Annotated in this window: 46 protein-coding genes (2 of these 46 running past the window's edge); 22 read left to right on the forward strand and 24 right to left on the reverse strand. The window is 72.9% G+C overall.

Going from position 1 to position 57,671, the window contains the following annotated elements; genetic code table 11:
- Positions 1-1,208, reverse strand: partial view of an MDR family MFS transporter gene (locus QSK26_RS08410; protein WP_285774429.1) — the 5' portion only. 331 nt of this gene lie to the left of the window's left edge; only the first 1,208 of its 1,539 coding nucleotides appear in the window; the start codon lies at positions 1,206-1,208; its stop codon lies beyond the left edge, outside the window.
- Positions 1,209-1,368: 160 nt separating this feature from the next.
- Between QSK26_RS08410 and QSK26_RS08415 the strand changes: the two genes are divergently transcribed.
- Positions 1,369-1,917: a TetR/AcrR family transcriptional regulator gene (locus tag QSK26_RS08415; RefSeq protein WP_285774430.1), complete on the forward strand. Its 549-nt coding sequence runs from the start codon at positions 1,369-1,371 to the stop codon at positions 1,915-1,917.
- A gap of 36 nt (positions 1,918-1,953) precedes the next feature.
- Here the strand turns inward: QSK26_RS08415 and QSK26_RS08420 are convergent, their stop codons facing one another.
- Positions 1,954-3,066 (reverse strand): 5-methyltetrahydropteroyltriglutamate--homocysteine S-methyltransferase, encoded by a 1,113-nt coding sequence (locus QSK26_RS08420; RefSeq protein ID WP_285774431.1) that lies wholly within the window; start codon positions 3,064-3,066, stop codon positions 1,954-1,956.
- Positions 3,067-3,168: 102 nt separating this feature from the next.
- The gene (locus tag QSK26_RS08425; RefSeq protein WP_285774432.1) at positions 3,169-4,596 is read right to left on the reverse strand and encodes a rhamnulokinase; all 1,428 of its coding nucleotides are present in this window, start codon (positions 4,594-4,596) and stop codon (positions 3,169-3,171) included.
- 127 nt (positions 4,597-4,723) lie between these two features.
- Between QSK26_RS08425 and QSK26_RS08430 the strand changes: the two genes are divergently transcribed.
- Together QSK26_RS08430 and QSK26_RS08435 are read left to right on the forward strand one after the other, a co-directional pair.
- Positions 4,724-4,972 carry a hypothetical protein gene (locus tag QSK26_RS08430; protein WP_285774433.1) on the forward strand — a complete coding sequence of 83 codons (249 nt, stop codon included), beginning with the start codon at positions 4,724-4,726 and terminating at the stop codon, positions 4,970-4,972.
- Between the two features lie 36 nt (positions 4,973-5,008).
- Complete coding sequence (locus tag QSK26_RS08435) at positions 5,009-5,449, forward strand: ATP-binding protein (RefSeq protein ID WP_285774434.1); 441 nt, start codon at positions 5,009-5,011, stop codon at positions 5,447-5,449.
- A 364-nt stretch (positions 5,450-5,813) separates the two neighbouring features.
- On the opposite strand, the gene QSK26_RS08440 is transcribed toward QSK26_RS08435, so the two are convergent.
- The 8 genes from QSK26_RS08440 to QSK26_RS08475 form a co-directional block, all read right to left on the reverse strand.
- A complete protein-coding gene (locus QSK26_RS08440; RefSeq protein WP_285774435.1) occupies positions 5,814-6,611 on the reverse strand; it encodes a DUF72 domain-containing protein in 798 nt (265 codons plus the stop codon).
- A gap of 67 nt (positions 6,612-6,678) precedes the next feature.
- Entirely contained in the window at positions 6,679-6,843 is a 165-nt protein-coding gene (locus QSK26_RS08445; protein ID WP_285774436.1) for a hypothetical protein, read from the reverse strand.
- A 75-nt stretch (positions 6,844-6,918) separates the two neighbouring features.
- Positions 6,919-7,881 carry a Ppx/GppA family phosphatase gene (locus tag QSK26_RS08450; RefSeq protein ID WP_285774437.1) on the reverse strand — a complete coding sequence of 321 codons (963 nt, stop codon included), beginning with the start codon at positions 7,879-7,881 and terminating at the stop codon, positions 6,919-6,921.
- A 67-nt stretch (positions 7,882-7,948) separates the two neighbouring features.
- Complete coding sequence (gene pgm / locus QSK26_RS08455; RefSeq protein WP_285774438.1) at positions 7,949-9,592, reverse strand: phosphoglucomutase (alpha-D-glucose-1,6-bisphosphate-dependent); 1,644 nt, start codon at positions 9,590-9,592, stop codon at positions 7,949-7,951.
- A gap of 69 nt (positions 9,593-9,661) precedes the next feature.
- A complete protein-coding gene (gene ligD, locus QSK26_RS08460; protein ID WP_285774439.1) occupies positions 9,662-10,843 on the reverse strand; it encodes a non-homologous end-joining DNA ligase in 1,182 nt (393 codons plus the stop codon).
- Between the two features lie 29 nt (positions 10,844-10,872).
- Complete coding sequence (locus QSK26_RS08465; protein ID WP_285774440.1) at positions 10,873-13,302, reverse strand: GMC oxidoreductase; 2,430 nt, start codon at positions 13,300-13,302, stop codon at positions 10,873-10,875.
- Position 13,303: 1 nt separating this feature from the next.
- Complete coding sequence (locus QSK26_RS08470; RefSeq protein ID WP_285774441.1) at positions 13,304-14,404, reverse strand: alpha/beta hydrolase; 1,101 nt, start codon at positions 14,402-14,404, stop codon at positions 13,304-13,306.
- A gap of 307 nt (positions 14,405-14,711) precedes the next feature.
- Positions 14,712-17,609 carry an ATP-binding protein gene (locus QSK26_RS08475; protein ID WP_285774442.1) on the reverse strand — a complete coding sequence of 966 codons (2,898 nt, stop codon included), beginning with the start codon at positions 17,607-17,609 and terminating at the stop codon, positions 14,712-14,714.
- Between the two features lie 284 nt (positions 17,610-17,893).
- Here QSK26_RS08475 and QSK26_RS08480 point away from each other — a divergent pair, with 284 nt between their 5' ends.
- A complete protein-coding gene (locus QSK26_RS08480) occupies positions 17,894-18,877 on the forward strand; it encodes a sulfotransferase family protein (RefSeq protein ID WP_285774443.1) in 984 nt (327 codons plus the stop codon).
- A 22-nt stretch (positions 18,878-18,899) separates the two neighbouring features.
- Here the strand turns inward: QSK26_RS08480 and QSK26_RS08485 are convergent, their stop codons facing one another.
- Positions 18,900-19,820 (reverse strand): glycoside hydrolase family protein, encoded by a 921-nt coding sequence (locus tag QSK26_RS08485; RefSeq protein ID WP_285774444.1) that lies wholly within the window; start codon positions 19,818-19,820, stop codon positions 18,900-18,902.
- A 422-nt stretch (positions 19,821-20,242) separates the two neighbouring features.
- Positions 20,243-21,583, reverse strand: coding sequence for a lanthionine synthetase LanC family protein (locus QSK26_RS08490; protein ID WP_285774445.1), 1,341 nt, complete (start codon positions 21,581-21,583; stop codon positions 20,243-20,245).
- A gap of 288 nt (positions 21,584-21,871) precedes the next feature.
- Here QSK26_RS08490 and QSK26_RS08495 point away from each other — a divergent pair, with 288 nt between their 5' ends.
- From QSK26_RS08495 to QSK26_RS08530, 8 genes are all read left to right on the forward strand, one after another.
- Positions 21,872-22,336, forward strand: coding sequence for a PPOX class F420-dependent oxidoreductase (locus tag QSK26_RS08495; RefSeq protein ID WP_285774446.1), 465 nt, complete (start codon positions 21,872-21,874; stop codon positions 22,334-22,336).
- A 31-nt stretch (positions 22,337-22,367) separates the two neighbouring features.
- A complete protein-coding gene (locus QSK26_RS08500) occupies positions 22,368-22,649 on the forward strand; it encodes a DUF2087 domain-containing protein (RefSeq protein WP_285774447.1) in 282 nt (93 codons plus the stop codon).
- Positions 22,650-22,756: 107 nt separating this feature from the next.
- Complete coding sequence (locus tag QSK26_RS08505; RefSeq protein WP_285774448.1) at positions 22,757-23,728, forward strand: pirin family protein; 972 nt, start codon at positions 22,757-22,759, stop codon at positions 23,726-23,728.
- Between the two features lie 122 nt (positions 23,729-23,850).
- Entirely contained in the window at positions 23,851-24,525 is a 675-nt protein-coding gene (locus QSK26_RS08510; protein WP_285774449.1) for a response regulator transcription factor, read from the forward strand.
- 1 nt (position 24,526) lies between these two features.
- Entirely contained in the window at positions 24,527-25,942 is a 1,416-nt protein-coding gene (locus QSK26_RS08515) for a sensor histidine kinase (protein WP_285774450.1), read from the forward strand.
- 32 nt (positions 25,943-25,974) lie between these two features.
- The gene (locus tag QSK26_RS08520; RefSeq protein WP_285774451.1) at positions 25,975-26,622 is read left to right on the forward strand and encodes a TetR/AcrR family transcriptional regulator; all 648 of its coding nucleotides are present in this window, start codon (positions 25,975-25,977) and stop codon (positions 26,620-26,622) included.
- Positions 26,623-26,719: 97 nt separating this feature from the next.
- Positions 26,720-28,096, forward strand: coding sequence for a pyridoxal phosphate-dependent decarboxylase family protein (locus QSK26_RS08525; RefSeq protein ID WP_285774665.1), 1,377 nt, complete (start codon positions 26,720-26,722; stop codon positions 28,094-28,096).
- A gap of 161 nt (positions 28,097-28,257) precedes the next feature.
- Positions 28,258-29,796, forward strand: coding sequence for an FAD-binding oxidoreductase (locus QSK26_RS08530; RefSeq protein ID WP_285774452.1), 1,539 nt, complete (start codon positions 28,258-28,260; stop codon positions 29,794-29,796).
- Here QSK26_RS08530 and folP read toward each other — a convergent pair.
- Complete coding sequence (folP, locus tag QSK26_RS08535; protein ID WP_285774453.1) at positions 29,793-30,653, reverse strand: dihydropteroate synthase; 861 nt, start codon at positions 30,651-30,653, stop codon at positions 29,793-29,795. The two genes, QSK26_RS08530 and folP, sit on opposite strands and share 4 nt — an antisense overlap.
- A gap of 102 nt (positions 30,654-30,755) precedes the next feature.
- Positions 30,756-31,625, reverse strand: coding sequence for a LysR family transcriptional regulator (locus QSK26_RS08540; protein WP_285774454.1), 870 nt, complete (start codon positions 31,623-31,625; stop codon positions 30,756-30,758).
- 551 nt (positions 31,626-32,176) lie between these two features.
- On the opposite strand from QSK26_RS08540, the gene QSK26_RS08545 reads away from it, so the two are divergent.
- The 3 genes from QSK26_RS08545 (at position 32,177) to QSK26_RS08555 (ending at position 37,362) form a co-directional block, all read left to right on the forward strand.
- Positions 32,177-34,075: an LCP family protein gene (locus QSK26_RS08545; RefSeq protein ID WP_285774455.1), complete on the forward strand. Its 1,899-nt coding sequence runs from the start codon at positions 32,177-32,179 to the stop codon at positions 34,073-34,075.
- A 292-nt stretch (positions 34,076-34,367) separates the two neighbouring features.
- Complete coding sequence (locus QSK26_RS08550; protein WP_285774456.1) at positions 34,368-36,419, forward strand: spermine/spermidine synthase domain-containing protein; 2,052 nt, start codon at positions 34,368-34,370, stop codon at positions 36,417-36,419.
- Between the two features lie 100 nt (positions 36,420-36,519).
- On the forward strand, positions 36,520-37,362 hold the full coding sequence (locus QSK26_RS08555; protein WP_285774457.1) for an ion transporter: 843 nt from the start codon (positions 36,520-36,522) through the stop codon (positions 37,360-37,362).
- 153 nt (positions 37,363-37,515) lie between these two features.
- On the opposite strand, the gene QSK26_RS08560 is transcribed toward QSK26_RS08555, so the two are convergent.
- Positions 37,516-38,754: an ROK family transcriptional regulator gene (locus tag QSK26_RS08560; protein WP_285774458.1), complete on the reverse strand. Its 1,239-nt coding sequence runs from the start codon at positions 38,752-38,754 to the stop codon at positions 37,516-37,518.
- A gap of 150 nt (positions 38,755-38,904) precedes the next feature.
- Between QSK26_RS08560 and zwf the strand changes: the two genes are divergently transcribed.
- Genes zwf through eda form a run of 4 tightly spaced genes read left to right on the forward strand, consistent with a single transcriptional unit; the run spans position 38,905 to position 43,841 of the window.
- Positions 38,905-40,389 (forward strand): glucose-6-phosphate dehydrogenase, encoded by a 1,485-nt coding sequence (zwf, locus tag QSK26_RS08565; RefSeq protein ID WP_285774459.1) that lies wholly within the window; start codon positions 38,905-38,907, stop codon positions 40,387-40,389.
- Positions 40,386-42,230 (forward strand): phosphogluconate dehydratase, encoded by a 1,845-nt coding sequence (edd, locus tag QSK26_RS08570; RefSeq protein WP_285774460.1) that lies wholly within the window; start codon positions 40,386-40,388, stop codon positions 42,228-42,230. Before zwf ends, edd begins: the two co-directional genes overlap by 4 nt.
- On the forward strand, positions 42,227-43,204 hold the full coding sequence (glk, locus tag QSK26_RS08575; RefSeq protein ID WP_285774461.1) for a glucokinase: 978 nt from the start codon (positions 42,227-42,229) through the stop codon (positions 43,202-43,204). Before edd ends, glk begins: the two co-directional genes overlap by 4 nt.
- A 25-nt stretch (positions 43,205-43,229) precedes the next feature.
- Complete coding sequence (gene eda, locus QSK26_RS08580; RefSeq protein ID WP_285774462.1) at positions 43,230-43,841, forward strand: bifunctional 4-hydroxy-2-oxoglutarate aldolase/2-dehydro-3-deoxy-phosphogluconate aldolase; 612 nt, start codon at positions 43,230-43,232, stop codon at positions 43,839-43,841.
- Between the two features lie 103 nt (positions 43,842-43,944).
- On the opposite strand, the gene QSK26_RS08585 is transcribed toward eda, so the two are convergent.
- Positions 43,945-44,955, reverse strand: a complete 1,011-nt coding sequence (locus tag QSK26_RS08585) for a LacI family DNA-binding transcriptional regulator (protein WP_285774463.1) — start codon at positions 44,953-44,955, stop codon at positions 43,945-43,947.
- Between the two features lie 439 nt (positions 44,956-45,394).
- Here QSK26_RS08585 and QSK26_RS08590 point away from each other — a divergent pair, with 439 nt between their 5' ends.
- Positions 45,395-46,687 (forward strand): ABC transporter ATP-binding protein, encoded by a 1,293-nt coding sequence (locus QSK26_RS08590; RefSeq protein WP_285774464.1) that lies wholly within the window; start codon positions 45,395-45,397, stop codon positions 46,685-46,687.
- A gap of 18 nt (positions 46,688-46,705) precedes the next feature.
- Here QSK26_RS08590 and QSK26_RS08595 read toward each other — a convergent pair whose 3' ends face one another.
- The 7 genes from QSK26_RS08595 to QSK26_RS08625 form a co-directional block, all read right to left on the reverse strand.
- Positions 46,706-47,395: an ACT domain-containing protein gene (locus QSK26_RS08595; protein ID WP_285774465.1), complete on the reverse strand. Its 690-nt coding sequence runs from the start codon at positions 47,393-47,395 to the stop codon at positions 46,706-46,708.
- 189 nt (positions 47,396-47,584) lie between these two features.
- The gene (locus QSK26_RS08600; protein WP_285774466.1) at positions 47,585-48,880 is read right to left on the reverse strand and encodes a right-handed parallel beta-helix repeat-containing protein; all 1,296 of its coding nucleotides are present in this window, start codon (positions 48,878-48,880) and stop codon (positions 47,585-47,587) included.
- A 121-nt stretch (positions 48,881-49,001) separates the two neighbouring features.
- Positions 49,002-50,045, reverse strand: a complete 1,044-nt coding sequence (locus QSK26_RS08605) for a LacI family DNA-binding transcriptional regulator (protein ID WP_285774467.1) — start codon at positions 50,043-50,045, stop codon at positions 49,002-49,004.
- Positions 50,046-50,067: 22 nt separating this feature from the next.
- On the reverse strand, positions 50,068-51,684 hold the full coding sequence (locus QSK26_RS08610; RefSeq protein WP_285774468.1) for a glycoside hydrolase family 13 protein: 1,617 nt from the start codon (positions 51,682-51,684) through the stop codon (positions 50,068-50,070).
- 69 nt (positions 51,685-51,753) lie between these two features.
- Entirely contained in the window at positions 51,754-52,638 is an 885-nt protein-coding gene (locus tag QSK26_RS08615) for a sugar ABC transporter permease (protein WP_285774469.1), read from the reverse strand.
- Positions 52,635-53,624, reverse strand: a complete 990-nt coding sequence (locus QSK26_RS08620; RefSeq protein WP_285774470.1) for a carbohydrate ABC transporter permease — start codon at positions 53,622-53,624, stop codon at positions 52,635-52,637. Before QSK26_RS08620 ends, QSK26_RS08615 begins: the two co-directional genes overlap by 4 nt.
- 5 nt (positions 53,625-53,629) lie before the next feature.
- Positions 53,630-54,901, reverse strand: a complete 1,272-nt coding sequence (locus QSK26_RS08625; protein ID WP_285774471.1) for an extracellular solute-binding protein — start codon at positions 54,899-54,901, stop codon at positions 53,630-53,632.
- 422 nt (positions 54,902-55,323) lie between these two features.
- Here QSK26_RS08625 and QSK26_RS08630 point away from each other — a divergent pair, with 422 nt between their 5' ends.
- Together QSK26_RS08630 and QSK26_RS08635 are read left to right on the forward strand one after the other, a co-directional pair.
- Entirely contained in the window at positions 55,324-57,384 is a 2,061-nt protein-coding gene (locus QSK26_RS08630; protein WP_285774472.1) for an N-acetylneuraminate synthase family protein, read from the forward strand.
- A gap of 109 nt (positions 57,385-57,493) precedes the next feature.
- Positions 57,494-57,671 carry the beginning of a glycosyltransferase family 2 protein gene (locus tag QSK26_RS08635; RefSeq protein WP_285774473.1) on the forward strand. It continues 806 nt past the right edge of the window, so only the first 178 of its 984 coding nucleotides appear in the window; its start codon is at positions 57,494-57,496; its stop codon lies beyond the right edge, outside the window.

The following is a 57,671-nucleotide window of genomic DNA, read 5'->3' on the forward strand; positions in this document are numbered from 1 at the left end:
ATGGAGCGGAAGAACGTCGCGGCGCTGCTGGCGACGCCCAGGTCCTTCTGTTCGACGCTGTTCTGCGCGATCAGCAGCGTGGTCTGCATGAGGAAGCCCATGCCGAGTCCCAGCACGGCGATGAAGACGCCGGTCTGCCAGCTCGGGGTGTCCACCCCCTGGAGGGACAGCAGCCACATGCCGATGGCCATGACCACGCCACCGAGGACCGGGTAGATCTTGTACTTGCCGGTCCTGGTGATCGCCCGGCCGATGAACAGCGACACGACCATGGAGGCGGCCATCATCGGCAGCAGGAGCAGGCCGGAGTTGGTCGCCGAGGCGCCCTGGACGGTCTGCTGGTACAGCGGCAGGAAGTTGATCGCGCCGAACATCGCGAAGCCGAGCAGGAAGCCCACCAGCGAGATCAGCGTGAAGTTGCGGTTGCGGAACAGGCCGAGCGGCATGATCGGCTCGGCGGCCCGGCGCTCGACCGGGACGAAGGCGGCGAGCATGACCACCGCGAGCACGGCGAGGCCGATGATCTGCGGCGAGTTCCAGTCGTACTGGTTGCCGCCCCAGGTGGTGATGAGCACGAGCGCGACGATGCCGACCGACAGCAGCACGGCGCCGGTCCAGTCGATGCGGTGCTCGGCCTTGCGCTTGGGCAGCTTCAGCTTCAGCGCGAGCACGACGAGGGCGACCGCGCCGACCGGCAGGTTGACGTAGAAGGCCCAGCGCCAGTCGAGGTTGTCGGTGATGAAGCCGCCGACGAGCGGCCCGGCGATCATCGCCAGCGACATGACGCCGGCCATGATGCCCTGGTACTGGCCGCGCTCACGGGGCGGGACGAGGTCGCCGATGATGGCCATCGCGTTGACCATCAGGCCGCCGCCGCCGAGGCCCTGCAGCGCGCGGAAGGCGATGAGCTGCCCCATGCCCATGTCGGGGCCGCCGAGCAGTTCGGATCCGGCCATGCCGCACAGCACCGAACCGATCATGAAGATCACGATCGAGGCGATGAAGATGGCCTTCCTGCCGTACAGGTCGCCGATCTTGCCCCAGATCGGCGTGGACACCGTGGTGCCGAGAACATAGGCGGTGACGACCCATGACAGGTGCGCCAGCCCGCCGAGCTCGCCGACGATGCGCGGCATCGCGGTGCCGACGATCATGTTGTCCAGCATGGCCAGCATGATCGCGAGCATGAGCCCGGGTAGAACGACCATGACCTCCCGCCGCCGTCCTGGCGCGGCTTGGGTCTCCGACACTTCAGTGCCCCCTAGCGAAACGATCTTGCTTACTTGCCGACCGGCAAGCTTGAGATAGCCTGGGCAGGCTAAGCGGCTTACTTGCCGGTCGTCAAGTTAATAAGGATGCAAAGACCACATGAGGGCCAACGCCGACACCCGCACTCGAATCCAGCAAGTCGCCCTCACGTTATTCAACGAGAAGGGCTACCAGGCGACCTCACTCCGGGAGATCGCCGAAGAACTGGGCGTGACGAAGGCTGCTCTCTACTACCACTTCAAGACGAAAGAGGACATCGTCGCGAGCCTCTCCGAGGACCGGCTGGCGAACCTGCAACGTCTCCTGGACTGGGCGCGGAGCCAGCCGCCGACCGTCGAGACCCGCATGGAGATCCTGCGGCGTTACAGCACCAACCTGTACAAGAGCCGGCACGCCGAGGTCATGCGCTTCTTCGAGCGCAACCAGGCGCCGCTCCGCGACCATCCGAGCCTGGGCAAGTACCGGGAGCTCATGCTCGACCTGATCTCGCTGCTCAGCCCGGCCGAGGCGACCGCCACCGTCAAGGTCAAGTCCTCGATGGCGCTCTTCGCCCTGCACACCGTCTGGATCCTGCCGCTCGACCTCACCGACGAGGAGCGCATGCACGCGTCGCTGGAGGTCGCCCTGGAAATGGTGTCCGGCGGCTGAGCCCCCCGCGGGGAGGGGCTCAGCACGGGGGCGTGCTCAGCCCCAGACCTCTTCGGCGGTCTCCACGATCAGGCGCAGCTTGGCGAGCTGCTCCTCCCGGGTCAGCGCGTTGCCCTCGACGGTGGAGGAGAAGCCGCACTGCGGCGACAGGCAGAGCTGGTCGAGGTCGACGAACTTCGACGCCTCCTCGATCCGCCGCTTGAGCCGGTCCTTGGACTCCAGCTCGCCGCGCTTGGTGGTCACCAGGCCGAGCACGACCATCTTGCCCGGCGGCACGAAGCGCAGCGGCTCGAAGCCGCCCGACCGCTCGTCGTCGAACTCCAGGAAGAACCCGTCCACGCCCAGCTCGCCGAACAGCGCCTCGGCGACGAAGTCGTAGCTGCCCGATGCGGCCCAGGAGGAGCGGAAGTTGCCCCGGCACATGTGGGTGGTCACCGACATGCCCTCCGGCCGCCCGGCCAGCGCCGCGTTGATCTGCCGGATGTAACGCAGGTGCAGGTGCTCGGCGTCCTCGCCGCGCGCCTCCACCTCGGCGCGCTGGGAGGGGTCGTTGAGGTAGGCCAGGCTGGTGTCGTCGAACTGCAGGTACGTGCAGCCCAGCTCGCCGATCCGGCGCACCTGCTCGGCGTAGGCGGCGCTCAGGTCGGTCCAGAACTCCTCGATGTCGGGGTAGACCGCCGGGTCGATCGAGGCCCGCCCGCCGCGGTAGTGGACCATGTTGGGCGACGGGATGGTCAGTTTGGGCGTGGCCGTCGTCACCTGTTCGCCCAGGAAGGTGAAGGCGTCGCCGAAGATGGTCTGGTCCAGCGCGACCTTGCCGGTGACGCGCAGCCCGGAGGGCGCGAACTCCAGGGTCTCGTTCTCGTTCTCGAAGCGCACCGAGATGCGCTCCTCGGACTTCTCGATCCCGCCGAGCTGGTAGATGAAGTCCATGTGCCAGGAGTTGCGGCGGAACTCCCCGTCGGTCGCCGACCGGAGGCCCACCTCCTCCTGCGCCCGCACGACCTCGCGGATCGCGGCGTCCTCCGCCTCCTTGAGCGCGGCGGCGTCGATCCGCCCCGCCGCGAAGTCGTCCCGGGCCGCCAGCAGCGCCTCCGGCCGCAGCAGGCTGCCGACATGATCGGCACGGAAGGGGGGTGTGGTACGCATAGCGCCATCTCCAGAAATATGACGAGAACGTGTTACAAATCAGGATGCTCTCGTACGGCGGGTCACCGGGACAACCTCCCGGCAAGATCCCGGAGGAGATCCTCAGGAGAACCGTGAACCGAGCAGCGCCTCGGCGTCGTCCCAGCCCACTGTGGTCGCGGCCGGCTCGTAGACCGTGATCGGCTCGGCCCGCCGTACGAGGTCGCGGAGCTCGGCCAGGCTGCCCACCTCGCCGCGCGCGCGGGCCTGGACGAGGGCGTTGCCCAGCGCCGCCGCCTCGACCGGGCCGGCCAGCACCGGCAGCTCGCAGGCCGCCGCGGTCAGCTCGCACAGCAGCGCGTTGCGCGCTCCCCCGCCGACCACGTGGATCACCTCCACCGGATGGCCGCTGAGCCGTACGGCGTCGCGCAGGGTGCGGCGGTAGGCCAGCGCCAGGCTCTCCAGCACGCACCGCACGAGCGCCGCGCGGTCCGCGGGGGGCCGCTGGCCGGTGCGCTCGCAGAAGGCGGCGATCCTGGCCGGCATGTCGCCCGGCGGCAGGAAGACCGGGTCGTCGGGATCGATGACCGCGGCGAACGGCGGCGCCTGGGCCGCCGCGGCGAGCAGCTCGCCGAGGTCCGGTCCGCCCCAGACGCGCACGCACTCCTGGAGGATCCACAGGCCCATGACGTTGCGCAGGTACCGGATCGTGCCGTCCACGCCGCCCTCGTTGGTGAAGTTGGCCAGCCGCCCGGCCTCCGACAGCACCGGGGCGGCGAGCTCCACCCCCACCAGCGACCAGGTGCCCGAGGAGATGTAGGCGAAGCGCTCACCGGCGGCGGGCACGGCGGCCACCGCGGAGGCGGTGTCGTGCGAGGCCACCGCGGTGACCGGGACGGCGCCGAGCCCGAGCTCGGCCAGGTCCGGCCGCAGCGTCCCGGCCGGGGCGCCCGGCTCGCGGAGCGGGGCGAAGATCCGCCGCGGCAGGCCGAGCCGGTCGATGAGCGGCCACGCCCAGGCGCGCTCGCGCACGTCGTAGAGGCCGGTGGTGGAGGCGTTGGTGGCCTCCGCGCCGATCGAGCCGGTCAGCCAGTAGGTCAGCAGGTCGGGGATCATCAGCATCGTCCGCGCGCCGTCCAGGCGGTCGGCGAGGAGCTGGTAGACCGTGTTGAACGGCAGGAACTGCAGGCCGCTCGTCCCATACAGGGTGTCCGCGCCCAGCTCGGCGACGAGCCGTTCCATCACCCCGCCGGTCCGCTCGTCCCGGTAGTGCACCGGGTTGCCGATCAGCCGTCCCGCCTCGTCGAGCAGGCCGTAGTCGACGGCCCAGGAGTCCACGCCGATCGAGGCCAGCTCCGGCCCGGCCCTGCGCAGCCCGTCGAGCACTCCCTGGTAGAGGGCGAGGACGTCCCAGTGCAGGGTGCCGGCGGCGCGCACCGGGCGGTTGGCGAACCGGTGCGCCTCCGCCAGGCGCAGCGAGCCGCCGGCCAGCTCGACGGTCATGATCCTGCCGCTGGAGGCTCCGAGGTCGACGGCCGCGTAGATGCTCATAGCCCCCGATTAAAACGAATCAACCCGGAGAACGCCAACCCGCCCGGGCCCCCTTCCACAGCTATGGGATGTGGCATTAAAACGTTCCATTCGGGTTGCGGGGCCCAGCGGCGGGAAACACCGTCGCATGACAGAGAACACGCAGGTCATCCACCTCAAGAACCTCATCGACGGGCTCTACACCGCCCAGGAGCGGGTCAACCGCAGCGACATCCGCGAGCGCATGGTCGCCGCCGAGCTGCCGTCCGATCTGATGGTCTACTTCGACTGGCTGCCCGAGGGCGACTACGAGCAGGAAGAGCTGGTGGAGACCCTGAACCAGATGATCGACGAAGGCGGGCGGAGGGCCGACCTGGGACAGATCCCCGAGGTGTGAGGGTTAACCGAACGTCGCCGGGGCAGCAGAAAACATGTGTATACGAGGATCGCACTGCAACTGCCGCGAGACGCGTCTAGCGTCCCGCTCATCAGGCGCCTCCTCGATGCCACCCTCCGCACTCTGGGCGTCGTCCCCCAGATCCGTGACGACATCCAGATCATCCTGTCCGAGGCATGTTCGAACGTCGTGCGGCACGCCGTGCCCAGCGTGGAGTACACGGTCCAGGCGATGGTCGAGGACGACAGGTGCGTCATAGAGATCACCGACGCGGGCGGTGGCTTCGATCCCGGTGCCGTCAAACCATCCAGCACCGTAGCCGAGAACGGCAGAGGTCTGCAGATCATGCGGGCGCTCGCCGACGAGCTCGACGTCGCCGACGTTGGCGGCGGAACCCGGGTCAGCGTGGCGAAGGCGCTGCACTTCTGCGCGGACGCGCCGGCCCAGTCGCTGCACCGCCCCCTGGCGCGGCACTGAGGGAACCGTGGGCGGCGAACGCGCCGCCCGCCCGGTTCCCCGGCCCGGCGGGGCGCCGGGAGCGGCCGGACGGCGACCCGTCGGCGGGCGGGCGCGCCGGCGCCGACTCCCGGACGGCGGGGCGTTCCCGCCTCCCGGTGGTGCTCGCCAGCACGGCCAGCGACAGCAGTGTCACCAACGAGATCACCACCACCGCCACCAGGACGAGCACCGCGATGATGCCGATGCTCGCGGCCACCTGCAACAGGGTCAACCACATCGCCGCATACCTCCCTCGCCTGAGGGCGATGGTGCCCGTTTCATCCGGACCTAATGGTCATAAACCTATATCGCTTTGATCGTTATGCTCCGCACGCGCCCGCGCTCAGCGCGCGGCCCCGGCCGCCCGGGAGCGGCGGGCCCCGCTCCCGTCCCCCGCGGGGAGCGGCGGGCCGAGCTCGTGCCCCGCCTCACGGGCCATCCCGGCGAAGCGCGAGGCGTCCCGTACGGCGGCGCCGCCCTGATCGTTGTTGAAGTAGACGTAGAGCTCGTCCCAGTCATTCCCGATCCGGCGCAGCCAGGAGGCCAGTGAGGCGTCCCCGTACGAGGGGAGCGGGCGGGCGCGGCCTTCGTGCAGCCGGAGGTAGCCCCAGCGGGCGGTGCGCCACAGCGGGATCAGGGGGCGGCCCAGGCGGTCGGCCCAGCACAGGGCGGCGCCGCGCGCGGACAGTGTCTCGCGGACCTCCTCGGTCCACCAGGAGTCGTGCCGGGGCTCGACGGCGACGCGCACCCCGGACGGGAAGCGGGCCAGGCAGTCGTCCAGCAGCGCCGGCGCGACGGTGAGGCTCGGCGGGAGCTGAAGCAGGATCGGGCCGAGCCGGTCGCCGAGGCCGCCCGCCGCCGCCATCAGCCGCTCCACCGGCTCACCCGGCTCGCGCAGCCGCTTGACGTGCGTGAGGAACCGGCTGGCCTTGACCGCCATGACAAACCCGGGCGGGGTCCGCTCCCGCCAGCCGGCGAACGTCTCGGCCGAGGGCAGCCGGTAGAACGCGTTGTTGTTCTCCACCGTGCCGAAGCACTCGGCGTACCGCTCCAGCCACAGCCTTCGCGGCACGCCCTCGGGATAGAACCGGCCGCGCCAGTCGGCGTACATCCATCCCGAGGTCCCCACGTTGATCCGCACGCCCCTCCCCTACCCCGGCGATCCGGCAGCAGGCGTGGGCCGTGGGACGGGCCGTGGGATGCGCGGCTCAGGCGCGGCGGGCGCGCACCAGCCTGGAGACGCCGCCGACCGCGAGGACGACGAGCCCGGCGATCAGGGCCCACTTGAGCAGCGTGCCGAGCAGGCTCACGAGCCAGCCGAGCACCACGAAACCGACCACGACGGCCGCGACGACCATGAGGATTCTTCCCATGCCCGCAACGGTAGACTCCGCGGATCCGCCGTGGCGGGCCGCGGAGCGGAAGTCAGGGGCGAGCCAGGGTCTCCCTCAGGGCAGGATCGGGGACGTCGCGATGAGCGAGGGCGCCGCCATGGCGTCGAGCCGGCGCAGTATCACGCCCTCGCGCAGCGCCCACGGGCACACCTCCAGCCGGGTGACCTCGAACAGGTCCATCACCGCGTCGGCGACGATCGCGCCCGCCGCGAGCTGCGCCGCGCGGCCCTCCGACACCCCGGGGAGCTGGGCGCGCTCGGCGACGGTCGAGCGGACGAGGCGTTCGGTCCACTGGGTCAGGTCGCCGTGCGACAGCGAGCGGCCCACGTAGGGCCCGTCGCTGGAGGGCGCGGCGCCGGCCATCCTGGCGAGCTGCTTGAAGGTCTTGGAGGTGGCGACCGCCCGGTCCGGCCTGCCGTACCGGGCCACGCCGCCGACCGTGCGGGCGATCTCGGCCCTGACGTGCCTGCGCAGCCTCCTGACCTCGTCGGGGCTGGGCGGGTCGGCGCCGAGCCAGTCGCGGGTCAGCCGCCCGGCGCCCAGCGGCAGCGACACCGCCACGTCCGGCTCCTCGTCGGTGCCGCCGCAGATCTCCAGCGAGCCGCCGCCGATGTCGAAGACGACCAGCCGCCCGGCCGACCAGCCGAACCAGCGGCGGACGGCGAGGAAGGTGAGCCGCGCCTCCTCGTCACCGGACAGCAGCCGGATGGCGACCCCCGTCTCGTCCCTGATCTCGGAGATCACCTCCTCGCCGTTGGTGGCGTCGCGCACCGCCGAGGTGGCGAAGGCCATGAGCTCCTCCACGCCCTTGTCCTCCGCGACGCTCACGCACCGGTCCACGAACTCGCGCAGCCGGGCCGCCCCGCGCTCGGACAGCAGTTCGCCGTCCTCCATGTGCTCCGACAGCCGCAAATCCAGCTTGTGGGAGAACGCGGGCAGCGGACGCGCTCCCCTGTGCGCGTCCACCACCAGCAGGTGCACCGTGTTGGAACCGATGTCGAGGACTCCGAGTCGCATGATCCGACGCTACTACCCTGTACAAGGGCACATTCCACGCGGATCACCCCCCTGGCGTAGGGCCAGGTCAGGAAGCGCCCAGCGTGGCCGTGACCAGGGCCTTCGCCTCCTCCTGCACCGTGGCCAGGTGCCCGGGCCCCCTGAAGGACTCGGCGTAGATCTTGTAGACGTCCTCCGTGCCGGACGGGCGGGCGGCGAACCAGGCGTTCTCGGTGCAGACCTTCACCCCGCCGACGGGGGCGCCGTTGCCCGGCGCCGAGGTCAGCACCGCCGTGATCGGCTCCCCGGCCAGGGATCCGGCGGTGACGTCGTCCGCCGACAGCCTGCCCAGCGCGGCCTTCTCCTCGCGGGTCGCCGGGGCGTCGACGCGGGCGTAGGCGGGCTCGCCGTACTTGGCGGTCAGGCCGGCGTAGAGCTCGCTGGGCGACTCGCCGGTGACGGCGATGATCTCGGAGGCGAGCAGGGCGAGCGCGATGCCGTCCTTGTCGGTGGTCCACACCGAGCCGTCCCTGCGCAGGAAGGACGCGCCCGCGCTCTCCTCGCCGCCGAACCCGAGCGACCCGTCCAGCAGCCCGCCGACGAACCACTTGAACCCGACCGGCACCTCGACCAGCCGCCGGCCGAGCCCGCCGGCCACCCGGTCGATCATGCTGCTGCTCACCAGCGTCTTGCCCACGGCGGTGCCCTCCGGCCAGCCCGGCCGGTGGGCGTAGAGGTAGGAGATCGCGGTGGCCAGGAAGTGGTTGGGGTTCATCAGCCCGGCGTCCGGCGTGACGATGCCGTGCCGGTCGGCGTCCGCGTCGTTCCCGGTCGCCACCTGGTAGGCCGCGCGGTTGCCGATCAGGGACGCCATCGCGTACGGCGAGCTGCAGTCCATCCTGATCTTGCCGTCCCAGTCGAGCGTCATGAACCGCCAGGTGGGGTCCACGGCCGGGTTGACCACCGTGAGGTCCAGCCGGTGCCGGTCGGCGATCTCCGCCCAGTAGGCCACGCTGGCCCCGCCCAGCGGGTCGGCCCCGATGCGCACCCCGGCCGACCGGATCGCCTCCACGTCCACCACGGAGGGCAGGTCGTCCACATAGGCGCCCAGGAAGTCGTAGCGGCCGGTGGTGGCGGCGGCCAGCGCCCGCTCGTAGGGGATCCGCCTGACCCCCTTCAGCCCGCCGGCGATGAGCGCGTTGGCCCGCTCCTGGATCCAGGACGTGGCGTCGGTGTCGGCGGGGCCGCCGTTCGGCGGGTTGTACTTGAACCCGCCGTCGGCCGGCGGGTTGTGCGACGGCGTCACCACCACGCCGTCGGCCAGGCCGGTCGTCCGGCCCCGGTTGTGCGTGAGGATCGCGTGCGAGACCGCCGGGGTCGGCGTGTAGCCGTCGCGCGAGTCGAGCAGCACGGTCACGTCGTTGGCGGCGAGGACCTCCAGCGCGGACACCAGGGCGGGCTGGGACAGCGCGTGGGTGTCCGCGCCGAGGAAGAGCGGCCCGGTGACGCCCTGCCCGGCGCGGTATTCGCAGATCGCCTGGCTGGTGGCGAGGATGTGCTCCTCGTTGAAGGCGGTGTTCAGCGAGGATCCGCGATGTCCGGAGGTGCCGAAGGCGACCCGTTGCCCGGCGACCGACGGATCGGGACGCCGGGCGTAGTAGGCCGTCACGAGCCGGGCGACGTCCACCAGATCGGACGCAAGGGCGGGCGTTCCTGCGCGCTCGTGCACCATGAAAGCTCCTCATGTCAGGTCGTGGGTCGATTCTCCCTACCCGCTCGCGCGCCGGTCCACCCGGGCCTGTCAACCGCCCTGCGCCCAGGGGTCGTAGTCGACCTCCAGCGGCTCCTGCGGGGGCCGCTCACCCTGCGGGACGTGCCGCAGGTTGATCCGGATCCTGGTCCAGGTGGAGCTGCGGCCGCGCATCGAGTCGACCAGCACGTCGGCGGGCCGCAGGTGCGCGACCACCGGCGCGTGCCGGGTCTTCCAGCGCTCCAGCCCGGCCAGCGCCTCCTCCTTGGTGCGCGCCCGCGCGACCTCGACGACCGGGATGCCGCCCTTGCGGGTGGGCTCCTGCGGCGGCAGCGACTCGGCGAAGGCCAGCAGCAGGTCCAGCGAGCCCCGGGCGTCCTCGATGCCCTCCCACGGGTCGCCGATCTCCCGGAACCGCGCCGGGACCGTGTCGACGGTGAACTCCTCCGGCCGGCAGCCGCCGACCTCGGGCCAGGTGAGCGGCGTGGAGACGCGCGCGTCCGGGGTGGGCCGCACAGAGTAGGCCGAGGCGACCGTGTGGTCCCGCGCGTTCTGGTTGTAGTCGACGAAGACGCCTTCGCGCTCCTCCTTCCACCAGCGGCTGGTGGCGGCGCCGGGCATCCTGCGCTCGACCTCCCTGGCCACCGCCTCGGCGGCCAGGCGCACCTCGGGGAAGGTCCAGCGGGGCTCGATCCGGGCGTAGACGTGGAAGCCGCGCGAGCCGGAGGTCTTGGGCCAGGCGGTGAGGCCGAAGTCGGCGAGCACCTGCCTGGCCGCCTGCGCGACGTCGACGACCTGCGCCCACTCCACCCCGGGCACCGGGTCGAGGTCGACCCGCAACTCGTCGGGATGGTCGAGGTCGGCGGCGCGCACGGGGTGCGGGTTGAGGTCGACGCAGCCCAGGTTGACCACCCAGGCGAGCTGGGCCGGGTCGCGGACCACCACCTCCTCGGCCGTGCGCCCGGACGGGTAGCGCAGCTCCGCCACCTCGATCCAGCCGGGCCGCCGGTCCGGTGCCCGCTTCTGGAAGAACGCCTCCTGCCCGACGCCGCGCGGGAACCGCTTGAGGATCATCGGCCGCCCCTCGACCCCCCGCAGCGCGCCCGGAGCCACCGACAGGTAGTAACGCACCAGATCGAGCTTCGTGTGACCGGTCTCTGGGAAGATCACCTTGTCCGGGCTGGTGATCCGCACCTCGTGCCCGGCGACCACCATGACCTGCGCATCCGCCATGAACTCACCCTACGTGGCGGCACCGACAGTCACCGGCCGGCGGCGGGGCCGTAGACGTCCCACAGGTTGCCGGCGAAGAAGCGGGCGAAGCGCTCCAGGGCGTCGAGGCCGTCGGGCCCCTCGGTCCTGAAGGACAGCAGCTGGCGGACGAAGTCGCCGAGCTCGATGGTCAGCGTGCCGGCGCCCACGATCGCCGCCGTGGCGTCCTCCCCTTCGGGGACGTGCCCGTCGAGGAGCCGGAAGTACATCGTGGTGGTGGCCGGCCAGATGTCGGCCGGAGGACCGTGGAAGACGTTCTTCCAGCCGGAGAGGGTGCGGGGCCGGTCTTCGCCGTCGGCGAAGTGCAGCCGGTATCGCATGAGGCGGCGATCCGGCGCGCCACCGGGCGCGAACAGATTGAACCAGCCCCGCTCGACGGGACGCCGGCCCCCGCAGGCTGCGGCGTCTATCCATCCCTCCGCGCGGGCGAGATGCTCCCGCTCGTCCAGGAAGCGATCGATGTCGTCCGCGGTGATCGTCAGCCGCATCGAGAACCGCTCCCCGGTACGCCCTGGGTTGCGCACCCCCGCCCCGTAGAACCCGCTCATGTCCTCGGTGAAGGACAGCGACGTGGCCGCCGCCAGGGTGGTGGAGGACTGCGGCGCGCGATCGCGGCGGACCTCCGGGTCCGCACAGCCGTCGGCCCGGCCGCGATCGCGCGCCGCGTCACCCCCCCTACCCGCCGGCCCGGTGGTGGCGCCCACCGGGCCGCTCCCCGTCATCAGGCCGTCGCGCCTGGTCTCCAGCAGGCGCGTGCACATCCGGTCGGCCATCGCCGCGATGGTCAGCGACGGGTTCGTGCCGACCGGTCCCGGCATCGCCGCGCCGTCTGCGACGTAGAGGCCGGGATAGCCGAAGACCTCGCCGTAGGCGTCGCAGACGCCCTCGCCGGGATGCCGCCCGATCGGCGCCCCGCCGACCGGGTGCACGGTGACGATCCGCCGGCGGAACCACGCGGGGTTGTCGGCGTACTCGGCGCCGAGCACGTCGGCGATCCGCTGCATGGTCTTGCGCAGCCGCTCGTAGTAGGCCGCGCTGGTCTCGGTGGACCATTCGGCGTCGAGCCGGTCCCCGCGCAGCCGCAGCACCCCGTCGGCGACGTCGCGGCCCATGCCGAGCAGCGGCAGCGAGCTGACCGACAGCGCCCCCGCGCCGATCAGCTCCGACAGCTCCCTGGACAGGTTGGTGTCCGGCGCGGAGTCGAAGAAGGCGAGGAACCGCTCGGCGAGGTACTTCGCCGCCCGGGACGCCACGTCGGCGACGTCGGCGCCCTCCACCATCCAGTCCACGAAGGCCGGGTAGCCGCCGTCCTCGATGTAGCCGCCGCGGCCGGCGCCCGGGTGGCCGTCCACGTCGTCGGCCAGCCGGATCGCGCTGGTGATGACCGGCCCGCGGCTCGCGTCCAGCGGCCGGGCGCGGCCCCGGTCGGTGGCCCGCATCAGGAAGGTGAGCAGATCGCCGTTGCCGCAGAACCGGGTGCCCAGGGCGCCGCTCAGCGCCGGGAACTCCGCCCGGGAACGCAGCAGCAGGTAGGCCGTGCCGTACGCGCCGGCGGCGAGCACCAGGCGGTCGCAGGTGATGGTGCGCGCCGGGCCGACCCGGTCGCCCTCCGCGGTGGGCAGGTGCTCGGCGAAGTCGACCTCGTAGCCGCCGCGCGGCCGGGGCCGGATCGCCCGCACCTCGTGCAGCGTGCGCAGGTCCGCCCCGTGGTGGGCGGCGGCCGACAGGTAGGTGTGGTCCAGGGAGTTCTTCGCGCCGTCGTTGCAGCCGATGTCGCACTCGCCGCACAGCCGGCACGTCCGGCGCGGCACGCCGTGCAGGTTGCCGTAGGCGGGGGTCGCGATCGGCAGCCCGATGCCGGGCTCGGCGCCGGGCTCGGGCGCGAAGCTGACCCCGAGCGGCGGCAGCCGCCAGTCCAGGCCCAGCTCGGCCGCGGCGTCCTGCATCGCGCGGGTCTTGGCGGTGCCGGCGTAGGCCGGCCGCTCCAGCGGGTACGGCGTCGCGCCGATCATCGCCTCGACCGCGTCGTAGTGCGGGTCGAGGTCGGCGCGGGTCACCGGCCAGTGCTCGTAGCCGCCGCCGGGCAGCGGGTGGTCGCGCACGAACCAGTGCTCGTCCTTGCGCAGCAGCACGTTGGCGTAGACCAGCGACCCGCCGCCGAGCCCGCTGGCCACGACCGAGTCGAACCCGCGGAACCCCCACACGTCGAACATCCCGTAGAGGCCGGCGGCCGGGTCCCAGAACGCCCGGCTCATCTGGGCGGGGCTGCGGGCGAAGCCGCCCGGCGGGTAGGCGCCGCCCCGCTCCAGGAGCACCACCGACAGGCCCGCCTCGGCGAGCCGGTAGGCGGCGACGGAGCCGCCGAACCCCGACCCGACGACCACGGCGTCGGCGTGCTCCCGGCCTTCTCGCGCGGACATGTCAGGCGGCCCGCCTCTTCAGGAAGTCCACGATCCGCGGGTAGACGTCGACGTGCGCGTCCTTGCCGATGATCGGGTCGATGTGCCCGTAGCCGGGAAGCACCTGCAGCTCGTGGCGGCCGGGCGCGACCCGCTCCAGCTTCCGGTGCGTGACGATGTTGGAGTCGGTGAAGACGTCGTTGTGGTCGCCGGTGAGAAGCAGGACCGGCGTCTCGACCTCGGCGGCCCGCTCCAGGTAGTCCTGCGGCAGCGCGGCGTGCCGCGGGTCGCCCGGGTCGCGCCGGATCGCGTGCCCGGCGGCCACCATCTTGCGGATGTGCCGGTAGTAGTGCGTGCCGGTCGCGCCGTTGAGGTCGGCGAGCCGCTCGTGCGTGTGCGTCTCCCTGGCGAGGTTGCGGTGCCGGTACATCGCCGGCCGGCCGCTCCCCCACATGAAGCTCTGCATGTGGCAGGCCGGCTCGCGGCACTCGGGATGGAAGAACGACACCGCGCGGGCGAACAGCCACCTGCGGGTGAGCACGGGCGCGTCGGAGAACCGCGGGTCGAGGTACGGCAGGCCGAGCAGGTATTCGAACGCGGTGGCCCCGAAGGCGAGCTTCACCCGCGCCCACGGGGAGACCCGCGGCGTCAGCGAGACGCTGTTGGCCACCAGGGTGGCCACGCCGTCCACGGTGCCGGCGAACAACGCCATGCTGAACGACAGCGACCCCAGGCAGTGCGCGATCACGTGGATCCGCCGGGCCCCCACGTGCCGGCGGATCTCACGCAACGCGGCCGGGTGGTCGTAGTGCGCGATGTCGTCCAGGGTGTCGTCGCGGGTCTCCAGGTCGTAGGGGAAGTGGCTGCTCATCCGGAAGTCGAGCGTCCACACGTCCCCGAAGCCGTTGTCCAGCAGGTAGGTCGCCATGTTGCGGATCTCCGGCATGACGAAGATGTCGCTGGAGGAGGTCAGGCCGTGCACGAGCAGCACGACGTCGTCCCCCTCCTCGCGGAGGAACCTCGTCAGCTTCAGCCCGAGGTCGTCATCGGTGGTGAACGGATGCACCGACACCTCCGCGTCGGGCACCCCGCCGAGTGTGAAGCGCGGAATGCGATACCCCATTGCTCCTCCAGAACGCCGAACGGACACAACGATGCCAACCGCCCCGTACATCTGGGCATCGTGGAAAACCCGTACTCTGAGACCCCGATGCGCGCCCGCGAGTTCGCGGTTCCCGCCGGGAATTTCCGGCCGGGCGTCCGCCACCCCGGTGAGCTGGGCCTTTCCGCCGCGCCCGCGGGGGAGCCACAGCCTCAGGAGCCACGTGTCCGGCGACGGACCGGTCACGCTGCCGGGCACCAAGCCGATCGGCAACTCGCACGACGTGGGCGCGGCCGTGCACCGTCCCCGCCGATTCGCCGGCCGGGCGTCAGTCGCGGTTGTTGAGGGCCGTGACGACGCGGACCCGGGAGGAGACGCCGAGCTTGGTGAAGACCCGGGACAGGTGGGTCTCCACGGTGCGCACGCTGAGGAAGAGCGTCTCGGCGATCTGCTGGTTGGTGAGGCCCTCGGAGACGAGCTGGGCGATCTCCAGCTCGCGCGGCGACAGCCCGTACGGCGTGCCGTCCTTGGCCGCCGTGCCGCCGCCGGGGACGCGCACGCCGAGGCGGCGCTGCTCGCGCAGGGTCTGGGCGTGCAGGGAGCGCGCCCCGCACTCGTCGAAGAGCTCGCAGGCGGCGCGCAGCCGGTCGAGCGCCTGCGCCCGGTCGCCCGCCTCGCCGAGCACGGAGCCCGCGGCCAGCAGGGCGCGTCCCTGCTCCATCCGCCGGCCGTCCGCGGCGAGCAGTTCCGCGGCCTCCAGCGCCAGGGCGGCGGCGCCCGCGGGGTCCTCCTTGCGCAGCGCGTGCGCCCGTGCGAGCCGGCTCAGGCCGGCGAACCCGGCCAGGTCGTCGTGGGTCAGGCGCTCGGCCCGGCCCGCCCACAGGGCCGCCTGCCCGGTGTCGCCGAGCACGGCGTGCGCGTAGGCGAGCGTCTCGCAGCACGCCAGCAGCGAACCGAGGTCCAGCCGGGGGGACTCGAAGTTGTTGCACGCCTCCACCACGGCCTGCGCGCCCTCCTTGACCCGGCCCGCGTTGATCAGCGCGACGCCCCGCGCGGACCGGGCCATCGCGCCCCAGACCTCGCCATCGCCGACCCCGGCGCCCATCGCCTCGTCCGCCGCGCGCAGGGCGGCCTTGTCCTCCCCGGACCAGGAGGCGGCCAGGCACTGCTGGGTGAGGGCGAAGACGAGCTGCTGGCCCGAGTCGAGCAGCCGGGCGTCCTCGACGGACTCCTCGGCGGTGGCGCGCGCCTCCGCCAGCCGGCCGAGCATCGTGTAGGTCCTGGCCTGTCCGGCGAGCAGGTTGGTCAGGATGTAGGCCTGGCCGGTCGAGCGGGCCACGGCGATCGCGCGCTCGAAGTTCCGCAGCGCGCCGGCGTACTGCCCCATGTTGGTCTGGGTCCAGCACAGCCAGGCGATGGCGTCCAGCCATTCGGCCAGGTGGTCGTCGGGGGCCGCGGTGACGAGCCGGTCGGCGGCCTCGACGTAGTGCACGGCGTCGCCGATCCGGCCGGCGGCGTAGGCGGGCATCGGCCGCAGCGCGGCGACGCCCATCTCCAGGCCGGGCGCCCAGTCCGGCGCGGCGTCGGGCATGTAGTCGAGCACCGCCTGGGCCGCGCGGAAGTCCACCCGCATCAGGCTCTCGGCGACCAGCCGCATGCGCAGCGGCACCGCGGCGGCGGCCTGCGGCTCGGGCATCTGGCGCAGCTCGTCCAGCAGCAGGGCGCGGGCCTCGTGCGGCCGGTCGAGCTGGCGCTCCATCAGCGCGCAGAGCCGGGCCGCCCTGGCCCTGCGGACGTGGTCGCCGGCGGGGAGCAGGCCGAGCAGCCGCCGCGCGGTGTCCCTGCCCTCGGCCATCCGGCCGCTGACGCTCTGCACCCTGGCGAGCTCCAGCAGCAGCTCCATCCGGTCGTGCATCTCGGACTCGCCCGCCCCCGGCGCGTCGGGCAGCAGCTGGAGGGCGGCCTCCAGCCAGTGGGCGGCGCTGACGGGGGCGCGGGCGCCGACCGCGCGGGCGGCCTCGATCAGGGTGGCGACGGCCGAGCGGTCGCCGAACCGGCCGGAGCGCTCGACGTGGTGCGCCCTGGCGATGGCCGGGGCGCCGAGGCGCTGGAGGTGGTCGGCGAGGCGGGCGTGCGCGCCGTACCGCCAGCCGGGGGCCGCCGAGCCGTAGGCGGCCCTGCGCACGAGGGGGTGGCGGAAGCGGAACCTGCCCGCGGCGGCCGGCCGTACGAGGTCGCGGGCGACCATCTCGTTGAGCGCGCCCAGCACCTCCGCGACCGGCATCTCGGTGGCGACGCCGACGACGCCGGGCTCGAACTCGTCGGCGGCGACCGCGGCCCCCTGGGCGGCGAGCAGGGTGGTCGCGCACAGGCCGCTGAGCTCGACCTGGAGCGCCGCCCACACGGCGGGCGGCAGCTCGCCGTCCGCGGCGTCGTCCATGGCGGGCTCGTCGCCGAGGCGGGTCAGCGCCTCCAGGTAGAAGGGGTTGCCGCCGCTCGCCTCGTACAGCCGGCGGCGCAGCGGGGCGCTCACCTCCGGGCCGAGCAGTCGCTCGGTCTCGTCCCTGGTCAGCGGGGAGACGGAGATCCGGACGCCGTGCGTGCCGATCGCGGCGAGCCGGGCGGACGCCTGGGCGGGGCGGTAGGCCACGGCGAGCAGCACCTTGCCGCGCGGCGGGTGGCGGGCCAGATGGTCCAGCAGCTCGATGGAGGAGGCGTCGGCCCAGTGCAGGTCGTCCAGCACGAGGGCCAGCCCGGACGGGCCGGCCAGCTCCTCCAGCAGGTGCCGCATCGCGCGGTAGAGGCGGTAGCGGCCGAGGCCGGTGCGGTCGGCGTCGGGCTCCTCCTCCCCGGCGGGCGCCACCGTCTCGGCGGGCAGCGCGGCGGCCAGCGAGGGCAGGGCGGCGGCGAGCAGGTGGAGCTGCCCGGGCGGCATCCGGGCGGCGAGCTCGGCCGCGCGCTCGTCGAGGTGGTCGTCGAGCGCGTCGATGAACGGGCTGAGCGGCAGCTGCTGCTCGAACTCGGCGGCCCGGCCGGTCAGCGTGGTCAGCCCGCGGCCGGTCGCCGTCGCGCAGAGCTCGCCGAGCAGGCGCGTCTTGCCCACACCGGGGTCACCGACGACCGCCGCGAAGCGGAACCGGCCGGACGACGACTCGTCGACGGCCAACCTGAAGGCCCGCAACGCGTCCTCCCGCCCGACGAGGGCGGCGTTGACGCGAGCCTGCATGGACTTCGTCCCTCCCGGAGGACCACGGCCGATGCACCGTGTGACGCCTCCCCGGCTGGAGCAGGGGAGTAACGATCAACTTATCCGAACGTTGAACCTGGCAGGTGCCAATCATGGGCTTGGCCCCGACGGCAGGGGGCACTGTCCTCCTGCCACGGAAATCCCATGATGGCGCGTCGAGAGCGGTTCGTCAGCCGTGCGAAGGTCCCCGTTGCGCTCTCGCTACAAAGAGCTATATTGCTACTAATAGAGTAGGGAATAAGGGTAATTTTGAGGATGCCAGGATGCCCCTGCCCAACTTTCTGGTCGTCGGAGCGCCCAAAGCGGGCACCACGGCGCTGCATGTCGCCCTGACGCGGCACCCGGCGCTCTACATGTCCCCGGTGAAGGAGCCGAAGTTCTTCCTCACCGACGGCCCGCCGCCCACCCGCGGCGGCCCCGGGGACGCGCACACCTACCGCGAGCACGTGTGGCGCAGGGACGACTACCTCGCGCTCTTCGCCGGCGCCCCGCCGGGCACGCTGACCGGCGAGTCCACGCCGTTCTACCTCTACGACCGCGCGGCGCAACGCCGGATCAGGGCGCAGATCCCGGGCGCGCGGCTGATCGTGGTGCTCAGGGACCCGGTCGAGCGGGCCCACTCCAACTGGACCCACCTGTGGTCGGCCGGCCTGGAGCCGATCGGCGACTTCGTGCGGGCCTGCGCCGAGGAGCCTCGCAGGATCGCCGCGGGCTGGGCGCCGTTCTGGCACTACACGGGCCTCGGCCGGTACGGCGAGCAGCTACGGGACCTGTTCGCGCTCTTCCCGCGGGAGCAGGTGCTGATCTTCCGGTACCGGGACCTGGTGGACCGACCGGCCGACACGCTCGACCGGATCTGCGTCTTCCTCGGCGTGCCGCCGGGCGTGATCACCGAGGTGCCCCGGGAGAACGTCACCGCGCATCCGGACCCGACGCTCACCCACCGGGTGCTGTCCCGGTCGCTGCGCGCCGGGGCCGCCCTGCTGCCCTCCGGGCTCGCCGCCGGGCTCACCGAGTCGCTGGAGAGGCGCCTGCAACAGCGCGCCAGACCGCGCCGGCCGCTCACGTGGGAGCAGCGCAGGGAGGTGCTGTCCGGCCTCGCCCGGGACATCGCCCTGCTCCAGGAGGTGACCGGGGAGGACTTCGGCGACTGGCTGCGGCCCAGGGAGCGCTCGGGCGGCCTGGTCGGCGACCGTCCGAGCGGCCAGCGCCAGGCCCGCAACGGCCGCCCCCGCAGGGCTCTGTGAGCCCGTTTCCGCGCGGCCCCCGTCAGTCGGCGTGGCGCAGCTCGGTGCGCAGCTCGTGGGAGCCGTCCGGGCAGGTCAGCTCGTAGTACAGCCGCGTGCGCCCGCCGGGCAGCGGGACGATGTCGAGGTAGCGCAGCCCGCCCCCGGCGTGCGCGGAGGCCGCGGCGGGGACGTCGCCGGAGGCGGTGAGCGCGGCCGGGTCGATGCCGTAGGCCACCCCGGTGCGCTCCTCGTAGTTCTCCGCCGCCGTGGCCCGGCCGTCGTAGAACGCGACCACGCCGCCCTCGACGAACCGCACCGCGCTGACCCGAACGCCCCGCTCGTCCCACGAGCCCGCGCGGCCGGCCAGGGCGGTGCCGTGCCAGGTCCAGGCGAGGCCGTCGACGCTGGTGGCGTAGTCGGTGACCATCCGGTCGGCCTCTTCGGGGTCGCCCAGCGGGTGGCAGGAGGCCCACAGGTGCCACACGCCGCCGTGCCGCACGATGACCGGGTCCTTCACGCCCGTCTTGGCGTCGCCCGGCAGCACGACCCGCCGGTCGACGGGGTCGAACCCGGCGGGGTCGGCCGCCTCCAGCACCTCGACCCGCCAGTGCTTGGTGCCCGGCGTGGCACAGCTCAGGTAGAGCCGCCAGCCGCCCTCGGGGGTGCGGACCAGGGTGGGGCGCTCCAGCGACTCGGCGTCCATCTCCTCCCTGCCGATGGTCAGCAGGGTCTCGAACCGCACGCCGTCGGCGGAACGGGCGACGGCGACGGCGTATCCGCGGCCCTCACCGACCGGGCGGCGCAGGCGGTAGGCGAGATAGACCATCCCCTCGCTCGCCACCGCGCTCGGCGCCCCGGCCCAGTGTCCGGCCTCCGCCCGCGGCGCGGTCACCGCGACGACGGAGCGGTCGGGATCGGGAAGCAGGGAGAGGACCCTCGGGTCGTTGTCTTTGATCAGCACATGGCCGAGGGTAGACATCGCCACGGGTTCACTCATCGGGAATCACCAATCGTTGGCCGGGTCATTGCCCTGACTTGGACGATGCTTGAAACGCCGCCCCCTCACATAACCCACTCTAACAGTAGGGTTCATAGGTTTTCTTCACGACCGGGAGATCTCGCGGCAGACCCGGCCCTCCCGCAGGATGTCACGATCCGGCGTGCCCGCGTGTCCAAGCAGGTGACCACGCCCCGCATCGTCCGTCGGCAGGCCCGAAGGCGGTCCGGAGGACGGGGTGCGCACGCTCCGCGAGCCGAACTACTCGCGGGGCGCCGGCTCCATCAACCTGACGGCGATCTTCGACGTCCCCGATGCCGGCGACCCGAGTTGCAGCGACTCCGCGAGACTCTGACCCCCGGGCGGATATGCGCGCCCGGGACCCGTCAGCCCGGGCGGCGCAGCGTGGCGGCCGGGACCGGGATCGCGGGGAAGGGGTTGTCGGGGAAGAGGATCATCCGGCGGCTCTGCTCCTCATGGTGCGCCGCGTGCAGGTGCAGCAGGGCGGCGCCGATCCCGGCCGCGCCCACCATGTAGCCGGTGTCGGCGGTGACCTCGCCGGGGCGCAGCCGCCGGTACGCCTGGTACCAGCGGTAGCCGGCGCCGTCGTGCGCGGTGGCGCGGCCGGCGAGGTTCTCACCGAGGACGCCGGCGAAGTCGAGGTAGGGGTCGTGCCCGGTGGCGGCCCACAGCCCGGTGAAGAACTCCACGAGGCCGGCCGCGCCGCAGCACTGGCAGGCGACGTTCCAGAACCCGGCGGTCCCCCGGTGCGGGACGCCGCTCTGCAGGATGCCCAGGGCCAGCCGTTCGACCCAGTCCAGGTCGCCCGGGTCGCCGGTGACGCGATAAAGCTCGTAGAACATCCGGGCCACGCCGGCGGAGCCGGAGCAGAAGCCGAGGTAGTGCAGCGACCTGCCCTGCGGCACGTGGTGCGGGACGAGGGCGCAGCGCCCGGCGACCTCGCTGACCGTGCGGACGAAGTCGGCGCCGCGGCGGGCCGCGTCGAGGAAGCGCCGCTCGCCGGTCACGCCGTAGAGGCGGGCGAGCAGGAAGGCCGCCCCCGAGGTGCCGGACAGGAAACCGGGGGTCACGGCGTCCACGGGCAGGTCGGCGCAGCCGTCCCTGCCGAACCGGTGGCCGGGCACGACCATGCCCGCGATGCGCGTGCCGGCCTCGACGGCGATCTCCTCGTAGGCGGAGACGCCGAGGATGCCCGCGGCGTGCAGCAGGGCGAGGATGATCCCGCCGTCGCCGCGCTGCGCCGGGTCGCCGGTCCAGCCCAGGCCGCCGTCGAAGGTGCGCACCCGGCGGACGATCCGGTCGGCGGCGGCCCGCGCCGCCACCTCGAAGGACTCATCGCCGGTGGCCCAGCCGGCCTCCGCCAGCGCGAAGGCGGTGCCGGCGAGGCCGTGGTAGAGCGTGAGGTCGGTCTGCGCGGGCACGGTGGCGGCCAGCCGGCGGGCGCCCGCCGCGGCGTCCGCGAGGTATCCGTCGTCCCCGGTGGCCGCGGCCAGTTCGACGAAGAACAGCACGATGCCCGCGGCCCCGGCGTAGAGCGAGGCGGGCTGCTGCCCGGCCACGGCGGACTCGCCCCGGGGATCGGGGTTGCCGAGCCACCACCGCCCCCGCTCGTCGTCGACGGCGGCCGACCGGATCCATCGCCCGGCCTGGACCGCGACGTCCAGCGGGCTCTCCGCGCGCGGCCACGAACGTCCTTCCCGGCCCATGTCTCCTCCTAAATACCCACTTACACTGTAGGAAAAGTAGGTAACGACGTCAACAACCACCCCGAGATCGCCTGCGGCGCACGTCCAGCCTAGGCCGGATCGCCCCCGCTTTCAGCGCCGTGAGGGTGATGTCGGCCTTTCGCCACGGAACATCTTCCCTCCCGGCCCCGCGCCACCGTCACGCCCGCCCCGGGTCCGGACCACAGCCGGAACAGGCCGGGACAGGCCGGAACGGGGGCGGACCGAGCCCGGAGCAGGGCACCGTCCGCTCACCGTACAGTGGAGGGCATGAGCCCGAAGATCGCCACGAATGACATCGTGACCCGCGAGCAGCTGCTCGACTTCGTCCGCGACCGGCACAACGCGCTGCTGATCACGACGCGGCGCGACGGCGGCCCGCAGGCTTCCCCGGTGACCTGCGGGCTCGACGGCGAAGGGCGGATCGTGGTGTCCACCTACCCCGAGCGGGCCAAGACCGCCAACGCCCGCCGCGACCCGCGGGTGAGCGTCGTGGTGCTGTCCGACGACTTCGGCGGGGCCTGGGTGCAGGTGGACGGCGAGGCCGAGGTGCTCGACATGCCGGAGGCGCTGGAGCCGCTGGTGGAATACTTCCGGGTGATATCCGGCGAGCATCCCGACTGGGACGACTACCGCGCGGCCATGCACCGTCAGGGCAAGTCGCTGCTGCGGATCACCCCCGTCTCCTGGGGCCCCGTCGCCACCGGCGGCTTCCCCGCCCGCCTCGCCGGCTGACGATCCCCGCCTCTCACGACAGAACGGACCCATGACCACTCCAGCAGACGAAGAGGACCGCATCCTGCGGACCTTCCTCATCGACGGGCGGCTCCGGGCGATCCCCACCCGGCTCTCCAAGCGGCGCGTCGTGCTCGGCCACATCGCCCAGTCCTTCGAACCCGGCGTGCACTACCCGGAACAGCAGGTCAACGACGTCCTGCTCGCCTTCCACGACGACTTCGCGGCCCTGCGCCGCTATCTGGTGGAGGAGGGGCTGCTGGACCGCCAGGCGGGCGTCTACTGGCGCAGCGGCGGCCCCGTCGACGTCTGACGGCGACGACGGGAGCATCCGCCCGGCTCCGGCTCCCCCGCCCGTGCCGGACGGCCGATGCCCCGCCTCCCCGCGGGCGGCGGGGCGCCCGGCCGTACATTCGGGGGATGAGCAACCTCGAGAGTGATCCGCGGGAGGCGGTGTGCGGCGGTCGCGCGGCCGTCCTGACCGGGCCGGCGCGCGACCTGCTGGACGGCCGGGACGTCGCGCTCGGCGGGCCGCGCGCGATGAGGGTCACCCGCACGCTGCCCACCCGCGGGCGCAGGATGGTCGGCGCGTGGTGCTTCGCCGACCTGTACGGGCCCGAGCGCGCGGTGATGCGCGTCCCGCCGCACCCGCACACCGGCCTGCAGACGGTGAGCTGGCTGGTCGAGGGCGAGGTGCTGCACCGCGACTCGGTGGGCACCGAGCAGCTCGTCACCCCCGGACGGCTCAACCTGATGACGGCCGGGCGGGGCATCGCGCACTCCGAGGAGTCCTCGCCGGGCACACCGGTGCTGCACGGGGCGCAGCTGTGGGTGGCGCTGCCCGGCGCGCATCGGCACGTCGCGCCGCACTTCGAGCACCACCCCGAGCTGCCCGTGCTCTCCGCGCCGGGCGCCGAGGTGACGGTGATCATGGGTGAGCTGGGCGGCGCCGCGTCCCCCGCCGGGGTGTACACGCCGCTGGTGGGGGCGCAGGTGCGCCTCGACGCGGGAGGGGAGATCCGGCTGCCGCTCGAACCCGGTTTCGAGCACGCCCTGCTGGTGCTGTCCGGCGAGGTGGAGGCGGACGGGGACGCCCCCGAGGGGGCGGTCACGCTGGCCGGCGGCCCGCTGCTGTACCTCGGCGACGGCCGCTCCGAGCTCGCGCTGAGCGCGCGGCGCCCGGCCAGGGTGCTCCTCCTCGGCGGCGAGCCGTTCGCGGAGGAGATCGTCATGTGGTGGAACTTCGTGGGCCGCGGCCACGACGAGATCGTCGCCTTCCGCGAGGAGTGGGCCTCCGGCGCGCTCGGCGTCGTGCACGGCTTCGACGGCCCCCCGCTGCCCGCCCCCGCGCTCCCCACCAGCACACTCAAGCCAAGGGGCCGGGAGAGATGACCTGCCCGTAGCGTGTTCCTGAGAGGGCCGCGGGCGCTATCCCGGCCTTCTCAGCGCCGTCTCAGGCGGACCCGGCCAGGATGGGAGGGCTACAGCACACGGGCGTGGGAGGAATCGGGCGCATGCGGGTTCTCGTCGTCGAGGACGAACGCAGGATGGCGGCGGCGCTCCAGCGCGGGCTGCAGGCGGAGGGGTTCGCGGTCGACCTCGCGCACGACGGCGAGGAGGGGCTGCATCTCGCCAGGGTGGGCCGGTACGACGTGGTCGTGCTGGACATCATGCTGCCGCGCCTGTCGGGCTACAACGTGTGCAAGCAGCTTCGCGCGGAGGAGAACTGGGTCCCCATCCTGATGCTGTCGGCCAAGGACGGCGAGTACGACATGGCCGACGGGCTCGACCTCGGGGCGGACGACTACCTGACGAAGCCGTTCTCGTACGTGGTGCTGGTCGCCCGGCTGCGGGCGCTGCTGCGCCGCGACGCCGGGCGGCGGCCCGCCGTGCTGCGGGCCGGCGACCTGGAGCTCGACCCGGCGCGGCGGCGGGTGAAGCGCGGCGAGCGGGCGGTCGAGCTGACGCCGCGCGAGTTCGCGCTGCTGGAGTTCCTGCTCCGCCACCACGACGAGGTGGTGTCGAAGAGCGAGATCCTGGAGCACGTGTGGGACACCTACGACACCGATCCCAACGTGGTCGAGGTCTACGTGGGCTACCTGCGCCGCAAGATCGACGTGCCCTTCGGCAGGAACGCCCTGCAGACCGTGCGCGGCGCGGGCTACCGGCTGGCCGGGGACGGCGGCTGAGGTGGCGGCCGACCCGCTCGGCTGGTGGCGGCGGCAGAGCCTGCGCTTCCGGCTGACGTCCACCGCCTCGGCCGTGCTGGCGCTCGCGCTGGCCGCCTCCGCGTGGTCGCTGGTCGGCGTGCTCGGCCGGTCCCTGACCGCGACCATCGACGAGACGGCCTACCTGCGGGCCAACCAGGTGCGCGTCGACGCCGACGCCGGGCGGCTGCCGCCCGAGCTGAGCAGTCCCGACGGGACGATGATCCAGGTGATCGACGCGCGGGGCCGGATCACGCACGCCACCGTGGGCACCGACCGGCTCGTCCCGCTGCTCGGCCCCGCGGCCAGGGCCGCCGCGGTCCGCTCCGACGGGGCGCGCTTCCTGGACGGCCGGCCGTACGGGATCCCCGGGCCGCTGCGGGTGCTGGCGGTGAGCGCGGACGGCGGGCGGACGGTGATCGCGGCGCGGTCGTTCGCCGAGGTGGAGACGAGCCTGGTCACGGCCGGGCACGTGCTGGTGGCGGGCACGCCGATCCTGATCGTGCTGCTGGCGGGGGCGAGCTGGATGATCATCGGCAGGACCCTGCGGCCGATCGCCGAGCTGCGCAGGGGGGCGACCGAGATCAGCGACACCGCGCGGTCCCGGCGGCTGCCGGTGCCCGAGGCGCACGACGAGGTGCACAGCCTGGCGACGACGCTGAACGACATGCTCGCCCGGCTGGAGGCCGCCGACGCGCGCCAGCGGGCCCTGGTCTCCGACGCCGCGCACGAGCTGCGCAGCCCGCTGGCGAGCATCCGGCTGCAACTGGAGGTGGCGCTCGGCCACCCGGAGGGCCAGATCTGGCGGGAGACCGCGGAGGGCGTCCTGGAGGACACCCTGCGGCTCTCCCGGCTGGCCGAGGACCTGCTGGCGCTGGCCCGCCTCGACGAGCGCGGCGGCAGCCCGGCCCGCCGCGAGCCGGTGGACCTGGAGGACCTCGTACGGCAGAGCGTCGAGCGTTACGGCGAGGCCCCCGTCCCGGTCACCCGCGACACCGGCGGGGACGACGCCTGCCTCACGGTCACCGGCGACGCCCTCGACCTGGGCAGGGTGCTCACCAACCTGATCGACAACGCGGTGCGGCACGCCTCCGGGGAGGTGCGGGTGGGGCTGCGCGGCGGCGGCACGACCGCGGTGATCAGCGTGACCGACGACGGCCCCGGCATCCCCGAGGCCGACCGGGAGCGCGTCTTCGACCGCTTCACCCGCCTGGACAGCGCGCGCAGCCGGGACGAGGGCGGGGCCGGGCTGGGGCTCGCCATCGTGCGGGAGACCGTGCGGGCGCACGGCGGCGCCGTGCACCTGGAGGACGCCGGGCCCGGCCTGCGCGCCGTGGTACGGCTCCCGCTCGCCGCCGGCCCGGTTCCTGATCGGCTTCTTGACCGATTCCCCGATTGACCGGGTATGTCACCGGGACTACCGTCCCTGGCATGACATGCGCCGACGGGAGGCAGGCCGAGACGATTCTGCGGGTCGCGACCCGGCTGTTCGCCGCGCTCGGCTACGACGGGACGTCCACCTCGCAGATCGCCGAGGCGGCCGGTCTCGACCTCGCGACCGTCAACCGCGCGGTGGGCGGCAAGCGGGAGCTGTACCTCGCGGTGATGGACCGCGCGCACCACGCGGAGCGGGCCGCGATCGCCGCCGCCATCGCCGAGTTCACCGGCCCCGGCCGGGACGCCCCCGGCTCGGCCTCCGCGGTCGTGCACGGCACGCTGGACAGATACCTCGACTTCTGCGCGGAGAACCCGGATGTCGCGGCGCTGTGGATCCACCGCTGGCTCGCCGACGCGGCCGACCTGACCGAGTTGGAAGGGCGCTACGCCAAGCCGTTGATCGCGATGGTGCTGGACGCCATGGCGCCGGCGCTGGCCGGCGGGGACATCGACGAGAAGGTCGATCTGCCCTACGCGCTGCGGTCGGTGGTCTGGTGCGTCCAGGGTTTCGCCACCGCGGGGATGCTGGACGAGCAGGGTCGCCGGCTCGGCTTCTCCGACCCGCGGACGCTGCGCCGGTTCCGCGCCCACCTGCACGGCATGGTGCACCGCATCCTGGGCCTGCCCGGAGACCCTCCCTGACCGCCCCCAGCCAAGGAGACACGTGACCCCCGGACTGACCCCCGGACTGCCGCAGACCGGCCGGACCACCGAGGACCTGCTCGCCGAACTGGCCAGGATGAAGGAGGGCGACCTGCCGGTGCGCGGCGGCAAGGTGACCGCCTACGTCTACGACACCGGCCGGCCCGGCGTGCACGAGGCGGCGGCGCGCGCCTACGCCGAGATGCTGGAGGTCAACTGCCTGGACCCGACCGCCTTCCCGAGCATCGTGGAGATGGAGAAGCAGGTCGTCGGCGCGGTGGCGGACCTGCTCGGCGGCGGGCACGGCGTCTTCACCTCCGGCGGCACCGAGTCGATCATGCTGGCGGTGAAGGCGGCGCGGGACGCGCGGCCGGTCGCCGGCCGGCCGCGGATCGTGCTGCCGGTGACCGCGCATCCCGCCTTCCACAAGGCGGCGCACTACCTCGGCCTGGACGTCGTGCCCACGCCGGTGGACCCGGAGACCTTCCGCGCCGACCCGGCCGCGATCGCGGCGGCGATCGACGACGACACCGTGCTCGTGGTCGCCTCGGCGCCGTCCTACCCCCAGGGCGTGATCGATCCGGTGGCCGAGATCGCGGCGGCCGCGGCGCGGCGGGGCGTCCTGTGCCACGTGGACGCGTGCGTCGGCGGCTGGCTGCTGCCCTGGCTCAGGGAGGCGGGGGCGGAGGTGCCCGCGTTCGACCTGTCGGTGCCCGGGGTCACCTCGCTCTCCTGCGACCTGCACAAGTTCGGCTACGCGCCCAAGGGGGCGTCGGTGGTGCTCTTCGCCGACCCGGCGCTGCGCCGCCGTGCCTACTACGCCTCCGCCGCCTGGCCCGGGTACACGGTCATCAACGCGACCGTGCAGAGCTCCCGGACCGCCGGGCCGCTCGGCGGCGCCTGGGCGACGCTCCAGGCGCTCGGCAGGGAGGGCTATCTGCGGCTGGGCCGGGACACCCTGGAGGCGGCGAGGCGGCTGCGCCGGGGCGTCGGGGCGATCCCGGGCCTGCGGGTGCTCGGCGAGCCGGACTCGTCGCTGGTGTCCGTCGCCGGGTCGGCCGAGGTGGACGTGTTCGTGCTCTCCGACGAGGCGCGCAGGCGCGGCTGGTTCCTCCAGCCCCAGCTGTCGTACGCCGGCATCCCCGCCAACCTGCACATCACGGTCACCGGCGCCACTCTGGACGGCGTCGAGGAGCTGCTGAAGGTGATCGAGGACTCCGCGCTGGCCGCCCGCGAGCGCGGCCCGGTGCGGCTGCCCGAGGGCCTGGTCGAGGCGGTCGCCGGCCTGGACCTGGAGTCGCTGGACGACGCGGCCTTCGCCGGGCTGGCCGCCGCGGCGGGGGTCTCGATCGGCGCGGGGGGCGAGGACGGCGCCGCCCCGGAGATGGCGACGGTGAACGCGGTGCTCGACGCGCTGCCCGCGTCCGTACGCGAGGCGGTGCTCGTGCGCTTCCTGTCGGTCATGTACTCCTGACAACCGCCCCGGCACCGCCTCTAAGTCCCCTCAAATCCGGCCTGAGTCACCCATCCCTCATATCGCCGGACACGCCCTTTTCGGGCTCCCCGCCGGATAACACCCCTCCGGTTACCGTGAGTCACGGTACGCATGGTCGGCGTGGTTGCAGGGGAGGCTCGATGGGCGGGCGGATGGACCGGCGCGACGTTCTGCGCCTGGGAGCGCGGATCACCACGGCGGGGCTCGCCGCCGGGCTGGTGGCGGAGAGCCCGGCCGCCGCCGCACCCCAGGCGCCCCCGGCCCCCTTCGCCCCGGACCCGGCGGCCTGGCGTGAGCTCGCCAGGTGGATCAGCCCGGGGGCCGGGATCTTCCGGCCCTCCGACGCCGGGTTCGACGCCCTGGCCGCGCCGTGGAACCCCAGGTACGCCGTCGTGCAGCCGGCCGGGATCGTCGCCTGCGCCACCGCCGGCGACGTGCAGGCGGCGGTCAGATGGGCGGCCAAGCACGGGGTGCCGCTGGTGCCGAGGACCGGCGGGCACAACTTCGCCGGCCAGTCGACCACCTACGGGCTGCTGCTGAGCATGCGGCGGATGAACTCCGTCTCCGCGCGCCGGAGACCCGGCGGCGCCACCCTGCTCACCCTGGGCGGCGGCGCCCTCAACGCGCACATCTACGAGGCGCGCGCCCTGAACCTCTACACCCCCGGCGGGCGCTGCGCGGGCACCGGCGTGGCCGGCGTCACGCTCGGCGGCGGCGTGGGCTTCAACGACCGCAAGTGGGGGCTCGGCTGCGACCGGCTGCTGGAGACGTCGGTCGTGCTCGCCGGCGGGGAGCTGGTCCGGTGCAGCGAGCGGCAGAACGCCGACCTGTTCTGGGCGTGCCGGGGCGGCGCGGGGGGCAACTTCGGGATCAACACCGAGCTGGTCTTCGACGCCGTCCCGGTGGGCGACCAGGTCGCCACCGTCTTCGACCTCACCTTGCAGGTGCGCGACGCCGTGCGCCTCTTCCGGGCGCTGCGCACGGTGATCGACCGGGACCGGGCGAACGACCTCGACGTCTGGGTCGGCTTCGCCAACACCGGCGGCGCCGCCGCCCCCACCCTGGCGCTCCTCGGCCAGTACCTCGGCGACCAGGAGGCGGCCCGGCGGCTCCTCGCCCCGCTGTTCGCCCTGCGGCCCACCTTGCAGCTGTTCGAGCAGCGGCACTTCTGGCAGACCCAGGACCACCTGCTGTCGCCCGCCAAACCGGGCAAGGCGGCGGACAGCCGTTCGCTGACGCCGTACGGGTGGCCGGGGGACGAGGCCGTGGAGGCGGTGGCCGACTGGGTCGAGTCGTGGCCGGGCGGCGCGGGCAACGGGTGCAGCGTCGTGCTCTTCGCGATGGGCGGCGCGGCGGCGCAGCGCGGGCCGTCCGACACCGCCTTCGCGCACCGCAGGGCGACGTTCATGATGAACGTGCGCGCCGACTGGACGGCGGGCGCCGCCGCGGACGTGGTCGACCGGTCCGTCCGCGCGGTGAGCACGCTCTACCTCAGGCTGCGCTCCGCGCTGCCCGCGCCGGGGGCCTACGTGAACTTCCCGCACCACGAGCTGCCCCGATGGTGGGAGTCCTACTACGGCGGCAACTACGCCCGCCTGGTCGGGGTGAAACGACACTACGACCCGGGCAACTTCTTCCGGCACGGCCAGAGCATCGGCGCCGACCGGCCACCCGTCTAGTCCGGGACCCGGCCTGGGTCCGGGGCCGCCCTGAGCGCGGTCACCGCGGCGAGGGCGGCGCGGGCGGAGGCGGCGTCGTGCACGCGGAAGACCCGGGCCCCCTGCCACGCGGAGACCGCGAGGGTGGCGAGGGTGCCGGCGTGGCGCTCCCGCACCGGGAGGCCGCCGAGGGTCTCGCCGACGAAGTCCTTGTTGGAGACGGCCACGAGCACCGGCCATCCGGTGGCGACCATCTCGCCCAGCCGGCGGCTGACCTCCAGCGAGTGCCAGGTGTTCTTGCCGAAGTCGTGCGCCGGGTCGATGAGGATCGCCTCCCTGCGCACCCCCTGCTCCACCGCGCGCTCGGCCAGCTCCGTGGTGTACTCGACCACGTCGCGCACCACGTCGGCGTAGGCGATGCGGTGCGGGCGGGTACGCGGCGCGACCCGTCCGGCGTGCGCGCAGACCAGGCCGATGCCATGCCGGGCGGCCACCTGCGCCAGGCCGGGATCGACGCCTCCCCAGGTGTCGTTGAGCAGGTCGGCCCCCGCCTCGGCGACGACCTCGCCCACCTCGGCGCGCCAGGTGTCCACACTGATGATCAGGGACGGGTGCCGCTCTCTGACGGCGGCCACCAGGTCGGCGACCCTGCGGATCTCCTCCGTGGCGTCCACGTCGTCGCCGGGGCCCGCCTTGACGCCGCCGATGTCGACGATGTCGGCGCCGCCCGCGACGGCCTGGTCGACCGCGTCGAGCGCGGCCTGGAAGCCGTAGGTCCTGCCCCGGTCGAAGAAGGAGTCGGGAGTGCGGTTGACCACCGCCATCACCGCGAACTCTCCGTCGCGGAACTCCCTGCCGGCGAGGCGCAGAGTAGACATCGATGTGAGCCTACCGCCTCGCGCGGTCACTGATCGCCGTCGGTGCCGCCCCACCCGGCACCGGAGTTGGAACGCTCCGTGGAGCGATCAGGACGAACGCGGCTAAGCCGCGGTGCCACCCTCGGCGAGCGCCAGGAAGTCCTGGACGATCCCCGGGAGGCGGCGACGGGCGTGCACGATGGCGATCACCCGTCTCACCGGCGGGTCCAGCGAGCGGACCACCAGCCCGGCGCGCAGAGCCTGCTCGGCCATGCCGCGGTACCACAGCAGGGAACCCACCCCCGCGCGCACCGGCGACAGCCAGCCGCCCCGCTCGTCGGTCTCGGCGGCCGACACCGGCCGCACGCCGTACTTCGCGAACATCTGGTCGAACTCCCTGCGCCGGGCGCTCCCCCTGGGGGGCAGCACCAGCCGCATGCCGGTGAGCCTGGCCATCGGCACGGTGTCGGGCAGGTCGAGGCCGGGAGGTGAGATCAGGACGACCTCCTGGCGTTCCAGTGGATGGCTGATCAGGTCGGTGGGGACCGGCAGGTCGGTCAGGCCAAGATCGGCCCGCTGGTCCCTGACGGCGCTCACCACGCCGTCCCTTCCGTCACAGCGCACGATGTGCACGCGTACCGCCGGGTTCTTCTCGGTGTACGCGGGCAGCAGCCGCCCGGCGAGCCCCGGCTCCAGGCTCGGGGTCGAGGCGATACGGAGCTCCGTATCGGCCGAACGGCCATGGCTGGCGAGCGATTCGATCTCGTGGACTGCGTCTAATGCCTCCTTGGCTAGCTTGACGACTCGGCGCCCCTGTGCGGTGACGACCACGCCACGCCCGGAACGCGCGAACAACGTCATCCCGAGTTCACGCTCCAGGTCCCTGATCGCGCGGGACAACGCGGGCTGCGCGATGTAGAGCGACCTGGCAGCGTCTGTCATGGTGCGGTGCTCCGCCGTCGCTACCACGTAGCGGAGCTGCTGCAGATTCATGCCAATGAAGCTAGGACACGACACGCGGCCCGGTCCGGAACATTGCGGAGATCACCTCGGATGATTTCAGAGCGTAATCATTTAGGGCTACATCCGTGACGGATGATAAATCAGTAAGCTTCTGCCCTAAATTCGGCAAAGGTCCGAGACTGTCCGCTGACCCGGACGGCCGGGCGCGGGGCGGCGGCCGATCATCCGCACGTCGGGCCACGCCAGGCCCGTTTTCCCGCACCTGAACCGGGACCACCTGCGCCACCGGGGTTCCCGCCGCCACCCGCCCCCGGCGGGCGCCGGCCGCGACCGTGGCGGGCGGGCGGCGCGGGTGCCCGTCGACCACTCCGGGGGGCCGACTCTCCGGTGTACGGCCTGGCTGGCGCCGGAGAAGCGGACGCCGTAGATTAACGGGTCATTCACCCCAGATTGGTCATGTGTCATTGATGTCCAGGTATGGGGACTAGAATCCTGGGCAATTGTCCGGGCAACGGGGGCCTAAAGGCGCGTTTTGCCTGGTTGACCGGGAGTTTGCACGATGGACGAAAGAGCGGTGTGAGATGCGCCAGACCCCGGGGGATCCTGCCGACGACGGCGGGAAGCCGCGCCCCCGACCCCGACCCCGCCCCGCCGAACGCTCGGCGCGGCGCTCCGGTCAGACCCCGGACGGCCACGACTCCCGCCGCCGCACACCCCGGCCCACCGGCCCCGCGGGCCAGCCCGCCGAGGACGAGGAGCCCGCCCCCGGCCGGCGCTCCGCCCCCCGCGACCCCGCCGGGCAGGCCGCCTCCTCCCGGCGTCCCACCACCCCCGGCCAGGCCACCACCCCCGGACAAGCCGCCGCCTCCGGCCAGGCCACCCCCACACAGGCCACCCCCGCGCAGGCCGCCGCTCCCGGCCAGGCCGCCGCCTCCGGGCCCGGCGCCCCCTCCGGGCGGGCCGCCGCCGCCGAAGGACCGGGAGAGCCCCCCGCCGCCCGCCGCCCCGCCCCGGCGGGGCCCCGGTACGGCAAGCGGCTGACCGCCGGTTCGATCGTCGGCTGGACCGCCCTGTCGGCGGTGGTCCCCGGCGCCGCGCACCTGCGGGCGGGACATCGGCGGACCGGGTTCATCCTGCTCGGCGTCTTCGTGGCGATGCTGCTGGGCGCCGTCGGCTTCACCCTGGCCAACCTGGACAACGTCGGCATCGCCCTGCGGGACAGCCTGCTGCTCACCGTGGCGGTCCTGGCGGGCGTGGGCGCGCTGCTGTGGTTCCTGCTGGTGCTCAGCTCCTACATCACCCTGAAGCCCGACCGGCTGAACGGCACCGGGCAGATCGTCTCCGGCATCGCGGTCGGCCTGCTGTGCGTGATCGTCACGGCGCCCTTCGCGTTCACCGCCAACAGCGTGCTCACCGCCCGCGACCTGGCCAACACGATCTTCCCGAGCGACCCGGCCGGCACCGCCGCGCCGGTCAAGCACGAGGACCCGTGGAACGGCAAGACCCGGGTCAACTTCCTGCTCATCGGCGGGGACGCCGCCGGGGACCGGGTCGGCGTGCGGACCGACAGCATGAACGTCGCCAGCGTGGACGTGAAGACCGGCAACACGGTGATGTTCAGCCTGCCGCGCAACCTCCAGCACGTGCGCTTCCCCGCCGCCAGCCCGCTGCACCGGCAGTTCCCCAACGGCTTCTACGCCGAGGACCCCAACGGCGGCCTGCTCAACGCCGTGTGGCAGTACGCCGAGGAGAACCCCGCCGTCATGGGCGGCAGGCACCAGGGCCCGCGCGCGCTGAAGGACGCCATCGGCAACACGCTCGGCCTGCACATCGACTATTACGCACTGGTCAACATGTACGGCTTCGCCGCGCTGGTGGACGCCATCGGCGGCCTGCGGATCCGGGTGGAGCAGGACGTGAAGTGGGGCGGCCTGTACGGCACCGCCGGCACGATCAAGGCCGGCTACCGCAAGCTCTCCGGCGAGGAGGCGCTGTGGTACGGCCGCTCCCGGGTCGGCAGCGACGACTTCTCCCGGATGGCCCGCCAGCGGTGCGTCATCGGCGCCTTCGCCCAGCAGGCCACCCCGGACGTGGTGCTCGCCAACTTCAGCAAGATCGCCGGTGCGGCGAAGAAGCTGGCCAGCACCGACATCCCGCGCGACCTGCTGGAGCACCTCGCCGACCTCGCGCTCAAGGTGCGCAGCGCCAAGATCACCAGCCTCCAGTTCGTGCCGCCGCTGATCTGGCCGGGCGCGGCCGACTGGATGAAGATCCGCAAGGAGACCAGGCGGGCGCTGACCCAGTCGGTGCGGCCGGCCCGCCGCGCCCTCGCCGCGGACGTGACCGCCTCCCCCGGCGCCACCGGCACCTCCCCCGGCCCGTCCCGCTCCGCCGCCAAGCCCACGCCGAAGCGGACCCCCACCGCGGTGGGCGCGACGAAGGGCGACTCGGCGCAGAGCCTCGACCAGCTCTGCTCGTGACCCCCGCCACCGCCCGGCACGCCTGTGCGCGCCGGGCGGGCCCGCGGCCCCACCGGAACCAGGCCGCCAACCCGCCCGGCCCGCACACCCGTCGCAGGCCCCGCCTGGCCCGCACACCTGTCGCAGGGCCCCGGACGGACCCGTGAGCCGCCCCCCCCGGACGAGCGCCCCCGCGACGGCGGGACGCCCGGCGCGCCCGCCCCGGACGGACCCGTGAACCCCGCCCGTCCGGTACGCGCGAAGATCGGCCGATGCTCGCGCGAGGCGTGCCGGGTTCACTACGGTTGCCCCCATGACAGCTCCGGCCCAGTCGCCGACCACCCCCCACTCCCCCGGGCAGCCGGCCCACTGGATGCCCGTGCGTCCGCGGCTCGTCGCCGCCAGCGCGTTCATGCTCTTCCTGGAGCTGGCGCTGATCCGGTGGACCGGCTCCAACATCGTGCACCTGAGCTACTTCACGAACTTCGTGCTGCTCGGGTCGTTCCTCGGCATCGGGCTGGGGTTCCTGCGGGTGGGCCGGACGAGGCGGCAGCCGTACTACTCGGCGATCACGCTGGCCGCGCTGGTGCTGATCATCCTGCGCTTCCCGGTGACCGTGGACCGGGAGACCGAGGGCGTCCTGTACTGGACGAGCCTGGCCACGACCGGGCCGCCCGCGTGGCTGATCCTGCCGATCATCTTCTGCGCGGCGGCGGTCGTGCTGATGGGCCCGGCGGAGCTGGTCGGGCGGTGCTTCCCCGAGCTGCCCCGGCTGGACGCCTACCGTTACGACCTGATCGGCAGCCTGACCGGCATCGCGCTGTTCACCGCGCTGTCGTTCCTCAGCGCGCCGCCGGTGGTCTGGGGGGTGGTGGCCGCGGTCGCCTACGTGGCGCTGCTGTGGCCGCGCGGGCTGCCCGGGCGGCTGCTGGTGCTGGTGCCCTCGCTGGTGGTGGTGACGGCGCTCGCGGTGGAGACGGTGGCCGCCGGGGCGCTGTGGTCGCCGTACTACAAGGTGACCACCGAGCGGCTGGACGACTACGGCGTGCCCGTCCTGGACATCAAGGTGAACGGCATCCCGCACCAGCGGGCCGTCCCCGCCGAGCGGCGGCTGGAGCTGGAGCGGCAGTACGCCCTGCCGTACGAGCGGGCGGCGGCCTCCGGGCGGCTCGGCGACGTGCTGATCGTGGGCGCGGGCAGCGGCACCGACGTGGCCATCGCGCTCCGCGAGGGCGCCCGGCGGGTGGACGCGGTCGAGATCGACCCGCAGTTGCTGCGCATCGGCAGGGAGTCCCATCCCGACCGGCCCTACGACGATCCGCGCGTCACCACGCACGTGGCCGACGGCCGGGCCTTCCTGGAGCGCACCGGCAAGAAGTACGACCTGATCCTCTTCGCGCTGCCCGACTCGCTCACCCTGGTCTCGGGGGCCAGTTCGCTGCGCCTGGAGAGCTACCTGTTCACCCGGGAGGCGATGGAGGCCGCCCGCGCGCACCTCAAGCCCGGCGGGGCGTTCTCGATGTACAACTACTACCGGGAGCGGTGGCTGGTGGACCGGCTGGCGGCCACCATGCGAGACGCCTTCGGGCACGCGCCCTGCGTCGACGTGGTCACCGAGGCCGGGCAGCAGGCCGTGATCACGGCCGGCCTCACCGCGCGGGACCAGCGGTGCGGCGCGGCGTGGACCGGCCCGGCCGCCGGCACCCCGCCGCCGACCGGCGACGACCGGCCCTTCCTCTACCTGAAGGACCGGACGATCCCGGAGCTCTACGTGATCACCCTGGTCCTCATCCTGATCGTCAGCCTGCTGGCCGTGCGCGTGGTCGCCGGCCCCTATTCCCGGATGCGTCCCTACGGCGACCTGTTCCTGCTCGGCGTGGGCTTCCTGCTGCTGGAGACGAAGAGCGTGACCGGGTTCGCGCTGCTGTTCGGCACCACGTGGGTGGTCAACGCGATCGTGTTCGCGGGCGTGCTGGTGGCGGTGCTGGCCGCGGTCGAGGTGACCCGCCGCTTCCGCACGCCGCCGGTGCCCGTCATGTACGGCGTGCTCGCCGCCGGGCTGCTGCTGGCCTGGCTGGTGCCGAACGCGTGGCTGCTGTCCCTCCCGCTGCCGCTGCGCGCCGTCGCCGCCGTCGCGGTGGCCTTCCTGCCGATCTTCGCGGCCAACGTGGTCTTCGCCAAGCGCTTCGCCGAGAGCTCGGACGGCACGCTCGCCTTCGGCGCCAACCTGCTGGGCGCGATGGTCGGCGGCTGCCTGGAGTACCTCGCGCTGCTGGTCGGCTACCAGGGGCTGCTGATCGTGGCCGCCGTCCTCTACCTGGGCGCCTTCGTCCTGCTGCCCAGGAGGGGGACGGTGGCCGCCTAGCGGGCGGCCCGGTGCGGGGCCGCCACTCCGTCACCGCGGCCGGGTCACTAAGATCTTGACGCGTCGCTGTCCTCCCCGACCCCCAGGAGAACCCTCGCCGATGCGGGAACGCGCACGCGCGGCCGTGGAGTCCAACGGCTTCCAGCGGTTCGTCATCGCCGTCATCGTGGTCAACGCGGTGACCCTCGGGCTGGAGACCTCGGCGCAGGCCGTGGCGTCGTACGGGGGGCTGCTCGCCGTGATCGACCACGTGGCGCTGGCCGTCTTCGTGGCCGAGCTGCTCGTCAAGGTCTACGTCTACGGCGCCCGGTTCCCGCGCGACCCGTGGAACCTGTTCGACGCGATCATCGTGGTCATCTCGCTGCTGCCGACCGCGGGCGGCCTGTCGGTGCTTCGCGCGCTCCGGGTGCTGCGCGCGCTGCGGTTGATCTCCATGGTGCCGAGCCTGCGCCGGGTGGTGTCGGCGCTGCTGACGGCGGTCCCCGGGATGACCTCGATCGTGGTGCTGCTCGCCCTCGTGCTCTACGTCGCGTCGGTGATGAGCACCAAGCTGTACGGCGCGACCGCCCCGGAGTACTTCGGCACGCTGCCGACCTCGCTGTTCACGCTGTTCCAGATGATGACCGGGGACGCCTGGTCGGACATCACCCGGGAGGTGATGGCCGAGCACGCCACCGCCTGGGTGTTCTTCGTCCTGTTCGTCCTGGTGTGCACTTTCGTGATGCTCAACCTCTTCGTCGCCGTGGTGGTGAGCGCGATGGACGAGGACCAGGTGGAGGCCGCGGTGCAGGCCGGTGAGGACGCCGGCGCGGCGGTGCTCGCGGAGCTGTCGGCGGTGCGCGCCGAGCTCCGCGAGCTGCGCGCGAGCCTGCCGACCGGGCGGGCGGACGAGGACGACCTGGCCCCCGCCCGGACGGCGGTGGCGCGGGCTCAGCGAGAGTAGTGCTCGACGACGAGCTGCTCGTCCACCGGCACCCGCACCTGCTCGCGCCGAGGCTGGGAGACGGACCGCTACGGCGTCACCGTGCGCTCCGGGATCGACGACCCGACCCTGATCCGGCTTCCCTGGCCGGAGCCGATCTCGACCTCGCACGGGCTAGAAGGCGCCCTGCACCGCCTGATCCAGCACGGCCGCCCCTGACCCCTGCTCGCCCGGGAAGGGCGCCGCCATCGCCGCGTCGACCGCCTCGGCCGACAGGATGTGCTCCAGCACCATCACGGCGCAGCCGGTGATGCCGGCCCCCGGGCCGAGCCGGCTGCGCTCGATGCGCAGGTTGCGGGTGGCCAGCGCGGTCGAGCGGCGGTAGACGACCTCCCGCACCCCCGACACCAGCGGCTGGAACGCCTCCGCGACGTCGCCGCCGAGCACGACCACCGCCGGGTTGAGCAGGTTGACCGCGCTGGCCACCACCTCGCCGAGCTTGCGGGCGGCGTCGCGGATCACCGCCATCGTCTCCGCGTCGCCCGCGCGCACCAGGGCCACCACGTCGGGCAGTGCCGACACCTCGCGCCCGCGGGCGCGCAGGTCGCGCAGGATCGCGGTGCCGCTGGCCACCGAGTCGAGGCAGTCGACGTTGCCGCACCGGCACAGCACTCCCCCGCCGTCCCGCACCGGGATGTGCCCGATCTCGCCCGCCGCGCCCAGCGCGCCGCGCAGGATCCGCCCGCCGGAGATGACGCCGGACCCGATCCGGGTGGCGATCTTCACGAACAGCAGGTCGTCCACCTCGCCGGCGTAGGCGGCGTGGTGCTCGCCGATGGCGATCACGTTCACGTCGTTGTCCACGAAGACCGGGACGGGGAACCGCTGGGCGATGATCGGCGGGATGACCACGCCGGTCCAGCTCGCCATCACCCGCGCGCTCTCCGTACGGCCGGCCGCGAACTCCACGGTGGCCGGCACGCCCATGCCCACCCCGCGCACCCCGGCGCCGGGCAGCGCGGCGAGCAGCCGCTCCCAGGTGTCGAGCAGCAGCGGCAGGACGACGCCCGGACCCTCCTCGACGTCGATCACCAGGTCCTCGCGGGCGTGCACCCGGCCCGCCAGGTCGCACACCGCGATCTGGGTCCTGCTGGCGCCGAGCGAGGCGACCAGCACGACCCCGCCCGCGGCGTTGAAGGCCAGCCGGGCGGGCGGGCGGCCGCCGGTGGAGGGGCCCTCGGTGTCCTCGACGATCAGGCCGCGGTCGAGCAGCTCGGTCACGCGCAGCGCGACGGCGGGCCGGGACAGCCCGGTGACCCTGCCGATCTCGGCGCGCGTCACGGCCTCGCCCGTCCTGATGAGACGGAAGACCTCACCGCTCGTGGCGAGCGCGGCAGCGGAACGTCTAGGCATCGGTTCAGTCAACCACACCAGCTTCGGCTATGAGAAGTCACGACTTATTCATCTCGAATAGCAAAACTCGGGTTGTATCCAGCCAAAGATCTGACTAGTGTCCGTTCTGTCCTCTCGTGTTAGATCATTCGGAGCCTGGCCGTGTCCCCCTTGCCGTCAACCGCAGCCCCGCACTCCGCCGACCTGATCGTCTTCGGCGGTACCGGCGACCTCTCGATGCGCAAGCTGCTCCCCGCCCTCTATCACGCCGACCGCGACGGCCGGCTGGCGCCGGAGACGCGGGTGATCGCCCTGTCCCGGGGCGGGCTCACCGACGCCGACTTCCGCGGCAAGGTGGACGCCGAGGTACGCGGCGCGGGCACCGTGCCCGCGGGCGACCCCGAGGGGTGGCGGCGCTTCCTCCTCCGGCTGCACCACGTCTCGCTGGACGTCACCGGCGGCGACGGCCCCGAGGCGGCCGGCTGGTCGGCCGTGCGCGAGCTGCTCGCCGGGCAGGAGGAGCGCGACCGGATCTTCTACCTGGCCAGCCCGCCGATGACGTTCGGCCCGTTCTGCCGCCAGGCCCACCGGGCCGGGCTGGTGACGCCGCGCTCGCGGGTGGTGCTGGAGAAGCCGCTCGGCCGCGACCTGGCCAGCGCCCAGGGCATCAACGACGAGGTCGGCGAGATCTTCGAAGAGTCGCAGATCTTCCGCATCGACCACTACCTGGGCAAGGAGACCGTGCAGAACCTGCTCGTGCTCCGCTTCGCCAACGCCTTCCTCGAACCGATCTGGAACTCGCTCTGGATCGACCACGTGCAGATCACCGCCGCCGAGACGGTCGGCACGCCGGGCCGCAGGGGCTACTACGACCACGCCGGCGCGCTGCGCGACATGGTGCAGAACCACCTGCTCCAGTTGCTCTGCCTGGTGGCCATGGAGCCGCCCTCGCGCAACGACCGTGAGTCGATCCGCGACGAGAAGGTCAAGGTGCTCCAGTCGCTGCGGCCGATCACCGGCTCCGAGGTCGACCGGTTCACCGTGCGCGGGCAGTACTCCGCCGCCCCCGGCATGCCGGGCTACCTCGACGAGCCGGCCAGCACGCCGCCCACCGAGCTGTCCCACCGGGTGGAGACCTTCGCCGCGATCCGCGCCGAGGTGAAGAACTGGCGGTGGGCCGGCGTCCCGTTCTACCTGCGCACCGGCAAGCGGCTGCCGAGCCGGCGTTCGGAGATCGTGGTGCAGTTCAAGGACGTGCCGCACTCGATCTTCGCGGGCGGCACCCCCAACCGGCTGGTGCTGCGGCTCCAGCCCAGCGAGGGCATCCATCTGCACATCATGGCCAAGGAGCCGGGCGCGGGCGAGGTCGCGCTGCGTCCCGTGCCGCTCAGCCTCAGCTTCGCGCAGACCTTCGCCAGCCGGGTGCCGGACGCCTACGAGCGCCTGCTCATGGACGTGATGGCCGGCAACCCCACGCTCTTCATGCGGCGCGACGAGGTGGAGGCCGCCTGGCAGTGGATCGACCCCATCCTGTCCACCTGGGAGTCGTACGGCACGCCGCCCGAGCCCTACCCGGCGGGCAGCTACGGCCCCCCGTCGGCCCACGAACTGCTCGCCCGCAGCGGCCGCGCCTGGCACGAGGAGGAACTCGCATGAACCCCGTCGTCGAAGAGGTCACCGAGCGGCTGCGCGCGCGCAGCCTGGCCCGGCGCACCGGCTACCTGGCGCGGCTCGACGCGGCGGCGGAGGAGGCCGCGCTGCGCGGCCCCGCGCGCACGTCCCTCGGCTGCGCCAACCTGGCGCACGGGTTCGCGGCCAGCCCCGCGGCGGAGAAGCTGGACCTGCGCGGCTCGGCCAAGCCGGGTGTCGCGATCGTGACCAGCTACAATGACATGCTGTCGGCGCACAAGCCCTACGAGACGTACCCGCCGGTCCTGAAGGCGGCCGTCCGCGCGGCGGGCGGCGTCGCGCAGGTGGCGGGCGGGGTGCCCGCGATGTGCGACGGGATCACCCAGGGCCGCGCCGGCATGGAGCTGTCGCTCTACAGCCGTGAGGTGATCGCGATGGCCACGGCGATCGCGCTGTCGCATGACATGTTCGACGCGTCCCTGATGCTGGGCGTCTGCGACAAGATCGTGCCCGGCCTGCTCATCGGCGCGCTGCACTTCGGCCACCTGCCCGCCGTCTTCGTGCCCGCCGGGCCGATGACCTCCGGCCTGCCGAACAAGTCCAAGGCCAGGAGCCGCCAGCTCTTCGCCGAAGGCAAGATCAGCCGGAACGAGATGCTCGACGCCGAGGCCGGCTCCTACCACTCCCCCGGCACCTGCACCTTCTACGGCACCGCCAACTCCAACCAGGTGCTCATGGAGGTCATGGGCCTGCACCTGCCGGGCTCCACCTTCGTCAACCCGCACACCGAGCTGCGCCGGGCCCTGACCGAGGCGGCGGCGGCGCGGGCGGTCGAGCTGACCGCGCACGGCTCGGAGTACACCCCGGTCGGCCGGGTCGTGGACGAGAAGGCGCTGGTCAACGCCGCCGTCGCGCTGCTGGCCACCGGCGGGTCCACCAACCACACGCTGCACCTCGTCGCCATCGCCGCGGCGGCGGGCATCGAGTTGCTGTGGGACGACCTGGCCGCGCTGTCCAAGGTCGTGCCGCTGCTCACCCGGATGTACCCCAACGGCGAGGCCGACGTGAACCACTTCCGGGACGCGGGCGGCATGCAGGTGCTGATCGGCGACCTGCTCGACGCCGGGCTGCTGCACGAGGACGTGCTCACCGTGGCCGGCCGCGGCCTGTCCCACTACCGCTCCGCGCCGGTGCTCAAGGAGGACGCGCTGGTCTGGGAGGAGCGGACCGACCCCAGCGGCGACCTCGACGTCCTGCGCCCGGTCGCCGAGCCGTTCTCCGCCGACGGCGGCATCCACATGCTCGACGGCAACCTCGGCCGGGCGGTCAGCAAGGTGTCGGCGGTCAAGCGGGAACACCTGGTGATCGAGGCCCCGGCGAAGGTCTTCGACGACCAGTCGCAGCTGCTGCGCGCCTTCGAGGCGGGCGAGCTGGACGGCCGGGACTTCGTGGCGGTGATCCGCTACCAGGGTCCGAGCGCCAACGGCATGCCCGAGCTGCACAAGCTCACCCCGCCGCTCGCGGTGCTGCTCGACCGGGGGCAGCGGGTGGCGATCGTCACCGACGGCCGGATGTCCGGCGCGTCGGGCAAGGTGCCCGCGGCGATCCACCTCTCGCCCGAGGCGGCGCGCGGCGGCCCGATCGCCCTCGTCCGCGACGGCGACCCGATCAGGCTCGACTCGGCGCGGGGCACGCTCACCCTGCTCGTCCCGGAGGAGGAGCTGGCCCGCCGTACCCCCGAGGGGCGGCCGCTCACCGACGGCGAGTGGGTGGGCACCGGGCGGGAGCTGTTCGCCGCCTTCCGGGCGGCGGCGGGGCCCGCCGAGCGCGGCGCCGGGATCTTCGCCATGAACGGCGCCGCGGAGTGACCGTTTACGCCTATCCCTGGCTGGTCGCCGACGTCGGCGGCACGAACGCCCGTTTCGGCCTGGTCTCCGGGCCGGGACGGCGGCCGGAGACGATCGCCGTGCTCAACGGAGCCGATCACGAGGGCCTGCCCGAAGCCGTAGCCGCCTATCTCGCAGAGCATGCGGGCGGAGTTCGGCCGGGCGCGGCCTGCATCGCGATCGCGGGTCCGGTGGACGGCGACCGTTACCACCTCACCAACGCCGGCTGGTCGGGCTCCGCGCACGACCTGGGCCTGCCGAACGCGCACCTGCTCAACGACTTCGAGGCGCTCGCGCTGGCCCTGCCCCACCTCGGCGCGGACGACCTGGAGCCGCTGGGAGGCCCGGCCGGGCCGGGTGGCGACGGGCGGCTGGGAGAGATCAAGGCGGTGCTCGGGCCGGGTACCGGCCTCGGGGTCGGCGGGCTGGTCCGGGCGGAGCAGGGCTGGGTGCCGATCCCGTCGGAGGGCGGCCACTCGACCGCCCCCGCCGTGACCGACCTGGAGCTGGACGTGGTGCGCGCGCTGCACACGCAGGGGATGCCGCACGTCGTGGCCGAGCACCTGCTGTCCGGCCCGGGGCTCAGCCGGCTGCACCACGCGCTGGCGCTGGTGCACGGGGTGGACGCGGAACAGCTCGCGGCGCGTGACATCGTCTCCCGCGCGGCGGACGGCGACACCCTCAGCGGGCGGGCGCTGGACGTGTTCTGCGCGCTGCTGGGGAGCTTCGCGGGGAACATCGCGCTGATCCTAGGCGCGCGCGGCGGGGTCTACCTGGGCGGCGGCATCGTGCCGCGCATCCTGGACCGGTTGCGCGGCAGCGACTTCCGCGCCAGGTTCGAGGCGACCCCGAAGCTCGGCGACTACCTCGGCGCGATCTCGACGTATGTGATCGTGGACCCCCAGCCTGCGCTGACCGGGGCCGCCGGCTGGCTGGCCCAGCGTTCGGGAAGATGATGAAGGAATGCACATGGAGGACCGGATGAGTCTGCTAGACCTCGCACCCGTCGTGCCGGTGGTCGTGATCGACGACGTGGAGACGGCGGTGCCGATGGCCCGCGCGCTGGTGGCGGGCGGGCTGCCGGTCATCGAGGTGACGTTGCGCACGGCCGCCGCGCTGGAGTCGATCGCCCGGATCGCCGCCGAGGTGCCGGACGCGGTGATCGGCGCGGGCACGGTCAAGTCGGTCGCCGACGTGGACGCCTCCGTCCGGGCCGGCGCGCGGTTCCTGGTCAGCCCCGGTACGACGCCCGCGCTGACCGACGCGCTGATCGACACCGGGCTGCCGTTCCTGCCCGGTGCGGTCACCGTGACCGAGGTGATGGCCCTGGCCGAGCGGGGGATCACCGAGCAGAAGTTCTTCCCGGCCGAGGCGGCCGGCGGCATCGGCTACCTGAAGGCGCTGTCCGGGCCGGTGCCCGAGGTGCGCTTCTGCCCGACCGGCGGCATCCGCCCGGACACCGCCGCCGCCTACCTGGCGCTGCCCAACGTCGGCTGCGTGGGCGGCTCCTGGCTCACGCCGGCCGACGCGCTGGCGAGCGGGGACTACGCCCGGATCGAGAAGCTCGCCGCCGAGGCCGCCGCCCTGCGCTGACCGGCGTCCCGGACCTCGCACAGGACCCTCGTGCAGGACCTCGCGCAGGACCTGGCGCAGGACCTCGTGCAGGATCTCGTCCGGCCCCTCGTCCCGGTGCCCGTCAGCGGCTGACGAGGGGGCCCGAGCCGGTGGAGCCGCGCACCACCAGCTCGGGCTGGAAGACGAGCTCGACGTGTTTGGCGGGCGCGCCGTTGACCGCCTCCAGCAGCGTCTCGACGGCCGCCGCGGCCATCGGGCCGATCGGCTTGCGCACGGTGGTCAGCGGCGGGTCGGTGAAGGCGATCAGCGGCGAGTCGTCGAAGCCCACCACCGACACGTCGCCGGGGACGGTCAGGCCGCGTGCCCGGCAGGCTCTGATCGCGCCGAGCGCCATCAGGTCGCTGGCGCAGACGATCCCGGTGCAGCCGCGCTCCAGCAGCACGGCCGCCGCCGCCTGCCCGCCCTCCACCGAGAACAACGAGTGCGCGACCAGTTCCTCACCCGCCACCCGCCGCACCGCCTCGCGGTAACCCGCCGTCTTCCGGATCACCGGCACGAACCGGGCCGGCCCCACGGCCAGCCCGATCCGCTCGTGCCCGAGGTCCACCAGATGCCGTACGGCGAGCCCGGCGGCGAGCCGGTCGTCGGGTGAGATGAAGGGCGCCGCGATGTGCTCGTTGTAGCCGTCGACCAGGACGATGGGCAGCCCCCGGTCGGTGAGCCTGGTGTAGCGGTCCATCCGCGCGGTGGTGTCGGCGTGCAGCCCGGAGACGAAGACGATGCCGCTGACCCCCCGGTCGATCAGCATCTCGGTGAACTCGTCCTCCGGCGCGCCGCCGGGCAACTGGGTGCACAGCACCGCGGTGTAGCCGTGCTGGATGAGCACCTTCTCCACCGCCTGGGCGAACGCCGGGAAGATCGGGTTGTCCAGCTCCGGAGTCACCAGCCCGACCAGCCCGTTGCTCCGCTGCCGCAACCGCTGCGGACGCTCGTACCCCATCACGTCCAGCGCCGCCAGCACCGCCTGCCGCGTCGCCGCCGACACCCCCGGCCTGCCGTTCAGCACCCGGCTCACCGTCGCCTCGCTGACCCCTGCCTGAGCCGCGATGTCGGAGAGGCGGGTCCCGTTCATGGGAGTACTGTACGCGGCCCGGCCCCGGCGCCCCGTGGCCGTTCGCGGGCCCCCGGAAAAGGGACACCGGCCCGGTAGGGGCGCTTACCAGAAACGTGACAATGCGTGAACCCGGCAGCCCTGCGAGCGACCGGCCGGCCCGGAGGAGAACGCCCAGGCAGCGGTGGTCACCGGCGTGGAACGCCTCCCGCGCGGGCTGACCCACCAGGGCGCTCTATCCGAAATGTCCGCTATTACCGGGCCAACCGGAAACACATTCCCGAAACACTACGGATACAGTTTTTTCCTAGGACATATGGACACAGCCCTATCGCGCGCGATGTACTACCTCATCAATCAGCACCGCCACAGCCGGCGTCTGTAACTCCGACCTGCGGATCAGCGGCCCCCACTGTGGGGAGGCTGGCAGGGCTTCCAGGATGCGGGCGGAGCAGGCCAAATGAGTACGGTCGTCCTTGACAGTGTGACCAAGGTGTACCCGGGTGGCTTCCTCGCTGTGGACCGGTTGAGCCTGCGCGCGGACGAGGGCGAGTTCCTGGTCCTGCTCGGTCCCTCCGGCTGCGGGAAGTCCACGCTGCTCCGCATGATCGCCGGGCTGGAGGACATCACCGACGGCGACCTGTGGCTCGGCGGCCGGCTCGCCAACGACCTCCCCCCGCGCGACCGGGACGTGGCGATGGTCTTCCAGAACGGCGCCCTCTATCCGCACCGGACGGTGCGCGGCAACATGTCCTTCCCGCTGGAGATCGCCAAGGCCGACCCGGCGATGGTCCGGGAGCGGGTCACCGAGCTGTCCAAGGCGCTGCGCATCGACGAGACGCTGGAGCGGCGGCCCGGAACGCTCTCCGGCGGGCAGCGTCAGCGGGTGGCGATGGGCCGGGCGATCGTCCGGCAGCCCTCGCTCTTCCTGATGGACGAGCCGCTGTCCAACCTGGACGCCGGGATGCGCACCGAACTGCGGATGGAGATCTCCTCGCTGGTCCGCTCCGTCGGCGTGACCACCGTCTACGTCACCCACGACCAGATCGAGGCGCTCACCCTGGCCGACCGGATCGCGATCATGAACCGCGGGGTGCTCCAGGACGTCGGGACGCCCGCCCAGATCTACAACGACCCGGCCACCGCGTTCGTGGCCGCCTTCCTCAGCTCCCAGCAGCTCAACCTGCTCGCGCCGCAGGTCCGCACCCCGCAGAACCAGTACGTCATGCTGGACTTCGGCCTGCACCGGCTGGCGATCCCGTGGAGCGACCCGCGCGCCTACGCCGTCTCCCAGCACGTCGGCGGGCACATCATCGTCGGCATCCGCCCCGACGCCCTGGTCCCGGTGCCGGACAACTACGACGGGCCCTCGTTCACCGGCCGGGTGCGCACGCTGGAGTACCACGGCCACGAGTGGCTGGCCTACCTGGAGGCGGGCCTGCCCTCGGCGGCCGTGCCCGAGCCGCCCGACCCCCGCCACCACGGCACCGGCGGCGCCGCCGCACCCGGGCGCGCGCGGTCGATGATGCGCCGCCTGCTGTCGGGCGCCCAGCCCGAGCCCCCGGAGGAGGAGGCGGAGGAGACCGGCGGGCAGCCCGCCGGCTCCGGCAGCCACCGCCGCGCCGACCTCGTCGTCCGGCTCGGCTCCCGCCCGGCCTGGCGCTCGGGCGAACACGCCAAGGTCGGCGTGGACGTCAACCGCCTGATGCTCTTCACCACCGACGGCGGCCGGATCGACCCGCCCCGCCGGTAGTCCCGGTCCCGTGCCGGGTCAGCCCGGCACGGCCTCGGCGCCGGAGCGGGCCAGCATCGCGACGAGCTCCGTGACCCGCGCCAGCTTGGCCAGCTCGGCCCGGTGGAAGGGCAGGCCGTCGAGCCGGCCGGTGACCAGGCACAGCCCGGTGCCGTCGAGGGGCACCGCCATGAACCTGGCCTCGCCGTCGCCGAACACCTGCGGGCGCTGCGGCACCGGCTCGGCGAACACCAGCTCCGGCGGCGTCCGCCAGCTCCGGTGCACGATCGGCGGCGTCCTCGCCCCGCCGTCCCCCGGCCCCGCCTCCCCCGCGGCTCCCTCGCCCTGCGGCCCGGTGGCCACGACCGCCGCCCAGTCGGCCCCGACCAGGTCGGGCACCGCGTCCACCAGTGTGGCGAACGCCCGCCCCGGGTCGGCCGCCACATGCCGGAGAAGGTCGTAGTCCGGCGCCGAGCCGGGCACGTCCCTGGTCGGCCACGCGCCCTCCACGTGCACCCCCGGCACGGCGGAGAGCCGGTCGCGCACCTCGTCCACACCGGGCGTCCCCGGCCAGGACACCGTGAAGTCGTCCACGGCCCGGCCCGCCTCCCGTTCCAGGACCGTCACCTGGTGGATGTCCGCGCCCAGGGTCCCGAGGGACCGGGCCACCTGTCCGAGGGCCCCCGGCCGGTCGGGAAGCGACACTCTGACCCGCATCAGCATCGCCATCACCTCTCTTCCGCCACAAACATTGGCGTAAGCGGGTTTCCATCATGTTTTCCAAAGATGTCCGATGGAATTCCGCACAAAACAGTGATTTGACCTTTCATGGTGAGATCAGTGCCCTGTTCACCCCCTCGCGCGGGAGAAGGACGTCTCCGGCAGGCGCCGGAGGGAGGTCCCGGCAGGCGCCGGGGGTCAGTGCTGGTAGGCGCCGGCGTCGGGGAGGGCGGGGAGGGGGCGGCCGGTGACGTCCCTGACGAGGGCGGCGCCGCCGTACCAGAGGGGGGCGAGCCTCGCGGCGCGGCGGAGGGCGGGCGAGCCGGGGCGCAGCCGCAGGTCGCGGTCGCCGCGGAAGCGCGGATCGGCCTGGACGGAACGCGGGCCGAGCTTGAACTTCAGCGAGCGCCCGCGGTAGACGCCGCCCGCCTCGTCGGCCCCCTTGGCGTCCTCGTCGCCAGCGACGCCGCCCACCGAGATCACGTTGTAGCGCAGCCGGAGGATGTCCGGGGAGCAGCCGTCGTGGCAGGACCAGCCGAGCGTGTCGCGTCCGGGCAGGTGGACCGAGTTGTGCACGGCCACCGTGCCCTTCACCGGGCCGACCACGTGCCCGGGGCCGCGGGTGACCAGGAAGGCCCCGTGCTTCCTGGAGGAGGTGACCACGTTGTGCGCGAAGACGTTGCCCGAGGCGGTCCTGCCCTTCTCCGCGCCCAGCTCGGTGAAGGTCTCGTTGTCGTGGGCGACGTTGTGGGTGATCCGGTTCCGGTCGCCGTTGAAGATCTCCACGGCGGCGCCGTCGTACCCGTAGTCGACGCTGCGCGCGAAGCTGCCGCTGATCCGGTTGGCGGTCACCAGGTTGTCGTCGCCGTTGAGGAGCACGCCGAAGGCGCCGGAGTCGTTGTCGTGCGCGCCGTCGTTGACGCTCATCCGGTTGTTGGCGGTCAGCTCGCTGTCCCTGACGACGTTGTGCGACCCGGCGTTCGTGATCACCACGCCGGCGACGTTCCGGTCGGCCTTGACGCCCACCAGCTCGTTGCGGTCGCCGGTGATCTCGAAGCCCGCCCAGTCGCACCCGCTGGCCCGCAGGGCGCTGATCCGCCAGTGGGAGCCCTCGACCCGGACGCAGGCGCCGTCCGCGCCGGTGACGACCGGCTCGGGGCCCTCGCCGTAGGCGGTCACGGCGATCGGCCGGTCCGCGGTCCCGTCGCCGGTGAGGGTCAGGACGCCGGTCCACCGGCCGCCGCGCTCGAACCGCACGGTGTCGCCGGGGCCGAGCCCGGCGTCGTTCACCGGCTTCAGCGACCGCCACGCCTTGCCGGGGCCGGTCCCCGGGGCGTCGTCGTCGCCGTCCTCGGCGTCGACGTAGTAGACCGTGCCGGACGACCCGCCGAGCGCGCCCGCGGCGAGCGCCCCGGCGGCTCCGGGCGTGGTCATCGTGACCAGTAACGGCGCGGCGGCCACGGGCAGGGTCCAGCGCACCAGGGCGTCACTCATCGTTCCACCGCTCAAGACGTGAAGATCCGAAAGGGTGACAGAGAGTAACGCGTGCGACGCCGGTGACACGAGAGCCGCGCCGGACTCGTGGCACAGGTTTTACCGAATCGCAGCCTGTGACTCAGCGGGCGACCCTGGGCCCGGACCCGGTGGACCCCCTGACGATCAGCTCGGGCTGGAAGATCAGCTCCGAGTGGCGCGGCGGGGCGCCGGCGATCGACTCCAGCAGCGTGTGCACCGCCGCCGCGACCATCGATCCGACGGGCTGGCGCACGGTGGTCAGCGGCGGGTCGGTGAACGCGATCAGCGGCGAGTCGTCGAAGCCCACCACCGACACGTCGCCGGGGACGGTCAGCCCGCGCTCCCGGCAGGCTCTGATCGCGCCGAGCGCCATCAGGTCGCTGGCGCAGACGATCCCGGTGCAGCCGCGCTCCAGCAGCACGGCCGCCGCCGCCTGCCCGCCCTCCACGGAGAACAACGAGTGCGCGACCGACTCCTCTCCCACGTGCCGCATCGCCTCCCGGTAGCCCGCCGTCTTCCGGATCACCGGCACGAACCGGGCCGGCCCCACGGCCAGCCCGATCCGCTCGTGCCCGAGGTCCACCAGATGCCGTACGGCGAGCCGGGCCGCCGCGGCGTCGTCCGGGGAGATGAACGGGGCGGGGACGTCGCCGGCGTGCCCGTTGAGCAGGACGATGGGCACGCCCTGCCCGACGAGCCTGGTGTAGCGGTCGGAGCTCGCGGTGACGTCGGCGTGCCTGCCGGAGACGAAGATGATGCCGCTCACCCCGCGTTCGACGAGCAACTCGGTGAAGTCGTCCTCCACCGTCCCGCCGGGCAGCCGGGTGCACAGCACCGGCGTGTAGCCGTGCTGGGTCAGCGCCCGCTCGAACGCCTGGGCGAACGCCGGGAAGATCGGGTTGTCCAGCTCCGGAGTCACCAGCCCGACCAGCCCGTTGCTCCGCTGCCGCAACCGCTGCGGACGCTCGTACCCCATCACGTCCAGCGCCGCCAGCACCGCCTGCCGCGTCGCCGCCGACACCCCCGGCCTGCCGTTCAGCACCCGGCTCACCGTCGCCTCGCTGACCCCCGCCTGCCCGGCGACGTCGGAGAGCCGGGCGAAGCCGCCGCCGTCCGGCCCGCCGCCGGCCGCCGTCGCCGCCATGCCCGCCCGCCCTCCGCCGCCGCTACGCGCTCCGCCACCACGCGGCGCAGTCCGCCGGCAGCCGTACGGCGCCACCCTGCACGGTCACCTCCGCGCTGGCCAGCAGCAGCTCGCCGGGCACGGGCATTGCGGCGGGCTCGGGGCCGAGGTTGACCGTGCACGTGAAACCGCCGTCGCGGGCGAAGGCCAGCGTGCCCGCCGGGGAGTCGAGCCAGGTGAGCGCGCCGTCGCCGAGGCCGGGCAGCTCGCGGCGCAGCCGCAGCGCCTCGCGGTAGAGGGCCAGCATCGAGGCCGGGTCGCGGAGCTGGGCCTCGACGCTGAGCGGGCCCCAGGAGGCGGGCATGGGCAGCCAGCTCTGCGCGATGCCGAGCGGGGAGAAGCCGAACGGCGGTTCGGCGTGGGCCCACGGGATGGGCACCCGGCAGCCGTCCCTGCCATCCTCGGGGGCGCGCAGCCGCTGCGGGTCGCGCAGGAACTCCTCGGGCAGGTCGAGCACCTCGGGCAGACCGAGTTCCTCGCCCTGGTAGACGTAGGCGGAGCCGGGCAGGGCCAGGGTGAGCAGGGCGGCGGCCCTGGCCCTGCGCAGACCGAGTTCGCCGCCGCCGTAGCGGGTGACGTGCCGCTTGACGTCGTGGTTGGACAGCACCCAGGTGGAGGGCGCCCCGACCAGCCCGGCGGTGGCCAGGGACTCCTCGATCACGGCCCGGAAGGACGCCGCGTCCCAGTTCGCGGTGAGGTAGTGGAAGTTGAACGCCTGGTGCGTCTCGTCCGGGCGGACGTAACGGGCGAGCCGGTCGATCGTCGGCGCCCACGCCTCGGCCACGGCGATGCGCTCGCCGGGGTAGGAGTCGAGCAGCCGCCGCCAGGCGCGGTGGATCTCGTGCACGCCGTCCTGGTCGAAGTAGGGCAGCACCTCGGTGCCGAGCATCCGCACCTGGTCGGCGTGGCCGACGTCGGGCAGCCCGGCCGCCTTGACCATGCCGTGCGCGACGTCGATGCGGAACCCGTCCACGCCGAGGTCCAGCCAGAACCGCAGGACGTCCTCGAACTCCGCGTGGACCTCCGGGTTCTCCCAGTCCAGGTCGGGCTGCTCGGGGGCGAACAGGTGCAGGTACCACTCGCCGTCGGGCAGCCGGGTCCAGGCGGGACCGCCGAAGACGGACTCCCAGTCGTTCGGCGGGAGCTCGCCCTGCTCGCCCCTGCCCGGCCGGAAGACGTAACGGGCCCGCTCGGGGGCGCCCGGGCCGGCCTGCACGGCCGCCTGGAACCACGCGTGGCGGTCGGAGGTGTGGTTGGGCACCACGTCCACGATCACCCGCAGGCCGTGCCGGTGGGCGTCCCGCACCAGCGCGGCGGCGTCGCCGAGCGAGCCGAAGATCGGGTCCACGTTCCGGTAGTCGGCCACGTCGTAGCCGAAGTCGGCCATCGGGGAGGTGTAGAAGGGGGTCAGCCAGATCGCGTCCACGCCGAGGCCGGACAGGTACTCCAGCCGGCTGCGCACGCCGAGCAGGTCGCCGATCCCGTCGCCGTTGCCGTCGGCGAAGCTGCGCACGTAGATCTGGTAGATCACCGCGTCACGCCACCAGCGGGTCGCGTCGCCCGTCGCCGCGGGCGTGCTCTGCTGGACCAGCTCCGTCATAGGGTTCTCCCCGAATCAACCAGTACCGACTGGACAAGCGGAATATACGGATAAATGGTTACAGGGGTGCTATGCCTTCGTGGCACCGGCGGTCAGCCCGGTCACGAGATGGCGTTGCACCAGCAGGAAGACGACGGAGGCGGGCACCGCGATCAGCACCGCCGCGGCGGTGAGCAGCCCCCAGTCGGACCAGTGCTGCCCGACGAAAAGCTGCAATCCGGCGCCCAGCGTGTGGTTCTCCTCCCCGGTCATGAACACCGTGGCGTACGCGACCTCGCCCCAGGCGGTCATGAACGAGTAGAACGCGGTGACCGCGAGGCCGGGCCTGGCCAGCGGGAGCACCACCCGCCAGAACGCGCCGAACGGGCTAAGCCCGTCCACCATGCCGGCCTCGTCGAGCTCGCGCGGGATGGAGTCGAAGTAGCTCTTCATCATCCAGGCGCAGAACGGCACCGCCACCGTCATGTAGGCGATGACCAGCCCGGGGATCCGGTTGAGCAGGCCCAGCCCGGCCATCAGGTTGTACAGCGGCACGATCAGGATCGCCACCGGGAACATCTGGGTGACCAGCAGCAGCCACATCACCCCGCGGTACCCGGGGAAGCGGAACCTGCTGACCGCGTAGCCCGTGGTCGCGGCGAGGAAGACGCCGAGCACCATGGTGAGCCCGGCGACCAGCGCGGAGTTCAGCAGCCAGCCGGGGAAGCCCGTCTCGCCCAGCACCCTGGCGTAGTTGCCCAGGGACGGGTCGCGGAACAACTCCAGCTCGGTGGACAGCCAGCCCGCGCGCGGCTTGAGCGAGGTCAGCAGCAGCCAGGCGATCGGGAACAGCGAGACGAGCACGGCGGCGACCAGCGTCGCGTGCAGCGCCACGGAGGCGCCGGGCCCCCGCTCGCCGCGCCCCCGGGGACGCGGCGAGCGGCGCCGGGCGGCGCGTGCGGTGGTGGGACTCACCAGACCTCCCCCTGCCTGCGCAGCGCGCGGCGGTAGACCAGGGCGAGCAGGACGAGGAGCGCGAGGATGATCACTCCCCAGGTGGCGGACCCCGAGTAGTCGCGCACCCCGGTGAACGCCTCGCGGAAGGCGTAGGTCACCAGGATCTCCGTCTCGCTGCCGGGTCCTCCCCCGGTGACCAGGTAGATCACCGGGAACATGTTGAAGGTCCAGATGGTGCCGAGCAGGATCACGGTGCCGGAGACCGCGCGCAGCCCCGGCAGGGTGATGTGCCGGAAGCGCCGCGCGGGCGACGCGCCGTCCACCTCGGCCGCCTCGTACAGCTCCCCGGGGATGGCCTGGAGCCCGCCCAGCATCGCCACCATCATGAACGGCACGCCCAGCCACACGTTGACCGCGATCACCGCGATCCGGGCGGTGAGCGGCTCGTCGAGCCAGCCCACGGCCGGCAGGCCGGCGGCCTCCAGCATGGCGTTGAGCACGCCGTAGTCGCTGTTGTACAGGTACCGCCAGACGAAGGCCGCCACGAAGGCCGGGATCGCCCACGGCAGGATGAGCAGCACCCGGTAGACCGAGCGGAACCGCAGCCGCCGGTTGAGCAGCATGGCGAGGCCCAGGCCGATGCCGTAGTGGAGTGCGACGCAGGCGGCCGTCCACCCGGCGGTCCAGGCCAGCTTCGCCCAGAAGAGCCCGCCGGACAGGATCTCCAGGTAGTTGGCGAGACCGGTGAACTCGTAGGTGGCCGGGATGACGTTGACGCCGATGGTCCGGCCGATGTTCGCCTCGGTGGCGTCGGTCAGGGACAGGTAGACGCCCCTGGCCAGCGGCCAGCCGACGAGGACGCCCATCACGACGATCACCGGTGCGACCATCGCCCAGGCGTACCAGTGCCGGCCGGCGGTCTCGCGCCACCTGCCCGGCCGGCGGCGGGCGGCCGGGGAGTCCTCCCGCGGGGCGCCGTCCGCGCGTGTGGCGGAGACGGTCACACCGATCAGCTCCAGCCCTTGAAGATGTCCCGGTACTTCCGGTCCACGGCCGCCACCATGGCCTCCGGGGTCTCCTTGCCGCTCAGCAGCGCCTGGTAGCCCTCCAGCAGGGGCTGGAAGAGCTGGCCGCCCTCGGGGATCCACGGCCTGGGCACCGCGGTCTCCATGATCGGCTTGAAGACGCCGACGTCGGCGCGGGCCCTGACCTCGGGCCGATCGAAGGCGGACAGCCGGGGCGGCAGCAGGCCGAGCCCGGCGGACATCTCGGCCAGCGACTCGGTGGAGGTCATGAAGCGGACGAACTCGTAGGAGGCGTCGAGGTTCTTGGAGCCGGCGTAGACGGCGAGGTTGTGCCCGCCGGTCGGGGCGCCGGCGCGGGCCGAGCCTCTGGGCACCGGCGCGATGCCGAGGTTCTCCTTGTCGGTGAACTCGGCGCCCTGGTACAGCTCGGACAGCGCCCACGGCCCGTTGAAGATCATGGCCGCCTTGCCCTCCTTGATGGCGGTCATGGCGTTGACGTAGCTGTCCTGGACGGCGGGCCTGGCGGCGGCCCCGGAGGAGACGAGCCCGGCGACCGTGGTCATCGCCCGCACGTTGGCCGGCGAGTTCACCACGATCTTCCTGGCGGCGACGTCGAGCAGGTCGCCGCCCTCGCCGTAGATGAACGGCAGCAGGAAGTAGGAGTCGACGTTGAGCGCGAGCCCTTCGGCGCCGGTCTTCTCCTTGACGTCGAGCGCGAAGGTCTTCAGCTCCTCCATGGTCGCCGGCGGCCCGTCGTGCCCGGCCTCCCGGAGCAACCGCTTGTTGTAGACCAGCGCCAGGGAGTCGGTGACCTGCGGCACCGCCCAGGTCCTGCCGCCGTACTTCGTGCTGCTGAGCGGGCCGGGCAGGAAGTCGCCCTCGGTCCCGTCGAGGGCGCGGGTGCCCTCCAGCGGCTGGAGGTAGCCGAGCGAGGCGAACTGCGGGGTCCAGGCGACCTCGGCCCGGATCACGTCCGGCGCCCCGGTGCCGGCCTGGGCGGCCGTCTGGAACTGGTTCTGCGCCTGCTCGAAGGGGACGTTGACGTAGTTGACCTTGATGCCGGGATAGGCGGCCTGGAACTTCCCGATGAGGGCCCGGAACACCGGCCCCTCGCTGTCCGGCCTGGTGGTGTCCCACCAGGTGACCTCACCCGTGATCTTCGTCGGGTCGGCGACGCTCCGCGCCGGCGCCGCCGTCCCACCACCGTCGCCGCCACAGGCGGAGACCGCGAGCGCCAGCGCCGCGATGATCGTCACGGCGGGTAAGGCTCGGCGCATGTCTCTCACTACCAAAGAGGTATTGATCCATTACGGAAAGTTACCAAGATAGGGCGTTCTCACCCTGCGGTTAGCCATATATGCCCCGATATCGACCCCGCTGCTAACTTGCAGGAATTTTCAGTAAGGGATCTTGAAGCGGCCGCCCGCATCTTGGTCCGGCGACCGTGCCGCGCGGAAACCGCGGGCCGCGCGCCCCACCCCGCGCCGACCGGCGGTTTCGCCGTCCAGGTGCGTCGCCGGCCATCTCCCGGTAGACCCAGCGAAGGGTCTAAGGCACGCAAAGTTAACAAGCACGACGTTGGGCGTTCAGCTCAGTCACCCCCGAAAGGACACCCCCATGGCTAGGTTTCGATGCACCCCCAGCTCAGGGCCGTTTTCGTCAGTCATGAGGAGTTATCTTGCGAGTCCTGGCCGTTGTTCCCGCCCGTGGTGGTTCAGTGGGCGTCCCGCTGAAGAATCTCGCCCAGGTGGGCGGCACGCCGCTCGTCGCCCGCGCGGTCCGGGCCTGCGTGCGGGCAGAGCTCGTCGACGAGGTCGTGGTCAGCACCGACCATGACGGGATCGCCGAAGCCGCCAGGGCAGCAGGCGCCACGGTGATCGACCGTCCGGCCGAGCTGAGCGGCGCCGCCGCCTCCAGCGAGTCCGCCGTGCTGCACGCGCTCGACAACACCGGCGAAGCACCCGACGTGGTCCTCCTCGTCCAGTGCACCAGCGCCTTCATCGACCCGGCCGACCTCGACGCCGCCGTGGCCAAGGTGCTCGCCGGCGAGGCGGATGTCGTCTTCTCCGGCCTGCCCACCCACGAGTTCCTGTGGGGTGAGAACGGCACCGGCATCAACCACGACCCCGCCGTACGGCCGCGCCGCCAGGACCTGGAGCCGCACTACCGGGAGACCGGCGCCTTCTACGTGATGCGCGCCGAGGGCCTGCGCGAGCACGGCCACCGCTTCTTCGGCACGGTCGCCGTCCAGCCGGTGGACGCGGGCGAGGCCATCGAGGTCGACACCCCGGAGGACCTCGAGGTCGTCCGCGCGCTCGCCCCGGTCCTGGACCGGCCCGAGCCGATCGACGTCGACGCCGTGATCACCGACTTCGACGGCGTGCACACCGACGACAGCGCGCACGTCGACCAGGACGGCCGGGAGTCGGTCGCGGTCAGCCGCTCCGACGGCATGGGCGTCTCGCTGCTGCGCCGGGCCGGTGTGAAGCTCCTGATCATGTCCACCGAGCACAACCCGGTGGTGACCGCCCGCGCCCGCAAGCTCGGCGTCCCGGTGCTCCAGGGCCTGGCCGACAAGGCGACCGTGCTGCGCGACTGGCTGGCCATCGAGGGCCTCGACCCGGCCCGCGTCGCCTACGTGGGCAACGACGTCAACGATCTCGGCGCGATGGCCGAGGTCGGCTGGCCGATCACCGTGCCGGACGCGCACCCGCGGGTCCGCGCCGCCGCGCGCGTCGTGCTGTCCCACGCGGGCGGGGCGGGAGCCGTACGGGAGGTGTGCGACCGGGTGCTGGCCGCGCGGCCCGGCGCCGAGCTGGCGCCCGCGCCGGCCGCGCCGCGCGCCGAGCTGCGGCTCAGCCCGGTGGCCAGGCCGGTGCAGATCGGCGACCTGCTCGTGGGCGCCGGCCAGCCGGTGTACATGATCGGCGAGATCGGCATCAACCACAACGGCGACCTGGACATCGCGCGCCGGCTCATCGACGTGGCCGCCGACGCGGGCTGCCAGGCGGTGAAGTTCCAGAAGCGCACTCCGGAGATCTGCGTCCCGCTGGAGCAGCGTGACCAGATCCGTCAGACGCCGTGGGGCGAGATGACGTACCTGGAGTACAAGGAGCGCACCGAGTTCGGCATCGACGAGTACACCCAGATCGCGAAGTACTGCGAGGAGCGCGGCGTCCAGTGGTTCGCCTCGCCGTGGGACGTGCCGTCGGTGGAGTTCCTGGAGGACATGAACGTCGTCACGCACAAGGTCGCCTCGGCCAGCGTGACCGACCACGAGATGCTGCGGGTGCTCGCCGCCACCGGCAAGCCGATCATCCTGTCCACCGGCATGTCCACGCTGGAGGAGATCGACCGGGCCGTGGAGATCCTCGGCACCGGCAAGCTCGTGATGATGCACGCCACCTCCACCTACCCGCTGCCCCCGGAGGAGGCCAACCTCCGCACGATCGTCACCCTCCAGGAACGGTACGGCGTGCCGGTGGGCTACTCGGGTCACGAGCGCGGCCTGCAGATCTCCATGGCGGCCGTCACCCTCGGCGCCGTGGCCGTGGAGCGGCACATCACGCTGGACCGCACGATGTGGGGTTCGGACCACGCCGCCTCGCTGGAGCCCGCCGGGCTGGAGCACCTGGTCCGGGACATCCGGATCATCGAGACCGCGCTCGGTGACGGCGTCAAGCGCGTCTTCCCCGGCGAGGAGGCGCCCAAGTCCCGGCTGCGCCGCGTGACCGTCTGACACCGCCGGGAGGCCGGCGGCCTCCGGCGAACCGGAACGTGATCCCGCGCCCGCGCGGGATCACGTTCTCTTCCCCCCACTGTCGGAACGTGGTCCCAGAAGGAGAGATTTGATCACGCTTTCGGTCGTCCTGCCGGTCAAGGACGCCGAGCTCTACATCGGCGACGCGCTCACCTCGCTGACCCGCAACGCGCGGCCAGGCTACGAGTTCATCGTGGTGGACGACGGATCGGCGGACGCCACCGGGCGGATCATCGACGACTTCCGCGGTGAGCTGCCCGGGCTGA

This window comes from Microtetraspora sp. NBRC 13810, assembly GCF_030268685.1.
In the GTDB taxonomy this organism is placed as follows: Bacteria; Actinomycetota; Actinomycetes; order Streptosporangiales; family Streptosporangiaceae; genus BSRQ01.

Excerpts from the sequence above, each read along its gene's own strand:
- QSK26_RS08415 (WP_285774430.1), top strand. The coding sequence starts at position 1,369 with ATGAGGGCCAACGCCGACACCCGCACTCGAATCCAGCAAGTCGCCCTC.
- QSK26_RS08420 (WP_285774431.1), bottom strand. The coding sequence starts at position 3,066 with ATGCGTACCACACCCCCCTTCCGTGCCGATCATGTCGGCAGCCTGCTG.
- QSK26_RS08425 (WP_285774432.1), bottom strand. The coding sequence starts at position 4,596 with ATGAGCATCTACGCGGCCGTCGACCTCGGAGCCTCCAGCGGCAGGATC.
- QSK26_RS08430 (WP_285774433.1), top strand. The coding sequence starts at position 4,724 with ATGACAGAGAACACGCAGGTCATCCACCTCAAGAACCTCATCGACGGG.
- QSK26_RS08445 (WP_285774436.1), bottom strand. The coding sequence starts at position 6,843 with ATGGGAAGAATCCTCATGGTCGTCGCGGCCGTCGTGGTCGGTTTCGTG.
- QSK26_RS08450 (WP_285774437.1), bottom strand. The coding sequence starts at position 7,881 with ATGCGACTCGGAGTCCTCGACATCGGTTCCAACACGGTGCACCTGCTG.
- pgm (WP_285774438.1), bottom strand. The coding sequence starts at position 9,592 with ATGGTGCACGAGCGCGCAGGAACGCCCGCCCTTGCGTCCGATCTGGTG.
- ligD (WP_285774439.1), bottom strand. The coding sequence starts at position 10,843 with ATGGCGGATGCGCAGGTCATGGTGGTCGCCGGGCACGAGGTGCGGATC.
- QSK26_RS08465 (WP_285774440.1), bottom strand. The coding sequence starts at position 13,302 with ATGTCCGCGCGAGAAGGCCGGGAGCACGCCGACGCCGTGGTCGTCGGG.
- QSK26_RS08470 (WP_285774441.1), bottom strand. The coding sequence starts at position 14,404 with ATGGGGTATCGCATTCCGCGCTTCACACTCGGCGGGGTGCCCGACGCG.
- QSK26_RS08475 (WP_285774442.1), bottom strand. The coding sequence starts at position 17,609 with ATGCAGGCTCGCGTCAACGCCGCCCTCGTCGGGCGGGAGGACGCGTTG.
- QSK26_RS08480 (WP_285774443.1), top strand. The coding sequence starts at position 17,894 with ATGCCCCTGCCCAACTTTCTGGTCGTCGGAGCGCCCAAAGCGGGCACC.
- QSK26_RS08490 (WP_285774445.1), bottom strand. The coding sequence starts at position 21,583 with ATGGGCCGGGAAGGACGTTCGTGGCCGCGCGCGGAGAGCCCGCTGGAC.
- QSK26_RS08495 (WP_285774446.1), top strand. The coding sequence starts at position 21,872 with ATGAGCCCGAAGATCGCCACGAATGACATCGTGACCCGCGAGCAGCTG.
- QSK26_RS08500 (WP_285774447.1), top strand. The coding sequence starts at position 22,368 with ATGACCACTCCAGCAGACGAAGAGGACCGCATCCTGCGGACCTTCCTC.
- QSK26_RS08505 (WP_285774448.1), top strand. The coding sequence starts at position 22,757 with ATGAGCAACCTCGAGAGTGATCCGCGGGAGGCGGTGTGCGGCGGTCGC.
- QSK26_RS08510 (WP_285774449.1), top strand. The coding sequence starts at position 23,851 with ATGCGGGTTCTCGTCGTCGAGGACGAACGCAGGATGGCGGCGGCGCTC.
- QSK26_RS08520 (WP_285774451.1), top strand. The coding sequence starts at position 25,975 with ATGACATGCGCCGACGGGAGGCAGGCCGAGACGATTCTGCGGGTCGCG.
- QSK26_RS08525 (WP_285774665.1), top strand. The coding sequence starts at position 26,720 with ATGAAGGAGGGCGACCTGCCGGTGCGCGGCGGCAAGGTGACCGCCTAC.
- QSK26_RS08530 (WP_285774452.1), top strand. The coding sequence starts at position 28,258 with ATGGGCGGGCGGATGGACCGGCGCGACGTTCTGCGCCTGGGAGCGCGG.
- folP (WP_285774453.1), bottom strand. The coding sequence starts at position 30,653 with ATGTCTACTCTGCGCCTCGCCGGCAGGGAGTTCCGCGACGGAGAGTTC.
- QSK26_RS08540 (WP_285774454.1), bottom strand. The coding sequence starts at position 31,625 with ATGAATCTGCAGCAGCTCCGCTACGTGGTAGCGACGGCGGAGCACCGC.
- QSK26_RS08545 (WP_285774455.1), top strand. The coding sequence starts at position 32,177 with ATGCGCCAGACCCCGGGGGATCCTGCCGACGACGGCGGGAAGCCGCGC.
- QSK26_RS08550 (WP_285774456.1), top strand. The coding sequence starts at position 34,368 with ATGACAGCTCCGGCCCAGTCGCCGACCACCCCCCACTCCCCCGGGCAG.
- QSK26_RS08555 (WP_285774457.1), top strand. The coding sequence starts at position 36,520 with ATGCGGGAACGCGCACGCGCGGCCGTGGAGTCCAACGGCTTCCAGCGG.
- QSK26_RS08560 (WP_285774458.1), bottom strand. The coding sequence starts at position 38,754 with ATGCCTAGACGTTCCGCTGCCGCGCTCGCCACGAGCGGTGAGGTCTTC.
- edd (WP_285774460.1), top strand. The coding sequence starts at position 40,386 with ATGAACCCCGTCGTCGAAGAGGTCACCGAGCGGCTGCGCGCGCGCAGC.
- eda (WP_285774462.1), top strand. The coding sequence starts at position 43,230 with ATGAGTCTGCTAGACCTCGCACCCGTCGTGCCGGTGGTCGTGATCGAC.
- QSK26_RS08585 (WP_285774463.1), bottom strand. The coding sequence starts at position 44,955 with ATGAACGGGACCCGCCTCTCCGACATCGCGGCTCAGGCAGGGGTCAGC.
- QSK26_RS08590 (WP_285774464.1), top strand. The coding sequence starts at position 45,395 with ATGAGTACGGTCGTCCTTGACAGTGTGACCAAGGTGTACCCGGGTGGC.
- QSK26_RS08595 (WP_285774465.1), bottom strand. The coding sequence starts at position 47,395 with ATGGCGATGCTGATGCGGGTCAGAGTGTCGCTTCCCGACCGGCCGGGG.
- QSK26_RS08600 (WP_285774466.1), bottom strand. The coding sequence starts at position 48,880 with ATGAGTGACGCCCTGGTGCGCTGGACCCTGCCCGTGGCCGCCGCGCCG.
- QSK26_RS08605 (WP_285774467.1), bottom strand. The coding sequence starts at position 50,045 with ATGGCGGCGACGGCGGCCGGCGGCGGGCCGGACGGCGGCGGCTTCGCC.
- QSK26_RS08610 (WP_285774468.1), bottom strand. The coding sequence starts at position 51,684 with ATGACGGAGCTGGTCCAGCAGAGCACGCCCGCGGCGACGGGCGACGCG.